The organism is Salibaculum halophilum (genome assembly GCF_002094885.1).
GTDB classification, from domain to species: Bacteria; Pseudomonadota; Alphaproteobacteria; order Rhodobacterales; family Rhodobacteraceae; genus Salibaculum; species Salibaculum halophilum.
Genome location: NZ_MSIT01000008.1, coordinates 110,490 through 167,261, shown reverse-complemented (window position 1 = coordinate 167,261; position 56,772 = coordinate 110,490). Strand labels below are relative to the sequence as shown.

General features: G+C 68.6%; 53 protein-coding genes (2 of these 53 running past the window's edge). 22 read left to right on the top strand and 31 right to left on the bottom strand.

Going from position 1 to position 56,772, the window contains the following annotated elements; translation table 11 throughout:
* Positions 1-544: the 5' portion of a dipeptidase gene (locus BU124_RS07570; protein WP_084862283.1), read on the bottom strand. It extends 842 nt beyond the left edge of the window; 544 of the gene's 1,386 nt are visible here — the first part of the coding sequence; it begins with the start codon at positions 542-544; the stop codon falls past the left edge of the window.
* A gap of 208 nt (positions 545-752) precedes the next feature.
* Here BU124_RS07570 and hemA point away from each other — a divergent pair, with 208 nt between their 5' ends.
* From hemA to ispG, 3 genes are all read left to right on the top strand, one after another.
* Positions 753-1,976: a 5-aminolevulinate synthase gene (gene hemA, locus BU124_RS07565; RefSeq protein WP_084862281.1), complete on the top strand. Its 1,224-nt coding sequence runs from the start codon at positions 753-755 to the stop codon at positions 1,974-1,976.
* Between the two features lie 105 nt (positions 1,977-2,081).
* Positions 2,082-3,338 carry a helix-turn-helix domain-containing protein gene (locus tag BU124_RS07560; protein ID WP_084862279.1) on the top strand — a complete coding sequence of 419 codons (1,257 nt, stop codon included), beginning with the start codon at positions 2,082-2,084 and terminating at the stop codon, positions 3,336-3,338.
* A gap of 67 nt (positions 3,339-3,405) precedes the next feature.
* Positions 3,406-4,530, top strand: a complete 1,125-nt coding sequence (gene ispG / locus BU124_RS07555; RefSeq protein ID WP_084862277.1) for a flavodoxin-dependent (E)-4-hydroxy-3-methylbut-2-enyl-diphosphate synthase — start codon at positions 3,406-3,408, stop codon at positions 4,528-4,530.
* Between the two features lie 120 nt (positions 4,531-4,650).
* Here ispG and BU124_RS07550 read toward each other — a convergent pair whose 3' ends face one another.
* Both BU124_RS07550 and BU124_RS07545 read right to left on the bottom strand, forming a co-directional pair.
* Positions 4,651-5,076 carry a hypothetical protein gene (locus BU124_RS07550; protein WP_143529915.1) on the bottom strand — a complete coding sequence of 142 codons (426 nt, stop codon included), beginning with the start codon at positions 5,074-5,076 and terminating at the stop codon, positions 4,651-4,653.
* Positions 5,077-5,132: 56 nt separating this feature from the next.
* Positions 5,133-5,891, bottom strand: a complete 759-nt coding sequence (locus BU124_RS07545; RefSeq protein ID WP_245831639.1) for a DsbA family protein — start codon at positions 5,889-5,891, stop codon at positions 5,133-5,135.
* A gap of 175 nt (positions 5,892-6,066) precedes the next feature.
* Here BU124_RS07545 and BU124_RS07540 point away from each other — a divergent pair, with 175 nt between their 5' ends.
* The 5 genes from BU124_RS07540 to BU124_RS07520 all read left to right on the top strand — a co-directional run bounded on the left by BU124_RS07540 (position 6,067) and on the right by BU124_RS07520 (position 13,183).
* Complete coding sequence (locus BU124_RS07540; RefSeq protein WP_084862273.1) at positions 6,067-7,218, top strand: pyridoxal phosphate-dependent aminotransferase; 1,152 nt, start codon at positions 6,067-6,069, stop codon at positions 7,216-7,218.
* Positions 7,218-8,456 (top strand): N-acetylmuramoyl-L-alanine amidase, encoded by a 1,239-nt coding sequence (locus BU124_RS07535; RefSeq protein ID WP_084862271.1) that lies wholly within the window; start codon positions 7,218-7,220, stop codon positions 8,454-8,456. Before BU124_RS07540 ends, BU124_RS07535 begins: the two co-directional genes overlap by 1 nt.
* Positions 8,457-8,620: 164 nt before the next feature.
* Positions 8,621-11,152, top strand: a complete 2,532-nt coding sequence (locus BU124_RS07530; protein ID WP_084862352.1) for a PBP1A family penicillin-binding protein — start codon at positions 8,621-8,623, stop codon at positions 11,150-11,152.
* Positions 11,153-11,225: 73 nt separating this feature from the next.
* The gene (gene prfB, locus BU124_RS07525) at positions 11,226-12,350 is read left to right on the top strand and encodes a peptide chain release factor 2 (RefSeq protein WP_084862269.1); all 1,125 of its coding nucleotides are present in this window, start codon (positions 11,226-11,228) and stop codon (positions 12,348-12,350) included.
* A gap of 59 nt (positions 12,351-12,409) precedes the next feature.
* Positions 12,410-13,183 carry a DUF2189 domain-containing protein gene (locus tag BU124_RS07520; protein ID WP_084862267.1) on the top strand — a complete coding sequence of 258 codons (774 nt, stop codon included), beginning with the start codon at positions 12,410-12,412 and terminating at the stop codon, positions 13,181-13,183.
* Between the two features lie 30 nt (positions 13,184-13,213).
* Here the strand turns inward: BU124_RS07520 and BU124_RS07515 are convergent, their stop codons facing one another.
* From BU124_RS07515 to tkt, 3 genes are read right to left on the bottom strand one after another with little or no spacing between them, the layout of a single operon-like run.
* Positions 13,214-13,978 (bottom strand): hypothetical protein, encoded by a 765-nt coding sequence (locus tag BU124_RS07515; RefSeq protein ID WP_143529914.1) that lies wholly within the window; start codon positions 13,976-13,978, stop codon positions 13,214-13,216.
* Positions 13,908-14,312 carry a hypothetical protein gene (locus tag BU124_RS07510; RefSeq protein ID WP_084862263.1) on the bottom strand — a complete coding sequence of 135 codons (405 nt, stop codon included), beginning with the start codon at positions 14,310-14,312 and terminating at the stop codon, positions 13,908-13,910. Before BU124_RS07510 ends, BU124_RS07515 begins: the two co-directional genes overlap by 71 nt.
* A 4-nt stretch (positions 14,313-14,316) precedes the next feature.
* Positions 14,317-16,335 carry a transketolase gene (gene tkt / locus BU124_RS07505; protein WP_084862261.1) on the bottom strand — a complete coding sequence of 673 codons (2,019 nt, stop codon included), beginning with the start codon at positions 16,333-16,335 and terminating at the stop codon, positions 14,317-14,319.
* Positions 16,336-16,622: 287 nt separating this feature from the next.
* Here tkt and BU124_RS07500 point away from each other — a divergent pair, with 287 nt between their 5' ends.
* Positions 16,623-17,201, top strand: a complete 579-nt coding sequence (locus tag BU124_RS07500; RefSeq protein WP_084862259.1) for a hypothetical protein — start codon at positions 16,623-16,625, stop codon at positions 17,199-17,201.
* A 1-nt stretch (position 17,202) separates the two neighbouring features.
* Entirely contained in the window at positions 17,203-17,598 is a 396-nt protein-coding gene (locus BU124_RS07495) for a cell division protein ZapA (protein ID WP_084862257.1), read from the top strand.
* A gap of 12 nt (positions 17,599-17,610) precedes the next feature.
* On the opposite strand, the gene BU124_RS07490 is transcribed toward BU124_RS07495, so the two are convergent.
* The 9 genes from BU124_RS07490 to BU124_RS07450 all read right to left on the bottom strand — a co-directional run bounded on the left by BU124_RS07490 (position 17,611) and on the right by BU124_RS07450 (position 25,075).
* On the bottom strand, positions 17,611-18,333 hold the full coding sequence (locus tag BU124_RS07490; RefSeq protein ID WP_084862254.1) for an amino acid ABC transporter ATP-binding protein: 723 nt from the start codon (positions 18,331-18,333) through the stop codon (positions 17,611-17,613).
* Positions 18,333-19,193 carry an amino acid ABC transporter permease gene (locus BU124_RS07485; protein ID WP_245831637.1) on the bottom strand — a complete coding sequence of 287 codons (861 nt, stop codon included), beginning with the start codon at positions 19,191-19,193 and terminating at the stop codon, positions 18,333-18,335. The genes BU124_RS07490 and BU124_RS07485 overlap by 1 nt, the downstream gene beginning before the upstream one ends.
* A 4-nt stretch (positions 19,194-19,197) precedes the next feature.
* Complete coding sequence (locus BU124_RS07480) at positions 19,198-20,022, bottom strand: ABC transporter substrate-binding protein (RefSeq protein WP_084862250.1); 825 nt, start codon at positions 20,020-20,022, stop codon at positions 19,198-19,200.
* Positions 20,023-20,154: 132 nt separating this feature from the next.
* Positions 20,155-20,517, bottom strand: a complete 363-nt coding sequence (gene grxD, locus BU124_RS07475; RefSeq protein WP_084862248.1) for a Grx4 family monothiol glutaredoxin — start codon at positions 20,515-20,517, stop codon at positions 20,155-20,157.
* A gap of 45 nt (positions 20,518-20,562) precedes the next feature.
* Entirely contained in the window at positions 20,563-20,841 is a 279-nt protein-coding gene (locus BU124_RS07470) for a hypothetical protein (protein WP_084862246.1), read from the bottom strand.
* 16 nt (positions 20,842-20,857) lie between these two features.
* Positions 20,858-21,094 (bottom strand): BolA family protein, encoded by a 237-nt coding sequence (locus tag BU124_RS07465; protein ID WP_084862244.1) that lies wholly within the window; start codon positions 21,092-21,094, stop codon positions 20,858-20,860.
* Positions 21,061-21,684 (bottom strand): hypothetical protein, encoded by a 624-nt coding sequence (locus BU124_RS07460; protein WP_084862242.1) that lies wholly within the window; start codon positions 21,682-21,684, stop codon positions 21,061-21,063. The genes BU124_RS07465 and BU124_RS07460 overlap by 34 nt, the downstream gene beginning before the upstream one ends.
* Before the next feature lie 3 nt (positions 21,685-21,687).
* A complete protein-coding gene (gene purL / locus BU124_RS07455; protein WP_084862240.1) occupies positions 21,688-23,847 on the bottom strand; it encodes a phosphoribosylformylglycinamidine synthase subunit PurL in 2,160 nt (719 codons plus the stop codon).
* Between the two features lie 325 nt (positions 23,848-24,172).
* Entirely contained in the window at positions 24,173-25,075 is a 903-nt protein-coding gene (locus BU124_RS07450) for a LysR family transcriptional regulator (RefSeq protein WP_084862351.1), read from the bottom strand.
* A gap of 156 nt (positions 25,076-25,231) precedes the next feature.
* On the opposite strand from BU124_RS07450, the gene BU124_RS07445 reads away from it, so the two are divergent.
* The 10 genes from BU124_RS07445 (at position 25,232) to BU124_RS07400 (ending at position 36,605) form a co-directional block, all read left to right on the top strand.
* Positions 25,232-28,651: an indolepyruvate ferredoxin oxidoreductase family protein gene (locus BU124_RS07445; protein ID WP_084862238.1), complete on the top strand. Its 3,420-nt coding sequence runs from the start codon at positions 25,232-25,234 to the stop codon at positions 28,649-28,651.
* Between the two features lie 98 nt (positions 28,652-28,749).
* Entirely contained in the window at positions 28,750-29,682 is a 933-nt protein-coding gene (locus tag BU124_RS07440) for a lysophospholipid acyltransferase family protein (RefSeq protein WP_084862236.1), read from the top strand.
* A complete protein-coding gene (locus BU124_RS07435) occupies positions 29,663-30,475 on the top strand; it encodes a glutamate racemase (RefSeq protein ID WP_084862234.1) in 813 nt (270 codons plus the stop codon). The genes BU124_RS07440 and BU124_RS07435 overlap by 20 nt, the downstream gene beginning before the upstream one ends.
* A gap of 54 nt (positions 30,476-30,529) precedes the next feature.
* Positions 30,530-31,558 (top strand): N-acetyl-gamma-glutamyl-phosphate reductase, encoded by a 1,029-nt coding sequence (gene argC / locus BU124_RS07430; protein WP_084862232.1) that lies wholly within the window; start codon positions 30,530-30,532, stop codon positions 31,556-31,558.
* Between the two features lie 22 nt (positions 31,559-31,580).
* Positions 31,581-32,039, top strand: coding sequence for a cytochrome c maturation protein CcmE (gene ccmE, locus BU124_RS07425; protein WP_084862349.1), 459 nt, complete (start codon positions 31,581-31,583; stop codon positions 32,037-32,039).
* A gap of 45 nt (positions 32,040-32,084) precedes the next feature.
* The gene (locus BU124_RS07420; protein ID WP_084862230.1) at positions 32,085-32,696 is read left to right on the top strand and encodes a holin-associated N-acetylmuramidase; all 612 of its coding nucleotides are present in this window, start codon (positions 32,085-32,087) and stop codon (positions 32,694-32,696) included.
* Complete coding sequence (locus BU124_RS07415; protein ID WP_084862228.1) at positions 32,687-33,253, top strand: holin family protein; 567 nt, start codon at positions 32,687-32,689, stop codon at positions 33,251-33,253. The genes BU124_RS07420 and BU124_RS07415 overlap by 10 nt, the downstream gene beginning before the upstream one ends.
* A 76-nt stretch (positions 33,254-33,329) precedes the next feature.
* Positions 33,330-35,312 (top strand): heme lyase CcmF/NrfE family subunit, encoded by a 1,983-nt coding sequence (locus BU124_RS07410; RefSeq protein WP_084862226.1) that lies wholly within the window; start codon positions 33,330-33,332, stop codon positions 35,310-35,312.
* A complete protein-coding gene (locus tag BU124_RS07405; RefSeq protein WP_084862224.1) occupies positions 35,309-35,755 on the top strand; it encodes a cytochrome c-type biogenesis protein in 447 nt (148 codons plus the stop codon). Before BU124_RS07410 ends, BU124_RS07405 begins: the two co-directional genes overlap by 4 nt.
* Positions 35,756-35,828: 73 nt before the next feature.
* Complete coding sequence (locus BU124_RS07400; protein ID WP_084862222.1) at positions 35,829-36,605, top strand: enoyl-CoA hydratase-related protein; 777 nt, start codon at positions 35,829-35,831, stop codon at positions 36,603-36,605.
* Positions 36,606-36,671: 66 nt separating this feature from the next.
* On the opposite strand, the gene gltA is transcribed toward BU124_RS07400, so the two are convergent.
* On the bottom strand, positions 36,672-37,967 hold the full coding sequence (gene gltA / locus BU124_RS07395) for a citrate synthase (RefSeq protein WP_084862220.1): 1,296 nt from the start codon (positions 37,965-37,967) through the stop codon (positions 36,672-36,674).
* 95 nt (positions 37,968-38,062) lie between these two features.
* Entirely contained in the window at positions 38,063-39,478 is a 1,416-nt protein-coding gene (gltX, locus tag BU124_RS07390; protein WP_084862218.1) for a glutamate--tRNA ligase, read from the bottom strand.
* 86 nt (positions 39,479-39,564) lie between these two features.
* Between gltX and BU124_RS15130 the strand changes: the two genes are divergently transcribed.
* Positions 39,565-41,637, top strand: coding sequence for a ComEC/Rec2 family competence protein (locus BU124_RS15130; RefSeq protein ID WP_084862216.1), 2,073 nt, complete (start codon positions 39,565-39,567; stop codon positions 41,635-41,637).
* 373 nt (positions 41,638-42,010) lie between these two features.
* Here the strand turns inward: BU124_RS15130 and lexA are convergent, their stop codons facing one another.
* The 10 genes from lexA to BU124_RS07335 all read right to left on the bottom strand — a co-directional run bounded on the left by lexA (position 42,011) and on the right by BU124_RS07335 (position 50,639).
* On the bottom strand, positions 42,011-42,736 hold the full coding sequence (lexA, locus tag BU124_RS07380) for a transcriptional repressor LexA (protein ID WP_084862214.1): 726 nt from the start codon (positions 42,734-42,736) through the stop codon (positions 42,011-42,013).
* A gap of 77 nt (positions 42,737-42,813) precedes the next feature.
* Positions 42,814-43,983, bottom strand: coding sequence for a molybdopterin molybdotransferase MoeA (locus BU124_RS07375; protein ID WP_084862212.1), 1,170 nt, complete (start codon positions 43,981-43,983; stop codon positions 42,814-42,816).
* Entirely contained in the window at positions 43,980-44,876 is an 897-nt protein-coding gene (locus BU124_RS07370) for a GIY-YIG nuclease family protein (protein WP_084862210.1), read from the bottom strand. Before BU124_RS07370 ends, BU124_RS07375 begins: the two co-directional genes overlap by 4 nt.
* Positions 44,873-45,355, bottom strand: a complete 483-nt coding sequence (gene moaC / locus BU124_RS07365; protein ID WP_084862208.1) for a cyclic pyranopterin monophosphate synthase MoaC — start codon at positions 45,353-45,355, stop codon at positions 44,873-44,875. Before moaC ends, BU124_RS07370 begins: the two co-directional genes overlap by 4 nt.
* On the bottom strand, positions 45,352-46,161 hold the full coding sequence (gene trpC, locus BU124_RS07360; protein WP_084862206.1) for an indole-3-glycerol phosphate synthase TrpC: 810 nt from the start codon (positions 46,159-46,161) through the stop codon (positions 45,352-45,354). The genes moaC and trpC overlap by 4 nt, the downstream gene beginning before the upstream one ends.
* 59 nt (positions 46,162-46,220) lie before the next feature.
* The gene (locus BU124_RS07355; protein WP_084862203.1) at positions 46,221-46,988 is read right to left on the bottom strand and encodes an ABC transporter permease; all 768 of its coding nucleotides are present in this window, start codon (positions 46,986-46,988) and stop codon (positions 46,221-46,223) included.
* A complete protein-coding gene (locus BU124_RS07350; protein WP_084862201.1) occupies positions 46,985-47,779 on the bottom strand; it encodes an ABC transporter ATP-binding protein in 795 nt (264 codons plus the stop codon). The genes BU124_RS07355 and BU124_RS07350 overlap by 4 nt, the downstream gene beginning before the upstream one ends.
* A gap of 51 nt (positions 47,780-47,830) precedes the next feature.
* Complete coding sequence (locus BU124_RS07345) at positions 47,831-48,841, bottom strand: ABC transporter substrate-binding protein (protein WP_084862198.1); 1,011 nt, start codon at positions 48,839-48,841, stop codon at positions 47,831-47,833.
* 203 nt (positions 48,842-49,044) lie between these two features.
* Entirely contained in the window at positions 49,045-50,061 is a 1,017-nt protein-coding gene (gene trpD, locus BU124_RS07340) for an anthranilate phosphoribosyltransferase (RefSeq protein WP_084862196.1), read from the bottom strand.
* The gene (locus BU124_RS07335; RefSeq protein WP_084862193.1) at positions 50,058-50,639 is read right to left on the bottom strand and encodes an anthranilate synthase component II; all 582 of its coding nucleotides are present in this window, start codon (positions 50,637-50,639) and stop codon (positions 50,058-50,060) included. The genes trpD and BU124_RS07335 overlap by 4 nt, the downstream gene beginning before the upstream one ends.
* Positions 50,640-50,816: 177 nt before the next feature.
* Here BU124_RS07335 and BU124_RS07330 point away from each other — a divergent pair, with 177 nt between their 5' ends.
* A complete protein-coding gene (locus BU124_RS07330; RefSeq protein WP_179141881.1) occupies positions 50,817-52,283 on the top strand; it encodes a divergent polysaccharide deacteylase family protein in 1,467 nt (488 codons plus the stop codon).
* A 35-nt stretch (positions 52,284-52,318) separates the two neighbouring features.
* Here BU124_RS07330 and BU124_RS07325 read toward each other — a convergent pair whose 3' ends face one another.
* The 4 genes from BU124_RS07325 to BU124_RS07310 form a co-directional block, all read right to left on the bottom strand.
* Positions 52,319-52,684, bottom strand: coding sequence for a DUF983 domain-containing protein (locus BU124_RS07325; protein WP_084862189.1), 366 nt, complete (start codon positions 52,682-52,684; stop codon positions 52,319-52,321).
* A gap of 104 nt (positions 52,685-52,788) precedes the next feature.
* Positions 52,789-54,297: an anthranilate synthase component I gene (trpE, locus tag BU124_RS07320; protein WP_084862187.1), complete on the bottom strand. Its 1,509-nt coding sequence runs from the start codon at positions 54,295-54,297 to the stop codon at positions 52,789-52,791.
* A gap of 2 nt (positions 54,298-54,299) precedes the next feature.
* Positions 54,300-56,150 carry a peptidyl-prolyl cis-trans isomerase gene (locus tag BU124_RS07315; RefSeq protein WP_084862185.1) on the bottom strand — a complete coding sequence of 617 codons (1,851 nt, stop codon included), beginning with the start codon at positions 56,148-56,150 and terminating at the stop codon, positions 54,300-54,302.
* Positions 56,151-56,217: 67 nt separating this feature from the next.
* Positions 56,218-56,772: the 3' end of an aminotransferase gene (locus BU124_RS07310; protein ID WP_245831641.1), read on the bottom strand. The gene runs 579 nt beyond the window's last position; 555 of the gene's 1,134 nt are visible here — the last part of the coding sequence; the start codon falls outside the window, past its right edge; the stop codon is at positions 56,218-56,220.

Below are 56,772 nucleotides of genomic sequence, written 5' to 3'. Positions count from 1 at the left end.
CCAGGTCGGCCTTCAGCGCGTTGGCGTTCCCTTCCATGTAGGGCACGAGCGAGGGCGAGCCGCTTTCTTCCTCGCCCTCGAACAGGAACGACAGTTGCAGTGGAAGGCTGCCGTGCACGGCCTTCCAGGCGCGGCAGGCCTCGACGAAGGTCATCAGCTGGCCCTTGTCGTCGCTGGCGCCGCGGCCGCGGATCAGGGTCTTGCCGCCGTGATCCTCGACGCGGGGATCGAAGGGGTCGTGGTCCCACAGCTCCAGCGGGTCGACGGGCTGCACGTCGTAATGGCCGTAGAACAGCAAGTGCGGGCCGCGACCCCCCTCGGGGGCCATGCCGTGGGCCACCACCATGGGGTGGCCCGGGGTGGCGTGCTTCTCCGCCGCGAAGCCGATCGAGGCCAGGTCCGCCGCCAGCCAGTCGGCGGCGCGGTCCACCTGCGCGTCATGGGCCGGGTCGGTCGAGATCGAGGGGATCGCCAGGAATTCGGTCAGCCGCTCCAGCGCCTGGGGCAGATCCTCGTCGATACGGGCGAGCACGGGGTCGAGCATGGCGGTCCTTTCCTGCGATCGGGCCCCAACCTACCGGCCCTGTGCGTGATGTCCATGGCCACCCAGTGTAACCGGGCCTGCGCCCGCGCGCGAAATCGTTAAGGGGCGGCAAATTGTAGCCTGTTGTGCGCCGGGGGCGCGGCCTATATGCCAAGGTAACAAGGCGGCGCGGGCCATGACCGCGCCATGACTGCTGCAAGGAAGACCCATGGACTACACCGCGCACCTGGACGACGCCCTCACGCGGCTACACGAGGAGGGCCGCTACCGGACCTTCATCGACATCGAACGCCGCCGCGGCCAGTTTCCGCACGCGGTTTGGACGCGCCCGGACGGCAGCGAACAGCGGATCACCGTGTGGTGCGGCAACGACTACCTCGGAATGGGCCAGCACCCCACGGTGCTGACGGCCATGCACGAGGCGCTGGAGGCCACCGGCGCGGGCTCTGGCGGGACGCGCAACATCTCGGGCACCACGGTCTATCACAAGCGGCTGGAGACCGAACTGGCCGACCTGCACGGCAAGGAGGCGGCGCTGCTGTTCACCAGCGCCTATATCGCCAACGACGCGACGCTCTCGACCCTGCCAAAGCTGTTTCCGGGGCTGATCATATACTCCGACAGCCTGAACCACGCCTCGATGATCGAGGGCATCCGCCGCAACGGCGGGGCCAAGCGGGTCTTCGCGCACAATGATATCAATGACCTGCGCGCCAAACTTGAAGCGGATGACCCGGCGGCGCCCAAACTGATCGCCTTCGAATCCGTCTACTCGATGGACGGCGACTTCGGCCCCATCGCCGAGATCTGCGACTTGGCCGAGGACTTCGGGGCGCTGACCTACCTCGACGAGGTGCACGCCGTGGGCATGTACGGCCAGCGCGGAGCCGGCGTGGCCGAGCGCGACGGGCTGCTGGACCGCATCGACATCGTCAACGGCACCCTGGGAAAGGCCATCGGCGTGCACGGCGGCTATATCGCCGCCAGCGCGAAAATGTGCGACGCGGTAAGGTCTTACGCGCCGGGCTTCATCTTCACCACGTCGCTGCCGCCGGTGGTGGCCGCCGGAGCCGCGGCCTCGGTCGCGCATCTCAAGACTGACGCGGCACGGCGCGAGGCCCACCAGACACAGGCGACGATCCTCAAGACCCGCCTGAGGGGGCTGGGCCTGCCGATCATCGACCACGGAAGCCACATCGTGCCGCTGATCGTGGGTGACCCGGTGCATACCAAGACCATCTCGGACATGCTGCTGACCGACCACGGCATCTACGTCCAGCCGATCAACTATCCGACGGTCCCGCGGGGCACCGAACGGCTGCGCTTCACGCCCTCGCCGGTGCACGGCCCCCGCGAGATGGACGCGCTTGTCGCGGCGCTGGACGGGCTCTGGTCGCACTGTGCGCTGAATCGCGCCGACCTCGCCGGGTAGTCTTTCTGCCGGTGCATCCTCGCCGGGAACGTGCTAATTACGGTTCCGTGAGCGGCGCGCGGCGAATCAAGGCCGCGTCGCGTGGGGCAGAGCAGAGAACACCGGATGATCCGCAAGGGGTTCAGGACAGAACCGGCACAGTCGCAGGACGACACGCAGGGATTCGACGCTTTCGACCTCCGGCTCGGGGACCTGATGCGCGGCGAGCGGGCGACGATGGGAAAATCCCTTCTGGACGTCCAGCGCGAGCTTCGTATCAAGGCCGCCTACATTGCCGCGATCGAGAATGCCGACCCCACGGCCTTTGACACGCCCGGCTTCATCGCCGGCTACGTGCGGTCCTACGCGCGCTACCTGAACCTTGACCCCGACTGGGCCTTCGAGAGGTTCTGCCGCGAGAGCGGCTTTTCCACGACCCACGGCATGTCCGAGGAAGCCTCGGGCGTGAAGGTCAGGGAACGCGCGCAGGTGCGGACCGACGGTGACATGTTCTCGGCCCCCGCCACCCCCTTCGTGCCCGCGCGTGAGGCCATGTTCAGCCAGGTCGAGCCCCGCGCCATCGGCTCGGTCATGGTGCTCGTGGCGCTGATCGGCGGGCTGGGCTACGGCGGCTGGACCGTGCTGCAGGAGGTGCAGAAGGTGCAGCTTGCGCCGGTCGAGAACACGCCAACGGTCATGGCCGACATGGACCCGCTCGCCGGGGCCGGCAGGCCTGGTGCGCAGGACGATGACGACGCGATGGCCGGCGGCGGCGGGCCGGAGCCCGGCGCGCTGGACAGGCTCTACCGGCCGCAGGCGCTGGAGGCGCCGGTCATGGTTGCCCGCGACGCGCCGATCTCGACACTGGACCCGCGGGCCATGGGGGCGCTGGTCGTGCCCGAGGCCAGCCGCGACAGCCCCGATCCCACGACCATGGACCTGGCAGATGCGGCCGAGGTCGTCGCCGAGGCCGACGAGGGCGGGGCAGAGCTGCCCGACTCCTCCGTTCAAGTCACCCAGGACCCGCTGCCCGGGGTAACGCTTGTCGCGGTGCGCCCGGCCTGGGTGCGGGTGCGCGGCGCCGATGGCGCGGTACTCTACGAGGGGATCCTGAACGCCGGCGACACCTATGACGTCCCGCGGACCGAGGTCGCGCCGACCATGCGCATCGGTGAATCCGGCGCGGTCTACTTCGCCGTCGAGGGCGATCATTACGGCCCGGTGGGACCCCGCGGTGCCGTGAGTTCGGACGTGGCGCTGTCGACCGAAGCGGTTCGTGAGGGTTACGAGGTCGCTGACCTGTCGTCGCACAGCGACCTCGCCGCGGTTGTCGATGTTGCCGAGTTGCAGTCGGGCGAAACCGGCGAGTCCGGCGACCGCTAGGCCCCGTTGCCCCGCGCCGGTCAAGGTCCTAGGTAGAAGGTAAGCGCAGCTTCACAGGACGCAACGCATGTCTCTCAACCCGGTGCGCCCCTGGCGCAACATCCACCGCCGCGAAAGCCGCAAGATCATGGTCGGGGACGTGCCCGTGGGCGGGGACGCCCCGATCTCGGTCCAGACCATGACCAATACCGAGACCACGGACATCCCCGGCACCATCGCGCAGGTGCAGGCGGCCGCCGAGGCGGGCGCGGATATCGTGCGCGTCAGCGTGCCGGACGAGGCCAGCTCGAAAGCGCTCAGGGAAATCGTGCGCGAAAGCCCGGTGCCGATCGTCGCCGACATCCATTTCCACTATCGCCGCGGCATCGAGGCCGCCGAGGCCGGCGCGGCCTGCCTGCGCATCAACCCCGGCAACATCGGGGATGAAAAGCGCGTCAAGGAAGTGATCTCGGCCGCCCGCGACCACGGCTGTTCCATGCGCATCGGCGTCAACGCCGGCTCATTGGAAAAGCACCTGCTGGACAAATACGGCGAGCCTTGTCCCGACGCCATGGTCGAAAGCGGGCTGGACCATATCAAGGTGCTGCAGAACAACGATTTTCACGAGTTCAAGATTTCCTGCAAGGCCTCGGATGTTTTCATGGCCGCGGCCGCTTACATGCAGCTGGCCGAGCAGACCGACGCGCCGATCCATCTCGGCATCACCGAGGCCGGGGGGTTGACCTCGGGCACTATCAAGTCCGCCATCGGGCTGGGCCAGCTGCTGTGGATGGGCATCGGTGACACGCTTCGTGTGAGCCTCTCGGCCGACCCGGTGGAAGAGATCAAGGTCGGCTACGAGATCCTGAAATCACTGGGCCTGCGCCACCGCGGTGTGAACATCATTTCCTGCCCGTCCTGCGCGCGGCAGGGGTTCGACGTGATCAAGACGGTCGAGACGCTGGAAGAGCGGCTGGAGCACATCAAGACGCCGATGTCGCTGTCCATCATCGGCTGCGTCGTCAACGGCCCCGGCGAGGCGCTGATGACCGACGTCGGCTTCACCGGCGGCGGCAACGGTGCGGGCATGGTCTATCTGGCGGGCAAGCAGAGCCACAAGATGACGAACGACCAGATGATCGACCACATCGTCGAGGAGGTCGAGAAGAAGGCGGCCGAGATCGAGGCGGGTGACGCACCGGTTTCCGGTTGAGTGGCTGCGCCACGCAGGTTGGCCTCGGCGTCGCCGCTGGCGCCGCCTGCGGGCTCAGGGGGCTGTCCGCCCCCTCTGCCTTCGGCATTCACCCCCGACGGTATTTGACACCCGAAGAAGTTACTGCGCGAGGTAGCGGTCCAGTACTGCAGGCGGCACCGCGCCGCGCACCATGAGCCGTGGAAAGACGTAGGACGGCACGGTGTCGAGTGTCAGGGCCGCCATCAGCTCGGCGTTCTGCGCAGGCGGGTGAAGGGCGATCCGCAGGCCGCGGTCACGGGCGAAATCGTCCAGCCTGGCGGCCGTCGCGCTGTCGGGCGGCGCGAAGACGGCCAGGGCCACGGGGCCGGTATCGCCCAGCAGGTTCGTCGCTCCGGGATCGAACAGGCGCCCCGCGTGGTCCGCGATCAGGGCCAGGTCGCTTGCGATTTCCGCGGCGTAGGGGTCCGGGCCGCGCAGCGCGCGGGCGACGATCTCGGGCTCGTCCAGCAGTAGGGCGCGCACTTCCGCCCCGAAGGCCGCGCGGTCGGCGGGCGTGAGTCCCAACACGTCGCCGATCGCAGCGCCGGGCAGGGCGGCAAGGGCTAGAACAAACCCCCGCATCAACTGTCCGCGCGGACCTCCTCGACAATCTGCTTCATGGCGTCGAGCGGGGCGTAACCGCGCACCATCTGGTCCTCGAAGACGAAGGTTGGCGTGCCGGTGATCTGCATCCGCTGCGCGAGCATCCGGTTGGATTGCAGGACGCTGTCGACCGTGTCCGAGGACATCTTTTCCATGATCGCGTCGGTGTCGAGCCCCAGCGTGTTGGCCAGTTCGGTCAGGCTGGCCTCGGTGACGTCGGCCCGCTGGGCCATGAGCGCGTCGGAGACCGTCTTGTAGGCCGCGTCGCCCGCGACAGTCTGCACCGCGAGCGCGAAGCGCGAGGCCAGCACCGATTGATCGCCAAGGATCGGGAATTCCTTGATGATGTAGCGGATCTCGCCGTCGCTGGCGATCAGGTCCGCCACCTCGGGGTGGGCCCGCTTGCAGTAGCCGCAACGGTAGTCGAGAAACTCGACGACGGTGATGTCGCCCTCGGGGTTGCCGCCGACCCAGGAATGGCCGTCCTCGAAAAGCGCCGCGCGGTTCTGCGCGACAAGCTGCCCGTCGGCCTGCGCCTCCGCCTCGGCCTGGCGCTGTTCCAGCACGCCGATGGCCTCCATCAGCACCTCGGGGTTGTCCATCAGGTAGGCGCGGACCTCGGCGCGGAAGGCCGCGCGTTCGGCCTCGGTCATGTCGTCGATCTCCAACCCGAGGGCCGGGGTGGCAGCCAGCGCGAGGGCGGCGAGGGTCAGGCGCATCTTGGTCTCTCCGGTCATCTGGGGCGCGGCCTGTCGGCGGCGGGACGCCCGTGTTTGTGACAGCGTATCACTGTCGGCTCGGCCCGCAACCGCCGTGCGCGGGATGGCGCCGTGGCGTGGTGCGCATTGACGCGCCGCGCCCGGACAGGGCAGACACCGGGGCAAGACATCCGAAAATGGCGGAGGCGGGCAGATGCGGAACTCACGGCGCGGCGAGGTCGACCCGTTCATCGTGATGGACGTGATGGAACGCGCCCGACAGGCCGAGGCGGCGGGCCGCGAGATCATTCACATGGAGGTGGGCCAGCCGGGCACCGGCGCGCCGCGGGCCGCGCTGGATCGACTGTCAGCCGAGATGACGGAGGCACCGCTGGGCTACACGGTTGGGCTGGGCCTGCCCGAGTTGCGGGCGCGAGTCGCGCGGCACTACGGCGAGTGGTATGACCTGGACCTCGACCCGGGCCGGGTGGTCGTGACCGCCGGGGCCTCGGGCGCCTTCCTGCTGGCCTTTTCGGCGCTCTTCGATACCGGCGAGCGCGTCGGGCTGGGGGTACCTTGCTATCCCAGTTATCGCCAGATCCTGCGGGCGCTGGACCTGGTGCCGGTGGACATGCCCACGACACTGGCAAACCGCATGCAGCCCGTGCCCGACGACGTGGCCGCCCATGACCTGCAGGGGTTGCTGGTAGCCTCGCCCGCCAATCCCACCGGCACCATGCTGGGCAAGCCCGAACTGGCGGCACTGGCCGAGGCCTGCGCGGCCCGCGACACGGCGCTGATCAGCGACGAGATTTACCACGGAATCGACTACGAGCACCGGCCCGTCACCGCGCTGGAGGTCACCGACGAGACTTACGTGATCAACTCGTTTTCCAAGTATTTCTCGATGACCGGCTGGCGCGTGGGCTGGATGGTTGTGCCCGAGGATCACGTCCGCCGGATCGAGCGGCTGGCCCAGAACATGTTCATCTGCCCCACCCACGCGAGCCAGCGCCTGGCCCTGCATGCCATGGACTGTCCCGAGGCGCTGGACGCCAACCTTGCCGTCTACCGCGAGAACCGCCGCCTGATGCTCGAAGGGCTGCCCAAGGCGGGGTTCACCCGGATCGCCCCGCCCGACGGGGCCTTCTACGTTTACGCCGATGTCAGCGGGATGACCGACGATGCGCTGGCCTTCGCCGCCGAGATCCTCGACGAGGCCGGTGTGGCGGTCACACCGGGGCTGGATTTCGACCCCGTCGCGGGGCGGCACTGGCTGCGCTTTTCCTATGCCCGCAGCACGGCGGACATCCGCGAGGGGCTGGCCCGGCTGGCCCGCTTCACGGCCGCGCGGGACGCGGGCTGATGCGGGTGGGCCTGCGGTGCCGCGCCGCTGCGCAGGGCCTCGCCTGCGCTTTAGTGCTGGGCTTGGCGGACATGGCCGATGCGCAGGCGGTGTCGGGACTGGCGCGGTTGGACGTGGCCGAGAGCGCCGTGCGCGACACCCGCAACGGCCTCGAGGTCGATCTGGCGCTCAGCCAGGTCGTGCCGTGGCGGGTCTTTCTGCTGGATGATCCGCGGCGGCTGGTGCTCGACTTCCGCGAGGTGGACTGGCGCGGTGCCGACGCCGGGCTGATCGAGGGCGACCGGGCGCGCGACCTGCGCGCCGGGGCGTTGCGCCCCAGCTGGTCGCGGCTGGTCGTGGACCTCGGCGCGCCGCTGGTGGTGGACGAGGCGGGCATGACGGTGGACGACACCGACGGCAGCGCCCGGTTGCGGGTGCGGCTGACCCGCGCCGAGGCCGGGGCCTTTGCCGCCGCCGCGGGGCCGCCACCCGATCCCGACTGGGCCTTCGCTCTGCGCGGCGATTCGGCGCAGGAGGTGGCGCCGCCGCCCGAGGAGGACCTCGTCGTCGTGATCGACCCCGGGCATGGCGGCATCGACCCCGGTGCGCGCCACGGCGGTATCGAGGAAGCCGACCTGATGCTGAAGCTCGGGCTGGAGACGGCCCGGGCGGTGCAGCGGATGGAGGGGGTGACGCCCTACCTGACCCGCGAGGCGGATGTCTTCGTGCCCCTGCGCGAGCGGCTGACGCTGGCCCGGTCCGTCGGGGCGGACCTGTTCATATCCTTGCACGCCGATGCGCTGGAGGGGCTTCAGGCCAGCGGGGCGAGCGTCTACACCCTTGCCGAAGAGGCGGTGCCCGAAGCCACCCGGCGCATGGCCGAACGCCACGGTCGGGCCGATATCGTCGCCGGGCTGGACCTGTCGGGGCAGGATGACGCCGTCGCCACGGTCCTGATGGACCTTGCCCGGCTGGAAACCGGCCCGGCCGGCCGGCGCTTTGCCGCCGAACTCGTGGCCGCGCTGGAGGCGCGCGGCGCCCCGCTGACCCGCCGGCCCCGCCGCGAGGCCCTGCTGGCGGTGCTGACCAGCGCCGATTTCCCGGCCGTGCTGCTGGAGGTCGGGTTCCTGTCCAACGACAGCGACCGGGCGCGCCTGTCCAGTGCCGCCGGCCGCCGGCCCATTGTCGAGGGGGTCGTGCTGGCCATCGACCGCTGGATGATCGCGCAGGACGGGCTGGACCCGCTCAAGCGGCGCTGACGGTCTCAGCCGACGGTGAGCTGGGCGGGATTGCCGCGCGGGCCTTCGCGGCGGGCGATCACGAAACCGGCAAACCCTGGCCGAGACGGTGCATTGGGCTTTTGACCCCGGACCCGGGCCCCCATATAACCAAGGTCTGACACACGGGGGCCGCGCGCCGCATGATCCTGCGATTCATCCTGTCCTTCTTCGGCGGCATCTTTTCGCTGCTCACCCTCGGCGCGGGCATGGCGGCGCTGTCGCTGGGCGCGATCTTCTACATCTACGGCCAGGACCTACCCACGCACGAGGCCCTGGCCAGCTACCAGCCCAAGACCGCCAGCCGGATCTATTCCGCCGAAGGCCGGATCATCGACGAGTTTGCCACCGAAAAGCGGCTTTACACCCCGATCGAGGAGATTCCCGACGTGGTCAAGCACGCTTTCGTCAGCGCCGAAGACAAGAATTTCTACACCCACGACGGCTACAGCGTCACCGCGATCCTTTCGGCGGTGCGCGACATGGTCGTCACCCGCGGCGAGACGGTGCGTGGTGGGTCGACCATTACCCAGCAGGTCGCCAAGAACCTGCTGCTTGACGGCTCGCGCACCATCGAGCGCAAGGTCAAGGAGATCATACTCGCCCCCCGCCTCGAAGAAACGCTGGGCAAGGACGGGGTGCTGGAGATCTACCTCAACGAGATCTTCCTGGGCCAGAATTCCTTTGGCGTGACGGCGGCCGCGCGGACCTATTTCAACAAGCCGCTGTCCGAGCTGTCGGCGGGCGAGGCGGCCTACATGGCCTCGGTCACGCGGCGGCCCTCGGACATGCACCCGGTGCGCGACCGCGATATCGCCGTCTTTCGCCGCAACAACACCTTGCGCGAGATGTTCGAGAACGGCTATATCGACCGCGCCGCGTTCAAGGCCGCGCGTGATGCGCCACTGCTGAGCGTGCAGAACGGCGATTACCCCTCCTATGCCGAGGACGCGCCCGAGCGGGATTACTTCACCGACGAGATTCGCCGCCAGCTGGACCGCGACATGGTCGGCGAGAATTTCAGTTCCGCCGGCCTCGCGGTGCGCGCCACCATCGAGCCCGAGATGCAGTCCGCCGCGCGCGTTTCCCTGCGCAAGGCGCTGTTGGATTTCGACCGCGGGCGCGGCACCTGGCGCGGCACCGGCGTCTCGGTGCCGGACGCGGCACTGTCGGACGAAGCCGGCTGGCGCGCGGCACTTGCCGAGGCCGAGGTGGCCCGCGGGATCAGCTACGAGGGCGCGTGGCGCCCGGCGGTGGTGCTGGAGGTGCAGGACCAGCAGCTTGTGATCGGCATCGAGGACGTCGCACTGGACGACCCGCGCGGCAACACCGTGCCGCGCAGCGACACCGCCTGGTTCAGCGGCGATCTCTACGAGAACTTCGACCGGGGCGACGTGATCCACGTTGCCGCCGTGGAACAGGACGGCGCTTTCGAGCGCTGGTCGCTGCGCCAGGTGCCCGAGGTTCAGGGCGGGTTCATGGCCATGGACGTGAACACCGGCCGCGTGCTGGCGATGCAGGGCGGCTTCGCCTTCGCGCATTCCGAACTGAACCGCGCCACCCAGGCCAACCGCCAGCCCGGCTCGGCCTTCAAGCCCTTCGTCTATGCCGCCGCACTGGATTCGGGCTGGACCCCGGCGACCATCGTGGTCGACGCCCCCGTCGAGGTGCGGTCGGGCGGCGAGATCTGGCGGCCCACCAACGCCAGCAACAAATTCTATGGCCCCACGCCGCTGCGCACTGGTATCGAACGGTCGCGCAACATCATGACCGTGCGCCTCGCGCAGGAAATCGGCATGGAGGTCATCGCCGACTATGCCGAGGATTTCGGCGTCTATGACCAAATGAGCCCCTACCTGGCTGCGGCCCTCGGCGCCGAGGAGACGACACTGTTCAAGCTGGTCTCGGCCTATGCGATGTTCGCCAACGGCGGCGAACGGGTGCAACCCACCCTGATCGACCGGGTGCAGGACCGTTTCGGCGAGACGATTTATTCCCACGCCCGCGCCGAGGGCAACAAGCGCGTCTGCGTCAACTGCGACGACGCCACGCTGCCCGAGGGCCGCGCGCCGCGCGTGGTCAACGACCGCGACCGGGTCATGAACGCCGTGACCGCCTATCAGCTGACCTCGATGATGCGCGGCGTGGTGGAACGCGGCACCGCCAGCGGCGCGGTCAACCTGCCGGTGCCGGTGGCCGGCAAGACCGGCACCACCAACGACGCCAAGGACGTCTGGTTCGTGGGCTTCTCCAGCAACATCGTGGCGGGCTGCTACATCGGCTATGACACCCCGCGCAGCCTGGGCCGCGGGGCCTCGGGCGGGGCGCTCTGCGCGCCGGTCTTCCAGCGGTTCATGCAACAGGCGGTCGACCGCTACGGCGGCGGCCCCTTCGAGGTGCCCGAGACATGCCAGTTCATCAGCATCGACCGTTTCACCGGGGCGCGGCTGCCCGACGAGGCCCGCGGGCCGAACGTGGTGCGCGAGTGCTTCCGCGCGGGCGAGGAACCGGTCTTCGGCCTGACCTACGACGGCGGCTATGCCATGGCCGGCGACCTGCCGCTGGTCGACGAGGTGCGCGAGGCCCGCGGCGTGCAGGTGGAAACCAATTCCGGCGGCACGGCCACGGTCAACGACAACGCCTCCTTCGGCACGCTCAGTTCCGGCGGCCTCTACTGACCGGACCGGGCCTGTTGCCGCGCCCACCCCGCTGGGCTATCACCCCCGAAATCACCAGACAGGACGCCCCTAAATGCGCGCCGAGACGCAGAACATCGTTGCCGAAATCGAAAAGAGCCTCGACCTGCTGGCCCAGCGGATGGACCGCGAGACGGCCCGGCACCGCCTTGAGGAGTTCAACGCCCGCGTAGAGGACCCGACGCTCTGGGATGACCCCGAGGCGGCGCAGAAGCTCATGCGCGACCGCCAGGCGCTGATCGACCAGATCGAGACTTTCGACGGCATCCGCCAGGAACTCAGCGACCAGCAGGAGCTGATCGAGATGGGCGAGTTGGAAGACGACCAGGACGTCGTCGCCGAGGCCGAGGCGGCGCTCAAGGCGCTGCGTGACCGGGCCGGGCAGAAGGAACTGGAAGCCCTGCTGGACGGCGAGGCCGACGGCAACGACACCTTCCTGGAAATCAACGCCGGCGCCGGCGGCACCGAGGCCTGCGACTGGGCGCAGATGCTGCAGCGCATGTATGTCCGCTGGGCCGAGAAATCGGGCTACAAGGTCGAGTTGCAGTCCGAGGAACCCGGCGGCGAGGCCGGCATCAAGTCGGCGGCCTACAAGATTTCGGGGCGCAACGCCTATGGCTGGCTGAAATCGGAAAGCGGCGTGCACCGGCTGGTGCGCATCTCGCCCTTCGGCAAGGGCACGCGCGAGACGTCCTTTGCCAGCGTCTGGGTGTACCCGGTGGTCGACGACAATATCGAGATCGAGGTCAACCCCGCCGACATCCGCATCGACACCTTCCGGTCCTCGGGGGCGGGCGGCCAGCACGTCAACACGACCGACTCGGCGGTGCGGATCACCCACCACCCCACCGGCATCGTCGTGACCAGCTCGGAAAAGTCGCAGCACCAGAACCGCGACATCGCCATGAAGGCGCTGAAATCGCGGCTCTACCAGCAGGAACTGGACCGCCGCACGGCCGACATCAATGCCGAACACGAGAACAAGGGCAGCGCCGGCTGGGGCAACCAGATCCGGTCCTACGTGCTGCAGCCCTACCAGATGGTCAAGGACCTGCGCACCGGGGTCGAGACCTCGGACACGCAGGGCGTGCTGGACGGCGCGCTCGACCCGTTCATGGCCGCCACCCTGGCGCTGGACGTCTCGGGCAAGTCCCGCGCCGAGGCCGCCGCCGAGGACTGACACCGCGGGCTTGACGCGCGATGATCCGCCGCGGACCATGGCCGCGAGGAAGGATCATCATGACCGATACGCCCGAGGCCCCTGCCGCCGCGCCCCGCCCCGAGATCGCGACGCTTACTTTCGCCGACATCCGCGCGGCGCTGGTGCTGGGCTGGCGCGATTTCCGTGCCGCGCCGCAGTTCGGGCTGTTCTTCTCGGCGGTCTACGTTCTGGGCGGGTTTCTCATGGTGCTGCTCTCGGCGGGGCACGTGACCTGGGTGCTAGCCACCTCGCTGGGGTTTCCGCTGGCCGCGCCCTTTGCCGCCGTGGGGCTTTACGAGGTCAGCCGGCGGCTGGAACAGGGCCGGGCGCTGGACTGGTACCGGGTGCTGGGCGTGGTCTGGGACGAACGCAAGCGCCAGGTGCCCTGGATGGGGGCGATCATCGTCTTCTATTTCCTGTTCTGGACGTTCTTTGCGCATATGCTTTTCGCGCTCATCATGGGCGTGTCGGAGATGCGCAGCACCTCGCTGCAGGCCTTCCTGACGCCCGAGGGGCTGACCCTGATCGCGGTGGAACTGGCGGTGGGCGCGGTGGCGGCCTTCGTGCTTTTCGCGCTGACGGTGGTCAGCCTGCCGCTGGTGCTCGACAAGGAGGTGGACTTCATGACCGCCATGCTGCTGAGCTTCGAGACCGTCACGCGCAACCTCGCCGTGATGCTGGCCTGGGCGGCGGTGATCGCGGCGATCAGCCTGGCCGGGCTGCTTCCGGCCTTCCTTGGGCTGATGGTGGCGCTTCCCTTGCTGGGGCACGCGACCTGGCACATGTACCGCCGGGCGCTGATCCATCCCTGAGTGTGCGCGTGTTGCCGCGGCGGGGCGGTATCACCCGGCGTTGCCCTGCACCCGGGGCAGCAGGTGCGACCAGTCGGCGGCCAGGTCGGGATCGGGGCGCGCGCCGTCGGGGGTGGTGCTGCGGTCTTTCTTCCAACTGGTGCTGGTCTGGAAACAGTGCCAGAACATCGGTGCGCGCTGTTGCGACAGCTGGTGCAGTGGCCCGCCAAGTCGGTGCACGGTCCAGTTGAAGCGGCCGGAAACGGACTGCGGCATGACGCACCATTTCGGCATGCAGGGATTCTGGCCGGGCACGATCAGAGTGTGCGCGGTCTGTGGGGCCGGGTTCCCGCCGGCTGCATAGCACCAGCGCCCGCGAAAGGCGACCTGCCCGCTGCGGCTGCGCGCCGCCATGTCATACACCGAAACCGGGCCGGGGCGCATGATCTCGTCGATGTCCAGCGACAGCACGCCGCGGGCGCGGGGGGCGTGGTGCAGGCGGACAAGGTTGAGCATCGCCGTCTGAAAGAACCGTGGCGGCACTTCCAGCTTTTTCGTCCCACCCGGCGGGCCATAGGGCACCGGGGCCGACAGTACCAGGTGATCGCGCAGTCCAGGAATAGCAGATAACATGGTGCTGACCGTCTCCGCGTCATAGCGATCAGACCCGTTGTCGATCACGATCACCGCATCCGTGCCCTCGCCGGTCACATGAGCCTCGGCCCAGGTCGCGATCCAGTCCGGGTCATTGTTGCGCGACACCGCGATCAGAAGGTTGCGCCCGGCAAAGCGCGCGCGGGCATCCGGGGCGGGCACCACCGGTGCTGACCAGTCGCTGTGGCGTACGAAAAACAGGATCATCGGGCAGGGGCGTCGAGAGCCATTCATAACGCAGAAACCGCCGCCGCCGCAGGCGCAGCGGGACGCCGCCGGCTTCAAGCCCCTGTCGCAGCACCGGCCAGAGGTTCAGCAGGCGCGGGCAGATCAGGTTCAGCCGGCCGTCGGCCACCCAGGCCTCGTAGATAAGCGTGCGCTGGTCATAGGCCGTGCGGTAGCTTTCTGTCTGGCGCGCGTGCGGGCGGGTGTAGTGCCGGACAGGCCCGCCCTCGGGCAGGCGGACCAGCGACAGGTGGCGGACATGCTGCGACACGGCGCTACAGCAGGTCCCGGACCTTTTGCGCCACGGCCTCGGCGGTGATGCCGAATTCCTCGAAGAGCGTGCCCGCCGGGGCCGAGGCGCCGAAACCGTCCATCCCGACGAAGCCGGCCTTGGCCTCGCGGCCGCGTTCGCCCAGCAGCCATTGGTCCCAGCCCTGGCGCACGCCGGCCTCGACCGCCACGCGGACCGGCCCGCCGGGCAGGACGCGCTTGCGGTATTTCTCGTCCTGGGCGGCGAAAAGCTCCATCGACGGCATCGAGACGACGCGGGTGCCGATCCCCTCGGCCTCGAGCAACGCGCGCGCGGCCAGCGCGACCGACACTTCCGAGCCGCTGGCCAGCAGGATCGCCTGGCGCTTGGCGGCCTCGGCATCCTTCAGGACATAGCCGCCCTGCGCGGTCAGGTTGCGGGTCTTGTGCTCGGTCCGCACCGTGGGAAGGCCCTGCCGCGACAGCGCCATGGCGCAGGGGCGGTCGGTGGTGGTCAGGGCGATTTCCCAGGCCTCTGCCACCTCGATGGTGTCGGCGGGACGCATAACCGTCAGGTTCGGTGTGGCGCGCATCAGTGCCAGGTGCTCGACCGGCTGGTGGGTCGGGCCGTCCTCGCCCAGGCCGATGGAATCGTGGCTGACCACGTAGGTCACCGGCACCCCCATGAGCGAGGACAGCCGCATCGCCCCGCGCATGTAATCGACGAAACACATGAAGGTGCCGCCGTAGGGCCGCACCCCGCCGTGCAGCGCCATGCCGTTCATGATTGCGGCCATGCCGTGTTCGCGAATGCCATAGTGGATGTAGCGCCCGCCGCGGTTGTCGGGATCGAAAACGCCCAGGCTTTCGGTCTTGGTGTTGTTCGAGCCGGTCAGGTCGGCCGAGCCGCCGAGGGTCTCGGCCATGATCGGGTTGACCACTTCCAGCACCTTCTGGCTGGAGGCGCGGGTGGCGAGCTTCGGCGCTTCTTCGGCGAACTGCTTTTTCAATGCCTTGATCGTCGCCGGCAGTTTTTTCGGGGCCTGACGGGCAAAGCAGCGGTCGAACTCGTCACGTTTGGCCTTCGACAGCTTCGCGAGCCGGCCCTCCCACTCGGCGCGTGCCGCCGCGCCACGCTGGCCAAGGCCCGCCCACCAGGCCTTGACCTCCTTGTCGACCTCGAAATCGCCCATGGGCGCGCCGTAGGCCTCTTTCGTGGCGCGCAGCTGGTCGGCATCGGTCAGCGCGCCGTGGCCCTTTGCGGTGTCCTGCGCGGCATGGCCCAGCGCGATATGCGTCTGGCAGGAAATCATAGAGGGGCGCGGATCGGCCTTGGCCGCCACGATGGCTGCGTCGATGGCCGCCGGGTCATGGCCGTCGATCTCCTGCACGTGCCAGCCCGAGGCGGCAAAGCGCGCCGATTGATCGGTGGCATCGGCCAGGTCCACCCGGCCGTCGATGGTGATCTGGTTGTTGTCGAAGAACACCACGAGGTGGCCTAGCTGCTGCATGCCGGCAAGACCGATGGCCTCTTGGCTGATGCCCTCCATCAGGCAGCCGTCCCCGGCCATGACATAGGTGTGGTGGTTGATGATCTTCTCGCCCCAGCGGGCGCGCAGCGACTCCTCGGCGATGGCAAATCCCACGGAATTGGCCAGGCCCTGGCCCAGCGGGCCGGTGGTGGTCTCGACCCCCTCGAGGTGGCCGTATTCCGGGTGGCCGGCGGTGCGGCTGCCCCACTGGCGGAAATCCATGATCTGCTGCAGCGTCGCCTGCTCGTAGCCGGTCAGGTAGAGCAGGGCGTAGAGCAGCATCGAGCCATGCCCGTTGGACAGGATGAACCGGTCGCGGTCGGGCCAGTGCGGGGCCTGCGGATCGAACCTCAGGTGCTTGTCGAACAGGACGGTGGCGACATCGGCCATGCCCATGGGCATGCCGGAGTGCCCGGAGTTGGCCGCGGCCACGGCATCGAGGGTCAGGGTGCGGATGGCGGCGGCGCGGGCCCAGTGGTCGGGATTGGCGCGGCGGAGAGCTTGGATATCCACGGGGGGTCGTCCTTTCGATGGCATGGCGTGTCGCTGCGGTCATAGCAGCGCGCCCCCCGAGATCAAGGCGCGGCGGCCCACAAGGTCAAGGGTGCGCCGCAAGTGTCTGAAAAACGGGTGCGCGTGGCATTTGCCGCCCCTCGGCCCATGGCATACTCTCAGGAAAACGCTGCGCGATTCGCCCGGTGTCGGGGCATCTGGTCGGTCGCGCGCACGGTCTAAGGGGCGCGGGGAAAACCGGGTGTGACAGACGCGGCACGGACAACGCCCCAGGAGAGGACAGGCAGATGAGCGAGATCGCGCAATTCGAGACGCGGATATCGGCGGCGCTGGACCGCATACGGGTGGCGGCGGAGGCGGCCAGCGCCGGGGCCGATGCCGGGCCGGACATTGTCCCTGAGCCAGACCCGGAGGGGCAAGCGGGTCGGGATGCGGACCAGCCGGCCACGCCCGAGGCCGATGCCGCGCCGGAGGCGGCCGCCGCGCCGGAGGCGGACGTTGAAGACCTCCGCCGGCAACTGGACGAGGAGCGCACCGCCAACGCCCAGCTCGAAGAGCGGGTCAAGACGCTCAAGCACCGCCAGGACGGCAAGCTCACCGAGCTGGAAAACGCCGTCGCGGCCGGGCGCAAGCGCGCCGCCAAGATGGACCGCCAGTTGCAGCGCCTGCGCCAGGTCAACGCCGAACTGCGCCAGATCAACGACCAGCTGCGTCAGGCGGTCGAGGCCGGGATCAGCGAGCCGCATCTTGTCAACAAGGCAATGATGGCCGAACTGGAGGCCCTGCGCGCCACCCGCGAGGCAGATGCCGCCGAGATTGACGCGATCCTGGGCGAGCTGCGCCCGATCCTGCAACAGGAGGCCTAGGATGCCGCAGGTAGAGATCACGATCGGGGGCCGCACCTTCGAGGTGGCCTGCCAGGACGGCGAAGAGCATTACCTGCAGTCGGCCGCCGCCATGCTCGATACCGAGGCCACGTCGCTGTCGGCCCAGATCGGGCGGATGCCCGAAAGCCGGATGCTGCTGATGGCCGGTCTGCTGCTGGCCGACCGCACCGCGGCGCTCGAGGACAGGGCCCGCGCCGCCGAGACCGAGAGCGCCGACCTCAAGGCGCGGCTCGACGCTCTGGAGGCCGCACCGCCGCCCCAGCCCGAGCGCGTCGAGGTGCCCGTGGTGCCCGAAGAGGTGACCGAGACCATGGCCGAGCTGGCCGCCCGGGCCGAGGCCCTTGCCGAGGAACTGGAAGAGCGACGCAAGCCCTGAGCGCCGGGTGCGCTACAGCACCCGCGACAGGAACGCCCGCGTGCGCGCCTTCTGCGGGGCCTCGAAGATTTGCGACGGCGGCCCCTGTTCGGCGATCCGGCCGGCATCCAGAAAACAGATCTTGTCGGCAAGGTCGGCGGCGAATTTCATCTCGTGGGTTGCCAACACCATGGTCATGCCCTCGCCGCGCAGCTGGCGCAGCACGTCGAGGACCTCGCCCACCAGTTCCGGGTCCAGCGCGCTGGTGATCTCGTCAAACAGCATCAGTTCCGGGCGCATGGCCAGCGCCCGGACGATGGCGACGCGCTGCTGCTGACCGCCCGAAAGCTGATCCGGGTAATGCTGCATCCGGTCGCCCAGTCCGAAGCGCGCGAACAGCTCGGCCACCTCGGGGCGCAGGTCGGCGCGCGTGCGCCCGCGCACGCGGCGCGGGGCCAGCATGACGTTTTCCTCGGCGGTCATGTGCGGGAACAGGTTGTAGGACTGGAACACCATGCCGATGCGCCGGCGCACCGGGTCGGGGTCCAGCCCCGGTTCGGAAATGTCCTGCCCGTCGAGCAGGATCGCCCCGTCGTCGATCGGTTCCAGCAGGTTGAGACAACGCAGCAAGGTCGACTTGCCCGAGCCGGAGGCGCCGATCAGGCAGACCATCTCGCCGCGCGCCACCTCGAGCGAGACGTGATCGAGCACCGTGTTGTCACCGAAGGCCTTGGTGACGGCCTGCATTTCCAGCATCAGGACCTCTCGCGGCGCTGGCGCGCCATCAGGTAGTCGGCATAGCGCGTCGCCGGGATCGTCACCGCCAGGAAGATCAGCGCCGCCCCCACGTAGGGCGTGAAATTGGCCAGCAGTGACTTGAAGACGCCGGCCTGGCGCAGCACCTCCACGGGGCCGATGAACGAAAGCAGCGCCACGTCCTTTTGCAGCGCGATCAGCATGTTCATGTTGGCCGGCACGACCCGGCGGATGGCCTGCGGAAGCACCACGTAGCGCATCGTATCGGCCCGCCCCAGCCCCAGCGAGGCGGCGGCGGCGCGCTGGCTGTCGTGGATGGATTCGATGCCCGAGCGGAAGATCTCGGCGACATAGGCCGAATAGGTCAGCACCAACGCCACCGTGCCCCAGATATAGGGCGAATTCCAGGGCCGCGGCAGGCCCAGCCCCGGGATGCCGAAGCCGATGAGGTAGACCACCAGGATCACCGGGATGCCGCGGAATATGTCGGTATAGAGCATCCCGAAGAGCTTGAGCGGAAACAGCGCCGGACTGCGCGCGTCACGCGCGAGCGCCACCGCCAGCGCGATGACGGTGATCATCGGCACCGACCAGGCGAAGATGGCGAGATCCCAAAGGAAAGCCTGCACCAGGGTCGGAAAGGTCTGCGCGAAGACCTCGCCGTTGAAGAAGCTGCGCTTGACCGCCTCCCAGCCGGGGGCCAGCGGGACCAGCGTGACAATGGCCAGCACCACCAGCGCGGTGCTCGCCGCGGCCACGGCGGTCGAGCGGCGGCGCACCCGCGCCTCGTAGGCCTGGCGCCGGGTCCGGCCCGTGGCGGCGGCGGGCGCTACCGCCTCGGTGTCGGGGTGAACCGTCAAGGCCTCAGTCGATGACCGGCACGCCGGTCGCCCCGGCCAGCCACTCGGACTCGAGCGCGGCCAGCGTCCCGTCCTGTTCCAGCGCGGTGATCGCGGCATCGACGCAGGTTTTCAGCGGGCTTCCCTCGGCGAGGACGAGGCCGAACTGGTCGGGGTTCTCGCTCAGGGCCGGGGGGAACTGGCCGACCAGAACCCCGTCGTCGAGCGTCACCGCTGACAGGTAAAGCGCCGTGGGCAGATCGAACAGGCTGGCGTCGATCTGGTTGGCCTTCATCGCTTCGACCACGTCGGCGCTGTCGTCGTAGAGCAACAGCGGGTCCTCGGGATCAATGAGGTTCTCGATCATGGTCGGCGCGGTGGTGCTGGCCGCGGCCCCCCATTTCAGACCACTCAGGCTTTCGATGCTGTTGGTCGCCCCGGCGTCGGCGGTAGGCTGGCGCGTCAGCACGGCGGCGGCGGCCGAGTAATAGGGCACCGAGAAATCGATGACTTCGTCGCGGGCCTCGGTGATCGAGAATTGCTGCAGGTTGAAGTCGTAATTCTTGGCCCCGGGCTGGATCGCCTGGTCAAAGGACGAGCGCGTCCAGACGACCTGATCGTCGGAATAGCCCATCTCGTTGGCCACGGCATAGGCGACGGCGGCCTCGAAGCCTTCCTTGCTTTCGGGATCGTCGTTCATCACCCACGGGTAATAGGCCGGGTTGCCGGTGGCGATGGTCAGAACGCCGTCCTCGATGGTGTTGCCGGTGGTGCAGGCGTTCTGGGCAGCGGCGCCGGTGGCCGACAGGGCCAGCGCGGCGGCGCCGCTTAGTAGCGTGGTGCGTGTCATTGTCGTTTCCCCCAGTTTGGACTGATCAACAGGAAAAGGCCGCAGGGGGAAAATGTCCAGCCCTCCGGAAAGGTACCAGGGGGATTTCGCGCGCCGGGCGCAGTGGCGGCCCGGCGGCACGGTCGGCGCCGATCAGGCGTTGGCTTCGCGGATCTTGTCGGCGGCCTCCTTGTCGTAGGTCACGCCGTTGGTGTCGAGCAACTGGTCCAGTTCGCCCGACAGCGTCATCTCGGTGATGATGTCGCAGCCGCCGACGAACTCGCCCTTGACGTAAAGCTGCGGGATGGTGGGCCAGTCGGCATAGTCCTTGATGCCCTGGCGGATGTCGTCATCGGCCAGCACGTTGATATCGGTGAACTCCACCCCCATGAAATTAAGGACTCCGGCCACGCGCTGGGAAAACCCGCACTGTGGCATGGACTTCGTGCCCTTCATGTAGAGCACGACATCGTTGGACTTCACGGTCTCGTCGATCTGGGTCTTGGCGTCTGTCATGGTCTGTCGTCCTCTTCTTTCGATGGCAGGGGGCCTGCCGCGCGATCAGGTCTTGGTGCTGTTTTCGTCGGTTTCGTCGTCATCATCGGAGGCTTCGTCCACCTCGGGGTCCTTGAAATTGCTGGGGTCGAACTCCTCGACGTCGAAGCTTTCCGACCCGTCCTCGAGGGGTGCGACGTGCGTGGTCCCGGTTTCCTCGTCATAGACAAGCCCGTAATCGGACGGGCCTTCCGACTTGAAGCGGCGGTATTCATGGATGCCCGCGTAGATGAAGGCCGCCACGAAGGGCAACAGGATCAGGCCGGCGATCAGGCGGGCTTCCATGGCGGCGGTCCTCAGATCAATCCGGGGCGCGGGTCGTCAGCGCCAGGGCGTGCAGGGCGCCGTCGGGGCCATCCATCTTGCCCTTGAGCGCGGCATAGACGGCGCGTTGCTGTTGGACGCGGTTCTTTCCCTTGAAGCTGGCATCGACCACCTGCGCGGCGAAATGGGCACCGTCATCGCCCTCGACCGTGACCTGCGCCTGCGGAAAGGCCTCGCGGATCATGTCTTCGATCTCGCCTGCGGTGATGGGCATGTCTCGCTCCTGTCCGATGTCTTCCGATCAGATGTAGGCCGGTCGGCTGACGCCCGCAAGGGCCGCAGGCAGCCGCCGAGGTCCCGCAGGAAGCGCTCGACCCGGCCGGGCACGGGGCCATCGGCCAGGGCGGCGGCGCGGGCGACGGTCATGTCGTCGGGGCAGAGCGCGTCGCGCAACGACCGGCGCCGGGCCTGTTCCCGCGTGGTCAGTGGAAGCGTGCCGACCGTCACCAGAAGCCCCAGCAGCTCGTGCACCCGCCGCAGGTGGCGGAAGGTGTCGAGCATCGGCGTCAGCATATCGGGATCGTCGCGCCAGCTCGCGCCGGAAAAGAGGGCGACGGTGCGCTGACCGGCCCCGGTGCAGTCGAACCGCACGCAGCCGCCAAAGCCCCGCGCGCCCAGCGTGGCGTGGACCGTGCAGGCATGGCCCGACAGGTTGGGGCAGGGCACGCCGGCGGGCTTGTCGATGGCGAAGGCTGCGCCGCGGTCCATCGCCAGGCCGACGCAGCACAGGGCGGCGCAGGCGCTGCAGTCGGCCTCCAGCGGCGGCAGGTCGCGGGCGTCGGGTGCAGAGCCCGCGTCCGCCATGCCCTAGCCCAGACGGTCGGCAAAGGCGCCGCGGTAGAGCGCCGACAGTTCAGCCAAGGGCGCCTCGCTGGTGCCGATGCGCACGGTGTCGCCCGCAAAGCGCCCGACGGTTTCCAGCGCCACCCCCGCCTGGCCGGCCGCGACCATCAGCGCCTCGGCCTTGTCGAAGCTGCAGGCCACGAGGTAGCGGCCCTGATCCTCGCCGAAAAGCTGCGCGGTGTCGGCCGCGTCGAGGCGCAGCCCGACGCCCGCGGCCTCGGCCAGCTCAAACGCCGCCAACGCGAGCCCGCCGTCGGACAGGTCGGTGCAGGCGACGATCCAGGCGCGGTTGTCGCGGATGAAATCGCCGTGGCGCGCCTCGGCCTCCAGGTCCACCGCCGGGGCGTCGCCGTCGGCGCGGTTGAAGACCTCGGCCAGCAACGCCGACTGGCCCAGGTGGCCCGTGGTCTCGCCCACCACTAGGGCGACGTGCCCCTCGCGCACCGTGCCGGCGATCATGTCGTCGGCGGTGTCGATCAGCCCCACGGCGCCGATCGTCGGCGTGGGCAGGATCGCCTCACCGTCGGTTTCGTTGTAAAGCGACACGTTGCCCGACACGATGGGCATGTCGAGCGCGGCCACCGCGGCGCCGATGCCCTTTATGGCCATGACGAACTGGCCCATGATCTCGGGCTTTTCGGGGTTTCCGAAATTCAGGTTGTCGGTGCTGGCCAACGGTGTCGCGCCCACCGCCGTGAGGTTGCGATAGGCTTCGGCCACCGCCTGCTTGCCGCCCTCGTAGGGGTTGGCGTTCACGTAGCGCGGGGTCACGTCCGCCGTGAAGGCCAGCAGCTTTTCGGTGTCGTGCACCCGGATGACCCCGGCGCCGAGGCCCGGCGTGCGCACGCTGTCGGCCATGACCTGGGTGTCGTATTGCTCGTAGACCCACTGGCGCGAAGAGTAGTTGGGTGATCCGATCAGGGCGCGTAGGCCGTCGATGGGGTCCACGTTGACCACCTCGCCAAGGTCGGGGGCCGGGGCCGGAGCCTCCCACGGGCGGTCATATTCGGGGGCCGAGCCGGACAGCGTGGCCAGCGGCAGGTCGGCCTTGACCGCGTTGCCGTGCATGACCAGGAACCGGTCCTCGGCCAGCGTCTCGCCGACGATGGCGAAGTCGAGGTCCCACTTGTCGAAGACGGCGCGGGCCTCGGCCTCCTTTTCGGGGCGCAGCACCATGAGCATCCGCTCCTGGGACTCGGACAGCATCATCTCGTAGGCGGTCATGCCCCGCTCGCGCTGGGGCACGGCGTCGAGGTCGAGCCTGACGCCCAGTCCGCCCTTGTCGCCCATCTCGACCGCCGAACAGGTCAGCCCGGCCGCGCCCATGTCCTGGATCGAGATCACCGCGCCGGTGGCCATCAGTTCCAGCGTGGCCTCCATTAGGCGCTTTTCGGTGAAGGGGTCACCGACCTGCACGGTGGGGCGCTTGTCCTCGATCGATTCGTCGAATTCGGCGCTGGCCATGGTGGCCCCGCCGACCCCGTCGCGGCCCGTCCGGGCGCCGAGGTAGACCACCGGCATGCCCACGCCCGAGGCGGCGGAATAGAAGATGCTGTCGGTCTCGACCAGCCCGGCGGCAAAGGCATTGACCAGGCAATTGCCATTGTAGGCGGAATGAAACCGGACCTCGCCGCCCACCGTCGGCACGCCGAAACAGTTGCCGTAGCCGCCCACACCCTCGACCACGCCGTGCACCAGCTGCCTGGTCCGGGGATGTTCGGGCGCGCCGAAGCTGAGCGAATTCATCGCCGCGACGGGCCGCGCGCCCATGGTGAAGACATCGCGCAGGATGCCGCCAACGCCGGTCGCCGCGCCCTGATATGGCTCGATGTAGGAGGGGTGGTTGTGGCTCTCCATCTTGAAGACCACCGCCTGCCCGTCACCGATATCGACGACGCCGGCGTTCTCGCCGGGGCCGCAGATCACCTGCGGGCCGTCCGTGGGCAGTGTGCGCAACCACGTCTTGGAGGATTTGTAGGAACAGTGCTCGTTCCACATGGCCGAGAAGATGCCAAGCTCGGTGAAGGTCGGCGCGCGGTCGAGGATCTGCAGGATCCGCTCGTATTCGTCGGGCTTGAGGCCATGGGCCTCGATCAGCTCGGGCGTGATGGCTGGCTCTTGCATGACGTGCGTGATCCCCTCGGTCCTCGTTGCGGGCCGCCTTACGACATGGACGGGGCCGGGGCAATGCGGGCCGGATGCCCGGCGGGGGGTTCCTGCCTGCGTGACGGTGCCGGACGCGGGGGTCGGGCAGAAAAAAGCCGGGCCAGAAGGCCCGGCGAAGTCCAACAGGGAGGTATGAAGATGATGAGCTTTTCAGCATCACCGGCTTCATTGGGTGATTTAGGCAGCACGCCTGACTCGCGCAAGCCCTTTTGCTGAACGGGTGCGACAACGCAGCCATGCACCTATTGCATGACTGAGAGCCAGCGCCGGTTGGGCGCGCGGATCAGGCGATCTCCTCGCGTACCCGGCGGCGGTGCGCGACGATTTCCTCCTGCACGAAATCGCGGAAGGCCATGACCCGTTTCGATTGGCGCAGCTCTTCGGGATAGGCAAGGAAAACAGGGACTTCCCCGCTTTCGACATCGGGCAGAACGCGGCGCAGGCGCGGCGTAAACTCGGCCACGTAGTCGGGCAGAACGCCGATGCCGAGGTCCGATTGCACCGCCTGAAGCACCCCGAAATAGTTGTTCACATGCAGGAGTTTCGGCGTCGCGTAGGTCAGAAGGTGTTGCACGAGGGTCGCACCCGCGGCCACCTGGAAGGCGGCCGGGCTCTGGCAGATGAGCCGGTGCCCGCCGATCTGGTCCAGCCGGTCGATGGGGTCGGCGGCCTCCAGGTAGGCCTCTGTCGCGTAAAGCCGCATGCGCACCGACATCAGCCGCTTGCGGATCAGGTCGGCCTGGCTGGGTTCCTTCATGCGGATGGCGACATCGGCCTCGCGCATGGGCAGGTCGAGCACCCGTTCCTCGAGCATCAGGTCGATGTTGAGGTCGGGATACCGTTTATAAAGAGTGGGCAGGCGCGGGGCCAGCCACAGCGTGCCGAAACCGGTCGTCGTGGTGACCTTCAACTCGCCGAAGACCTCTTCCTCGCTGTCCTTGATGCGCGCCGAGGCGGCCTCGAGGCGGCGGGTCATGGCCCGTGTGGCGTCGAACAGCAATTCACCCTGCTCGGTCAGGATCAGCCCCCGCGCGTGGCGGTGGAACAGGGTGGTGTTGAGCATCTCTTCAAGGGCGCGAATCTGGCGCGAGACCGCCGACTGGCTCAGGTGCAGCATGTCGCCCGCGTGGGTCAGGCTGCCGGCATCGGCCACCGCGTGAAAGATTCGCAACTTGTCCCAGTCCATGACCGATCCCTTGAAATGCACGCCGGCGGATGTCGCCTTGGTCATTACACCCCGGGCCATGCCCATTGCAAAGGACATTGTCGCGCAGTTCGTGCTTTGTAGGTCAGTGGGTTTGACCTAGGCTGGTCACAGCCCGACGGATGCGAGGAGGGGCCAGTGCGCCAGCAGGACATAACCCTTGCCGACCGGTTCGATCTGTCGAAATCGCCGGTGCTGCTCAACGGCACGCAGGCGCTGGTGCGGCTGATGCTGATGCAACGGGCGCGCGACCGGGCGGCGGGGCTGGAGACGGCGGGCTATGTCACCGGCTACCGCGGCTCGCCCTTGGGGGCGGTGGATCTGCAGATGCAGCGCGCCGAGGCGGAACTGGCCGCCGCGCAGGTCCGGTTCCAGCCGGGGCTGAACGAGGACCTGGCCGCGACCGCGCTCTGGGGCAGCCAGCAGGCCGAGCTGCGCGGCGAGGGCCGCCACGACGGCGTCTTCGGGCTGTGGTACGGCAAGGGGCCGGGGGTGGACCGCTCGGGCGACGTGATGCGCCATGCCAACATGGCCGGGACATCACCGCATGGCGGTGTCCTCATGGCCATGGGGGACGATCACACCGGCGAAAGCAGCACCACGCTGCACCAGTCCGACTGGGCCATGGTCGATGCCTACATGCCCATCGTCAGCCCCGCCGGGGTGCAGGAAATCCTCGATTACGGGCTTTACGGCTGGGCGCTGTCCCGTTTTGCCGGGGTCTGGGTCGGCCTCAAGACGATGAAGGACACCGTCGAGGTGACAAGCGTGGTCGACGGCGACCCGTTCCGGCAGTCTTTCGTCACCCCCGAGTTTCCCATGCCCGAGGGAGGCCTGAACATTCGCCTTGCGGACACCCCCGTCGCGCAAGAGGCGCGGATGATCGACCACAAGCGTTTCGCCGCCGAGGCCTTTGCCCGCGCCAACGGCATGGATAGGCGGGTCTGGGGCAAGCCGGGGGCCAAGATCGGGCTGGTTGCCGCTGGCAAGAACTGGCTTGACCTGCAGCACGCGCTGTCGCTGCTGGGCGTCGACGCGGCCGAGGCCGAGCGGCTGGGGATCACCACCTACAAGGTCGGGCAGGTTTGGCCCATGGACATGGCCGGGTTTCACGACTGGGCCGCGTGGCTGGACCTGATCGTCTGCGTCGAGGAGAAGCGCAAGCTGATCGAGGGGCAGATCAAGGATGCCCTCTTCGACGCCTCCCACGGGCGGCGTGTCTACGGCGGGCACAAGGGCAATTCCCATGTCGGCGGCCGGCGCGAGGAGCTGTTCCCGACCCGCTACGCGCTGGACCCGATCCGTGTGGCCGAGACGCTGGGCGCGGTACTGATCGAGGAAGGCCGCCGCACCGATGCCATCGCGGGCGCGCTGGCGAAGCTGGCCGAGGCCCGCCGCGCCGACAACGTCGACGCGATCGCGGCGCGGCTGCCCTATTTCTGTTCCGGCTGCCCGCACAACAGCTCGACCACGGTGCCCGAGGGATCGCGCGCCTACGCCGGGATCGGCTGTCACTACATGGTGCAGTGGATGGACCGCGACACTGTCGGCTTCACCCAGATGGGCGGCGAGGGCGCGAACTGGGTGGGCGAGGCGCCGTTTTCAAACCGACCCCACGTGTTCCAGAACATCGGCGACGGCACCTATAACCATTCGGGCGTGCAGGCGATCCGCTTTGCCCTGATGGCGGGCACCAACATCACCTACAAGATCCTCTACAACGACGCGGTCGCCATGACCGGCGGCCAGAAGAACGACGGCGACCTCGGGCCCGACCAGATCTGCCGCGAGTTGCTGGCCATGGGCGTGCGCCGCGTGGCCGTGGTCCACGACCCCAAGGAAGGCTTGGATATCAAGCGCCTGCCGGCCGGCGTTCACGTGCACGAGCGCGACGAGATGGACGCGGTGCAGCGCGATATCGCGCAGGTGCCTGGCGTCACGGCCCTCGTCTACATCCAGACCTGCGCGGCCGAGAAGCGCCGCCGCCGCAAGCGCGGCCGGTTTGCCGACCCCGATGCCCGCGTCTTCATCAACACCGATGTCTGCGAGGGCTGCGGCGATTGCGGGGTGCAGTCGAACTGCGTCTCGATCGTGCCGGTGGAAACAGAGCTGGGCCGCAAGCGCGCCATCGACCAGTCAAGCTGCAACAAGGATTTTTCCTGCCTCAAGGGGTTCTGCCCCAGCTTCGTGACCGTCGCGGGCGGGCAACTGCGCCGTGACGATGGCGCCGGGCTGGACCTGCCCGAGTTGCCCACGCCGGACCTGCCGCGGATCGCGGGCACGCACAACGTCGTCATCACCGGGATCGGTGGCACCGGCGTGGTGACCATCGGCGCGGTGCTGGCCATGGCCGCGCATGTCGACGGCAAGGCGGCCGGCATGATGGAGATGGCCGGTCTCGCGCAGAAGGGCGGTGCGGTGCATATCCATTGCCGCATCGCCGAGCGGGCCGACGATATCACCGCCATCCGCGTGGCCACCGGCGAATGTGACACGCTGCTGGGCGGTGATCTGGTGGTCAGCGCCGGGGCCGGGACGCTGGGCCTGACGACGCCGGGCCGGACCCGCGCGGTGGTCAATGCGCACGAGGTCATGACCGGCGATTTCGCCCGCGACACGGATTTCACGCTGCCGACCGACCGCTTGCAACACGCGCTGCAGGCGCGCCTGCACGACCGGCTGGCGATGTTCGATGCCAATGTCCTGGCCGGCCACCTTCTGGGCGACGCGATCTATTCCAACATGATGATCTTCGGGGCCTGTTGGCAGATGGGTGGCATTCCGGTCTCCGAGGCGGCGATCAAGCGGGCGATCGCGCTGAACGGCGCGGCGGTGGAGCGCAACACCCGCGCCTTCGACTACGGCCGCTGGGCGGTGCTGCACCCCGACAGGGCGGCGGCGCTGCCGACCGGCGCGGTGGTGGAAACGCCGAAAACGACCGACGAGAGGATCGCCTACCGCGCCGATCACCTGAACGCCTATCAGGATGCCGCCTATGCCCGGCGCTACACCGATTTCGTCGCCCGCTTCGACGGGCCGCTGAAAGAGGCCGTGGCCCGGGGCTATCACAAGCTGCTGGCCTGCAAGGACGAATACGAGGTCGCGCGCCTGCACCTGGATACCCGCCGGAAGGCCGAGGCCGAACTGGGCCGCGACATCAAGCTGACCTATCACCTCGCCCCGCCGGGGCTGAGCAAGACCGGTGCCGACGGGCGGCCGCGGAAACGCGCCTTTGGCGAGGCGCTCATGCGCCGCCTGTTCCCGCTGCTGGCGCGCATGAAACGCCTGCGCGGCACCTGGGCCGATCCCTTCGGACGCACCGCGGAACGGCGCATGGGCCGCGCCCTGATCGCGCAATACGAGGCCGACATGGATGAAGTGCTGCGCCTTATGCGCCCCGACACGCAGGACGCCGCCGTCGCCCTGGCTGAACTGCCGCTGACGATCCGCGGCTTCGGGCCGGTCAAAGAGGCCAACGCCGAGACGGCGGCAAAGCGGCGCGAGGAACTGCTGGCCGTGCTGCGCGCGCCCGACCGGGAGAAACGGGCCGCAGAGTAACACTTTGATGTCAAATCGCGGGTCGGGCTGGAGTGGGGCCGGGTCACGGCCTAGGATCTTGCAACGAAGCGTACCAGACCACCCGGCCGGCCCCCGAGATGAGCGACAAGCAGACAGCCCGCGAGATTTCCTATGCCCATTCCGCCCGCTCGCGCGGGGGACGGGCCATGATCCGCGTGCTGGAGAACGCCACCGGGCGGCTGCGGCTCATCCGCAAGGTGCGCGGCTACGCCGAGGAGGTCGCCGAGGGGCGCGATTTCTGGCAGGTCATGTGCGAGCGCTACCGCATCCGGCTCGAGGTCGTAGGCGGCCGAATCGAGGACATCCCGGCCGAGGGGCCTCTGGTGCTGGTGGCCAACCATCCCTACGGCATCCTCGACGGGCTGATGCTGGGCCGCATCCTGTCGCAACGCCGGGCCGGGGAGTTCCGGGTGCTGGCGCATAAGATATTTCGCAAGTCGCCCGACCTGGAGCGCGTCATTCTGCCCATCGACTTCGACGACACCAAGGAGGCCGCGCGCCGCAACCTCGGCACCCGAAAGGAGGCGCTGCGGTATCTGGACCACGGCGGGGCCATCGGCATTTTTCCAGGCGGCACGGTCAGCACCTCGCTCAAACCCTTCACGCGGCCCATGGACCCGGCCTGGCGGACCTTTACCGCCAAGATGATCGCGCGGTCCGACGCGCAGGTCGTGCCGGTCTATTTCGAGGGCCACAACAGCCGCCTGTTCCAGCTGGCCAGCCACATGCACTACACACTGCGCATGGGGCTGCTGATCCGCGAGTTTCGCGCGCGGGTGGGCAGCACCGTGCGCGTGGTGATCGGCCGGCCCGTGCCGGCGGCGCGGCTCGACCCCTTGCGTTCCGACCCCAAAGCCATGATGGAGGTTCTGCGCAGGGCCACGTATGAGCTTTCGCCGAGTCCGCTGGCGGCCGATGCCATCGGGTTCGAATACGAGGACAGGCACAGGGTCAAGGCGGACAGGGCCGAGGCAGGCGGGACAGGCGACAATGGCGGTGGGCATCTTTGACAGCGGCCTGGGCGGGCTGACGGTTCTCGACGCGGTGCAGGCGCGCCTACCCGAGGTGCCCTTCGTCTACTACGCCGACAGCGCGCACACGCCCTACGGCGTGCGCGACTCGCAGGACATCTACGAGCTGACCACCCGCGGCGTGCAGCGCCTGTTCGACGCCGGCTGCGACCTCGTGATCCTGGCCTGCAACACCGCCAGCGCCGCCGCCCTGCGCCGCATGCAGGAAGGCTGGGTGCCGCGCGACAAGCGGGTGCTGGGTGTCTTCGTGCCGCTGATCGAGGCCCTGACCGAACGCAAGTGGGGCGACAATTCCCCCCCGCGCGAGGTCGCGGTCAAGCATGTGGCGCTCTTCGCCACGCCCGCCACGGTGTCCAGCCGCGCCTTCCAGCGCGAGCTGGCCTTCCGCGCCATCGGGGTGGATGTCGAGGCGCAGGCCTGCGGCGGGGTTGTTGATGCCATCGAGGAGGGTGACATGATCCTGGCCGAGGCGCTGGTCAGTTCCCACGTGGAGGCGCTCAAGCGCAAGATGCCAAACCCCGACGCCGCCATCCTGGGCTGCACCCACTACCCGATCATGCAGGACCAGTTCCAGGCCGCGCTGGGGCCGGATGTTCGGGTGTTCAGCCAGGCCAACCTCGTGGCCGAGAGCCTGGCCGATTACCTGGCGCGTCACCCAGAAATGACCGGCCCCGGCGACACCGCCGGTTTCCTGACCACGGGCGATCCGAGGAAGGTTTCGGCCGGGGCGACGCGGTTCCTGCGCCGGCAGATCACCTTCGACGCGGCGTGATGCCGCCTTGCACGGCAGGTCGCCGTCGCCCACTCTTTGCGCCAAAGGACTGACATGACCCACAAAGTCGCGATTCTCGGCGCCTCGGGCTATACCGGGGCGGAGCTTGTCCGCCTGATCGCCAGCCACCCCGCGCTGGAGATCGGCGCGCTGTCGGGCAGTTCCAAGGCCGGGCAGGGCATGGCGGATGTCTACCCACACCTGCGCCACCTCGATCTGCCGCGCCTGACGACGATTGAAGACGTGGATTTCACCGGCATCGACCTGGCCTTCTGCGCCCTGCCGCATGCGACCTCGCAGGCGGTGGTGGCCGACCTGCCCGATCACGTGAAGGTCGTGGATCTCTCCGCCGATTTCCGTCTGCGCGACCCGGCCGATTACGAGAAATGGTATGGCAAGCCCCATGCCGCGCCCGCGTTGCAGCGCCAGGCCGTCTATGGCCTGACCGAGTTCTACCGCGACCGGATCGCCGGGGCACAGCTGGTCGCCGGCACCGGCTGCAATGCGGCGACGGGGCAGTTCATTCTGCGCCCGTTGATCGAGGCCGGGGTGATCGAGCTGGACCGGATCATCCTCGACCTGAAGGTCGGCGCCTCGGGCGCGGGGCGCGCCGCGAAGGAACATCTGCTGACCGCCGAGATGGTCGAGAACGTCAGCGCCTATGCGGTGGGCGGCACGCACCGGCATCTGGCCGAGTTCGACCAGGAGTTTTCTGCCGCCGCGGGCCGGCCTGTCGCGGTGCAGTTCACCCCGCACCTGGTGCCGGCCAGCCGGGGCATCCTCGCCACCGCCTATGTCGAGGGCGATGCGCAGGCGGTGCACCGGGCGCTGGCCGATCGCTACGCCGGCGAGCCCTTCCTGCACGTCCTGCCCATGGGGCAGGTGCCGGCCATGAAGGACGTGCGCGGATCGAACCACTGCCATATCGGCATTGTGGCGGATCGGCGCGCGAATCGTGCTATCGTCGTGGGCGTGATCGACAATCTGACCAAGGGCTCCAGCGGGCAGGCGATCCAGAACGCCAACCTGATGCTGGGCCACGATGAAACCGCGGGCCTGATGCTTGCCCCGGTCTTTCCGTAAAAGGGGCAAGGACATGGCCGGTATGAAATCCCTCAAGAAACAGCGCCGCATCCAGGTGATCGCGGTGGCCGTCGTGGCGCTGGCGCTGTCGGCCGGGCTGATCGGCTACGGCTTTCGCGACGGCATCAACTACTTCCGCTCCCCGGCCGAGGTCGTGGCCGAGCCGCCCGCCGAGACCGAGCTGTTCCGCATCGGCGGGCTGGTCGCCGACGGCTCGATCGTGCGCGGCGAGGGCACCAAGGTCCGCTTCGAGGTCACCGACGGCGGGGCCACGGTGCCGGTCACCTACGACGGCATCCTGCCCGACCTGTTCGAGGAGGGCCAAGGCATGGTCGGCCAGGGCCGCTACGTCAACGGCACCTTCGAGGCTGTTGAAATCCTTGCCAAACACGACGAGGATTACATGCCCGCCGAACTGGTCGACAGCCTCAAGGAACAGGGTGTCTACCAGCACCAGGACGGCGCGGCAGCAATCAATTAACCCTGCCGTCGCAGCCTTTTCCCGCAGTCAATGGGGGAAAGGGCCATGCAGAGCGTGCAAGAGATTGCCGAAGAGATCGTCGCCCGCGAGGGCGGCTATGTGAACGACCCCGACGACCCCGGCGGGCCGACGAATCACGGGGTCACGATCCACACCATGCGCCGGCTGGGGCTTGACCTGGACGGCGACGGCCAGGTCACATCCGCAGACGTGCGCGCCCTGCCGCGCGACCGGGCGATCCAGATCTTCGTGCGCCACTACTACCGGAAGACCCGCATCGACCGCCTGCCCGAGGATATCCAGGCCTCCGTCTTCGACATGTACGTCAACGCGGGCGCCAATGCCGTGCGCATTTTGCAACGGCTTCTCAACGACATGCGCATCACCGTTGAGGTGGACGGAGTGATCGGGCCGCAGACCATCGCCGCCGCGCGCGAGGCTCATGCGGCCGCACCCGAGCATTTCGCCGATGCCTACGGGATCGCCCGGCGCAACTACTACTACGCGCTGGCCGACCGGCGGCCGGCCTCGCGCAAGTACGCCTGCCGTCGCGATGGCGGCAAGGGCGGCTGGATCCGCCGGGCCGAGGCCTTCATCTCGCCGCGGTTTCACCTGACCGAGGCCCAGCACCAGGAAAGGGTCGCGGCATGGGGCTGATCGAGCGCATCTTCTCGCTGTTCTTCGATGACGGGCGCAACGTGATCCGCGAAACCGCGGAGGTCTTTCGCGAGAACGCCGAGGGCGCGGCCGGCCGCGAGGCCCGGCTGCGCAAGGACACCCTGCGCCAGTTCGCGCAGGAATTCGAGCACCCGCGCGAGGGCCGCTTCGACCGTTTCATCAATGGGCTCAACCGGTTGCCGCGCCCGCTGCTCGCCTTCGGCACCATCGGGCTGTTCATCGCCGCCATGGTGAACCCGATCTGGTTTGCCAGCCGGATGCAGGGCATCGCGGTCGTGCCCGAACCGCTGTGGTGGCTGATGGGGGCGATCGTGAGCTTCTATTTCGGGGCGCGCCACCAGGCGCATTCGCAGCGTTTCCAGTCCTCCATCGCGCAGACCCTGTCGCGGGTGCCTACGGTGATCGACAATACCGAGCGGCTGGAGGCGATGCGTAGCACGCCCCCTGGCAATCCCGATGGTCCGGACGCCGCGCCGGTGGTGGATGCGGCGCCGAACCCGGCGCTGGCCGAATGGCGGGGCGGGCGCCCGCACTAAGCGACTCACCCGACCGTGACGCTTTGACCTGCGACGGGCTATGGCGACGCGCGGCACAGGCGCTATACTGCCCCACATGATTACAGAGCTCGGACACTTCGCCCTGATTCTTGCCGCCCTCGTGGCCGTTGCCCAGACCGTCGTGCCGCTGGTGGGCGCCCACAAGGGTTGGCGCAGCTGGATGGCCCTCGGTGATCCGGCCGCGACGCTGCAATTCATCCTGGTGGGCTTTTCCTTTGCCGCGCTGACCTACGCCTTCGTCGTCTCGGACTTCTCGTTGCGGCTGGTTTTCCTGAACTCGCATTCGGACAAGCCGCTGCTCTACAAGATTACCGGTGTCTGGGGCAATCACGAGGGGTCGATGCTGCTCTGGGTGCTGACGCTGGCGCTTTTCGGGGCCTGTGCCAGCTGGTTCGGGTCGAACTTGCCCGCGTCATTGCGGGCGCGGGTCCTCGGCGTGCAGGCGCTTGTATCTGTCGCCTTCTACGCCTTCATCCTGCTGACCTCGAACCCGTTCCTGCGCATGCAGGCCCCGCCCTTTGACGGGCAGGACCTCAACCCGCTGCTGCAGGACCCCGGCCTGGCGTTCCATCCGCCGTTCCTCTACCTCGGCTATGTCGGCCTCTCGATGACCTTTTCCTTCGCCATCGCGGCGCTGCTCGAAGGCAAGGTCGACGCCGCCTGGGGCCGCTGGGTGCGGCCCTGGACGCTCGCGGCCTGGGTATTCCTGACCGTGGGCATCGGGCTCGGGTCCTGGTGGGCCTATTACGAACTGGGCTGGGGCGGCTTCTGGTTCTGGGACCCGGTCGAGAACGCCAGCTTCATGCCCTGGCTGCTGGCCGCGGCCCTGCTGCATTCGGCCATCGTGGTGGAAAAGCGCGAATCGCTGAAGGCCTGGACGATCCTTCTGGCGATCCTGGCCTTCGGCTTCTCGCTGCTGGGCACATTCATCGTGCGCTCGGGCGTTCTGACCTCGGTCCATGCCTTTGCCAACGATCCCGAGCGGGGGGTCTTCATCCTGATGATCTTCGGCGGTTTCGTCGGCGGGGCGCTCACGCTCTTTGCCGCGCGCGCCTCGGCGATGGAGGCCAAGGGCGTGTTTTCCATGGTCAGCCGTGAAAGTGCGCTGGTGGCCAACAACGTGCTGCTGGCGGTCTCGGCCTTCGTGGTCTTCATCGGCACGCTCTGGCCCGTCTTTGCGGAAATGGTGCTGGGCCGGGTGCTCTCGGTCGGGGCGCCGTTCTTCAACGCGGCCTTCTCGCCCTTCTTCGTGTTGCTGTCGCTGATCCTGCCCGTGGGCGCGATCCTGGCCTGGAAGCGCGGCAGCCTGAAAAAGGCGCTGACCCCGCTCTGGCCCGTAGCGGTGCTGGCCGTGTCGCTCGGCGCACTGGCCTTCGCGATGCAAACCGGGCGCAGCGCGCTCGGCCCCGTGGGCGTAGCGCTCGGCGTCTGGGTCGTGGGCGGTGCGCTCACCGACCTGTGGCAGCGGACCGGGCGACAGGGGGTCACGGCCCGGCTGGGCCGGTTGACGCGCCTGCCGCGGGCCGACTGGGGCAAAGTCATCGCGCATGCCGGCATGGGCATCACCGTCTTTGCCGTGGCCGCCCTGATGGCCTGGGAGGACGAGGATATCCGCGTCGCCAAGGTCGGCGACCGCTGGCAGGTGGGCATCCACGAGGTCGAGTTGCTGGACGTCTACCGCGAAGAGGGCCCGAACTACATGGCCACCAAGGCCGACATGGCCATTTATCGCGGCGGGCGCGAGGTCGGCGTGGTTCATCCCGAAAAGCGGGTCTACCCCGTGGCCGAAATGCCCACGACCGAGGCCGGCATTCGCAACGGCGTGCTGCGCGACGTCTACCTGGTGATCGGCGATCCGCAGGATGCCGGGGGCTGGGCCGTGCGGACCTACATCAAGCCATTCGCCAACTGGATCTGGGGGGGCTCCATCCTGATGGCGATCGGCGGGCTGATCAGCCTGTCCGACCGCCGGCTGCGCATCGCCGCCGGGGCCGCCAAGCGCAAGCCGGCCCCTGCAGGCGGGGTGCCCGCGGAATGAGGCGGCTCGTCCTTATCCTGGCCCTGCTGGCCGCCCCGGCCTGGGCCGTGCAGCCCGACGAGGTGCTGGACGACCCGGCGCTGGAACAGCGCGCGCGCGAGATTTCCGAGGGCCTGCGCTGCCCCGTTTGCCGCAACGAGAGCATCGACGAAAGCAACGCCGGCATCAGCAAGGACCTGCGCGTCAAGCTGCGCGAACGGCTGGTGGCCGGCGACAGCGACGAAGAGGCGGTGCAATATCTGGTGGACCGTTACGGCGAATTCATCCTGTTCAGCCCGCCCAAGGAGGGCGCGAACCTCGTGCTCTGGCTCGCCGGGCCGGCCCTTCTGCTCGTCGCCGCCGGGGTCGGCTATGGCACCGTGCGCGCCCGGGCGGCCGCCAGGACCCCCGAAACCCTGTCGGATGACGAACAGGCGCGGCTGAATGAGATCATGGGCTCCTGACGCGGGGTTTCGGCTTTTCTGAACCGCGTGGTTCAGTAAGGTGGCCGCAAATTACGGCAGAAGGGCCAATGGCATGGATTACCAGACAATAGGGGTGGAGATCGCGGACGGGGTGGCGACGCTGACGCTGAACCGTCCCGAGGTGATGAACGCGCTCAACACCCAGATGCGAGCCGAGATCACCCACGCGGTCAAGGCCGCCCCCGATCAGGCGCGCGTGCTGGTGATCCGCGGCGCGGGCGAGTCCTTCTGCTCGGGCCAGGACCTGGGCGATGGCGGAACGGCGGCCAGCCTCGACCTGGAGCGCACGCTGCGCGAGGAATACGTGCCCATGCTGCGCACCATTTTCGACTGCCCGATCCCAACCATCGCCGCCGTCCATGCCGCGGCAGCCGGGGCGGGCGCCAACCTCGCGCTGGCCGCCGACGTGGTGATCGCCGCGGAAGAGGCGAGCTTCATCCAGGCCTTCACCCGTATCGGGCTGATTCCCGACGCCGGCGGCACCTACTGGCTGCCGCGCCAGATGGGCGCGGCCAAAGCGATGGGCGCGGCGCTCTTTGCCGACAAGATCACCGGGCGGCAGGCGGCCGACTGGGGCATGATCTACGAGGCCGTCCCGGGCGCGCAGTTCGAGGGTCACCTGGCCGGCCGCGTCGCGCACCTGGCCGAGGGGCCGACGCAGGCCTATCGCCACCTCAAGACGGCGATCCGCGAAAGCTCGGCCAACACGCTGGACGAGCAACTGCTGCTCGAGGCGCGGCTGCAGGGCGAATGCGGCAAGACCCGCGATTTCAAGGAAGGCGTCATGGCCTTCCTTGAAAAGCGCCCGGCGAAATACGAGGGGCGCTGACGGCCAGGGTCGGGTCGGGCAGAAAACGGGCCGGGATATCCCCGGCCCCTTCTGCATTTCCGACCCTCAGCGGTTCTCGATGTCGACGTAATCGCGCAGATTTTCGCCCTGGTAGAGCTGACGCGGCCGGCCGATCTTCATCTGCGGGTCGGACAGCTGTTCCTTCCACTGGCTGACCCAGCCGACGGTGCGCGACAGCGCGAAGATCGGCGTGAACATGGCGGTGGGGAAACCCATCGCCTCGAGGATGATGCCGGAATAGAAGTCCACGTTCGGGAAGAGCTTCTTCTCGGTGAAATAGGGATCCTCCAGCGCCGCCTTCTCCAGGTCCTTGGCGACCTGCAGCGTCGGGTTGTCTTCGACGCCCAGAAGGTCGAGCACCTCGTCGGCGGATTGCTTCATCACCTTCGCGCGCGGGTCGAAGTTCTTGTAGACGCGGTGCCCGAAGCCCATCAGGCGGAAGGGATCGTTCTTGTCCTTGGCCCGGGCGATATACTCGGGGATCTGGTCGGGCGTGCCGATTTCCTTGAGCATCTCCAGGCAGGCCTGGTTGGCCCCGCCATGGGCGGGCCCCCATAGACAGGCGATCCCGGCGGCGACACAGGCAAAAGGGTTGGCCCCGGAACTGGACGCCAGCCGCACCGTCGAGGTCGAGGCGTTCTGTTCGTGATCGGCATGCAGGGTGAAGATCCGGTCCATGGCGCGCGCCAGGATGGGATCGACGTGGTATTCCTCGGCCGGGACGGAAAAGCACATGTGCAGGAAGTTGGCCGCGTAATCCAGATCGTTGCGCGGATAGACGAACGGCTGGCCGATCGAGTACTTGTAGGCCATGGCCGCGATCGTCGGCATCTTGGCGATCAGGCGGAACGAGGCGATCTCGCGCTGGCGTTCGTCGGAAATGTCGGTGCTGTCGTGATAGAAGGCCGACATCGCCCCCACGACCCCCACCATGGTCGCCATCGGATGCGCGTCGCGGCGGAAGCCGCGAAAGAAGTTGTGCATCTGCTCGTGGATCATGGTGTGGCGGGTGACCGTCGTCTCGAAGTCTTCAAGCTCTTCCGCCTTGGGCAGGTAGCCGTAGAGCAGCAGGAAACATACCTCGAGGAAGTGCGACTTGCCCGCCAGCTGGTCGATCGGATAGCCGCGGTGGGTCAGGATGCCCGCGTCACCGTCGATATAGGTGATGGTGCTGTCGCAGGACGCAGTCGAGGTGAAGCCCGGGTCGTAGGTGAAGACCCCGGCCTGGCCGTAGAGCTTGCGGATGTCCACGACATCCGGCCCGGCGGTGGGCTGGTGCACGGGCAATTCGTAATCGGTGCCGTCGATCGTCAGGGTCGCGGTCTTGGTGGTGTCGGCCATGGCGGTTTCCTTTGTTGCAAGGGCACGCCCGAGGGCCGGGCGTCGCGGTTTTCCCGGTCCGGCCCCCGGTATCCGTCCATCATGACGAAAAGGTTTCAGCCGGTCACGTCCTCAAGGCGGGCGACGGTTTCCGCACGGCCCAGGACAAGCATCATGTCGAAGACGCTGGGCGACACCGTCCGCCCGGCCAGCGCCGCCCGCAGCGGTCCGGCCAGCTTGCCGAGCTTGGTCCCGTGGGCCTGTGCCAGCTCACCCACGAGCGTCTCCAGCGCATCTCGCGTCCAGCTAGCAGTTTGCAACTGCAGCGTCAATTCCGACAGTATACCACGGGATACATCGTCGAGGGCAGCCGCCGCCTTGTCATCCGGCACGACAGGGCGCGACGTCAGGCAGAAATGCGCCTTTTCAAGCAGCTCTGGGTATGTCTTGGCCCGGTCTTTCAGGCTGGGCATGGCCTGCGACATCGCGTCCCGCTGCGCGTCGGTGAGCGGCGCGGCCCCGGTCGCGGAAAGATGCGCGTCGATCTCGCGCAGCAGTGCGTCATCGGACATGGCGGCGATGTGCTGGCCGCAGAGATTGGCAAGCTTCTTGAAGTCGAAGCGCGCCGGGGCCTTGTTGATCCCGTCCAGGTCGAACCAGGCCATAGCCTGCTCATCGGTGAAGAACTCGTCATCGCCATGTGACCAGCCCAGCCGCGCGAGGTAGTTGCGCATGCCCGCGGCCGGATAGCCCATGGCGCGGTATTCGGCCACGCCCGTCGCGCCGTGGCGTTTCGACAATTTCTTGCCATCGGGGCCGAAGATCAGCGGGATATGCGCGTAGACGGGCAGGGGCCAGCCCATGGCCGCGTAGATCGTCATCTGCCGCGCGGCATTGTTGAGGTGATCGTCGCCGCGGATGACGTGGGTGACGCCCATGTCGTGGTCGTCGACCACCACCGCGAGCATATAGGTCGGGCTCCCGTCCGAGCGCAGGATAACCATGTCGTCAAGCTGATCGTTGCGGACCGTCACCCGCCCCTGCACTTGGTCGTCGATCACCGTTTCGCCCGTCTCAGGGGCCTTGACGCGGATCACATGGGGCGCGTCGGGATGCGTGGCCGGGTCCGCATCGCGCCAGGGCGAGCGGTAGAGCGTGGATGTCCCCTCTGCGCGTGCCGCTTCGCGAAAGGCCTGGATTTCCTCCTGCGTGGCAAAGCACTTGTAGGCTTGGCCCTTGTTCAGCATCTCGCGCGCAACCTCGGCATGGCGCGCAGCGCGGGCGTGCTGGCTCACGGGCTCCTCGTCGTGATCCAGGCCCAGCCAGTCGAGCCCGCGCAGGATCGCCTCGGTCGCCTCGGGGGTGGACCGGGCGCGGTCGGTATCCTCGACGCGCAGCAGGAACCGGCCGCCGCGGCCGCGGGCGTAAAGCCAGTTGAACAGGGCCGTGCGCGCGGTGCCGATGTGCATCTCGCCGGTGGGCGAGGGGGCGATGCGGGTGACGACCTGCCCGGGGGCGCTGTCCTGTGTCATGCCTGTCAACCTTTCCCGTTAACCTTTCGCTAACCATGCGGTCCTAGCGTCATCGGCGGCATACTCGGGCTGAAGGGCGGGGACAAGTGCGCCTTCTGACTTGGCTGGATCGCGGGCTTCTGGGCCAGCAGGGGCATCTTTTCGGGTGGGCCCCGGTATTCTTCGGGGCCGGAATCGCGCTCTATTTCGGGCTGCGGGTCGAACCGGGCTGGGCGGTGCATGCCGGGCTGATCCTTGTCGCGCTGGTCTGTGTGCTGGTGCGCCGCCGGATGCCGGACGGACTGCGCGCGCTGCCCATGGCCGCGGCGCTGGTCCTGGCGGGCGTGGTTGTCGCCGGGGTGCGCGCCCATGCGGTCGCCGAACCGGTTCTGGGGTTTCGCTATTACGGTCCGGTCGAGGGCCGCGTGATCGAGATCGACCGGTCGGCCAGCGACGCGCAGCGCCTGACGCTCGACAACGTGGTCCTGCGCAATATGCCCCCCGACCGGACCCCGGCGCGCGTGCGCGTCTCGCTGCACGGGTCGCAGGATTTCATCGACCCCGCGCCGGGCCAGACTGTGATCCTGACGGCGCATCTGTCGCCGCCCGCTGGCCCGGTGGAGCCGGGCGGCTTCGACTTTCGCCGCATGGCCTGGTTCGAGCGGCTGGGCGCTGTGGGCTATACCCGGACGCCGGTGCTGCTGGCCAGCCCTGCCGAGGCGGGATCGGCGGGGCTGGCGATCTACCGGTTCCGGGTGGCGATCTCGGCCTGGGTGCAGGCGGCCTTGCCGGATGAACGCGGCGCCTTTGCCGCGGCCATCATGACCGGCGACCGCTCCGCCATGGGCCAGGAGGTGATCGCGGACCTGCGCGCGGCCAACCTCGCGCACCTTCTGGCGATATCCGGGCTGCACATGGGGCTTCTGACCGGGTTCGTCTTTGCGGTGATCCGCAACGCGCTGCTGCTCTGGCCCGGCTTCACGCTGCGCCGTCCGGCAAAGAAATACGCCGCCATGGGCGCGCTGGTGGTGGCGGCGGGCTATTACGCGATGTCGGGGGGCAACGTGGCCACCGAGCGGGCCTTCATCATGGTCGGCGTGATCCTCGTGGCGGTCATGCTGGACCGGCGCGCGCTGACGCTGCGGGCCGTGGCCATCGCCGCAATGATCGTGCTGGTCCTGCGGCCCGAGGCGCTGTCGGGACCGGGTTTCCAGATGTCCTTTGCCGCCACCACGGCCCTGGTGGCGGTTTTCGGGTGGCTGCGCCGGTTCGACATGGACTGGCTGCCCCGGCGGCTGCGGCCGGCGCTGGGGGTTGTGCTGTCCTCGCTGGTGGCGGGACTGGCCACGGCGCCCTTCGCGGCGGCGCATTTCAACCAGGTGTCGCACTACGGGCTTCTGGCCAACGTGCTGGCCGTGCCGGTGATGGGTACGGTGGTGATGCCGGCGGCCGTTCTGACAGTCGTGCTGGTGCCGCTGGGGCTGTCCGGGGCGGGGCTGTGGTTGATGGGCCTTGGCATTCGCTGGATCCTCGGCGTGGCCGACCGGGTTGCCGGGCTGGAGGGGGCGGTCGGACATGTCCACAGCCCGGCGGCGCCGGTGCTCGGGCTTTTGGCGCTGGGCGCGCTGGTGGTGGTGCTCTGGCAGGGGCGCGGGCGGTTGGCCGGTCTGGCCCCGATGGTGCTGGCCGCGGTGATCTGGGCGGGAACCGAGCGACCGGCGCTACTGGTTGCCGACAGCGGCGCGCTGGTGGGTGTGATGGGGCCGGAGGGGCGCGCGCTGTCCAAGCCGCGTGGCGACGGGTTCGCCGCCCGCGCCTGGCTGGAAAACGATGGCGCGCCCGTCCCGCAGGCGCAGGCGCACGCGCGTCCGGGGATGCGCATCACGGGCCGGCGCCAGGACATGCAGATCGGGGCGACCCGCGTCTTGGCGGTGCGTGGCAAGTTGGCGCTGGCCGAGGTTGTTGGCTGCGACGGGGCCGCCATACTGGTGTCGAACCAGCAGGTTGGCCCGGGCCGGGACTGCACGGTCCTTGACCTTGGGCGTCTGCGGGAGAGGGGCGCGGTAGCCGGCTATCTGCGCGACGAGGCGCTTGACCTGGTCAGCGTGCGCGACCGGACCGGCGATCGGCTCTGGAACAGCCGAGAGGCGCGGCTGGCCACCCGTCCGGCTTGGCGGTGATCCGGGGTAGGGAACAGGCGATCAGGCTGGGCGACGGCGCGTCGACGCGCCGTGCGCCGCGCGGTCGGGCCGCGCGGTGTGCCGGATGCCAGGGTCTGCGAAGCGGCAGAAACGGGAAAGGACCCGGGCAATTGTGGCGCGTTGCGCGCCGCAACGCGCCGCGGTCCGCGCGGACCGCGGCCTCGCTTCGCGGCACTGGCGTGGTGGTCCGAAAGTCGGGGTTTTGCAGAGGCCGGGGCCGTGACCCGCAGCGCGCGCCGCCGCCCTGCTTGCTGCCGGCCGGGCCACGCCGACACGGCGCCCGGCGGGACGTGCCGGCGCGAATGGCCCCGCCGTGCCACCCGGTGTGACGGCGTCGCGCCGGAGCCCGGCCTCAGTAGGTGCGGATCAGGCCCACCAGCCGCCCCTGTACAGCGACCTGATCGTCGCGGAACAGGCGCGTTTCGAAAGCCGGGTTCGCCGCCTCAAGCGCGATGGTCCGGCCCGAGCGGCGGAACCGTTTCAGCGTCGCCTCGGCGTCTTCGACCAGTGCGACAACGATGTCGCCGTTGTCAGCGGTGGCGGTCTCGCGGATGATGACCACGTCGCCGTCGTTGATCCCCGCGTCGATCATCGAGTCGCCCTTGACCTCGAGCGCGTAATGCTCGCCCGCGCCGACCATGCTGTGCGGTACCTCCACGTTGTGCGACACCTCGGAAATCGCCGCGATGGGGACGCCGGCGGCGATGCGGCCCATTACGGGCAGGCTGATCGCGCCCGTGGCGTCGACCGGCCGGGCGTTGGCGGGCAGCGTGCCGGCGGCGCGGTTCGAGGCGGGATCATCGGCGCCGTCGGGCCGGTCGCCCTCGATCACCCGCGGCGAAAACCCGGTCGCAGTGTCCAGCGACTCGGGCAGCTTGAGGATTTCCAGCGCCCGCGCGCGGTGCGCCAGCCGCCGCACGAAGCCGCGTTCCTCCAGCGCAGTGATGAGGCGATGGATGCCCGATTTTGAGCGCAGGTCGAGCGCCTCTTTCATTTCGTCGAACGAGGGCGGGACCCCGTCGCGCTGAACGCGCCCATGGATAAAGGCCAAGAGATCGTGTTGCTTTTTGGTAAGCATGGCTCCTCCGTCGCGGGCCGCTGCGGCCTTTTGACGAATGTTCTACGACTGTTCCTGTTTTGTGTCAAGTTGTTCCGTTACAGCGGGAGCACCGGCACCGCGGTGCCGGCCGGTCTTCCGGGGTCATCTGCGGGCTGGACGATCAGGCAATCGGCCTGGCTGAGGACGGACAGCAGCGAACTGTCCTGGGTGTCGAAGGGCGCGACGCCGGCTTCGGTGGTGCGCGCGCGCAGGTAGTGCTGGCGCGGGCCGTTGGCCGGCAGCGGCACGGCGAGCGGGCGCGGTTCGGGGGTCGGCAGGGTGGCGGTCTGCCCCAGCATGGCGCGGACGACGGGGGCGACGAAGACATGCCCGCAGACCATGGCCGAAACGGGGTTGCCGGGCAGGCCGATCAGGGCGGCGGGCCCCAGCCGCCCGGCCATCAGCGGCTTGCCTGGCCGCATCGCCACCTTGTAGAACGCCCGGTCCATTCCGCGATCGGCCAGCGCCGAGCCGACAAGGTCGTGATCGCCCACCGAGGCACCGCCGATGGTCAGGACCAGGTCCGCCCCGTCGGCCATGTCGAACACCGCCTGCAGCGCGGCATGGGTGTCGCGCGCGATGGGCAGCAGGCGCGCGGTGGCCCCGAGTGACTCGATCAGAGCGGCCAGGCCATAGCTGTTGGAGGCGATGATCTGGTCCGGGCCGGGGTCCTCGCCAGGTTGCACCAGCTCGTCACCGGTGGCGATGATCGCCACCTCGGGGCGGCGCGTCACGGGAACCGTGTCGATATTCATCGCCGCCAGAAGGGCGACATCCGAGGGCGAGAGCACCCGCGGCGCCTCCAGCCTGTCACCGACCCGGAAATCGGCCCCCATGGCGCGCACGTGCCGGCGTTGGCCGGGGTTCGCGGTGAGGGTGATCGTGTCGCCGTCGCGCGCGGTGTCCTCCTGGATGATAACGCGGGTCGCGTTGGCAGGCACGGGCGCGCCGGTGAAGATGCGCACCGCCTCGCCCGGCCCGACGGACCCGTCGAACCCATGGCCCGCCGCCGCCTCGCCGACGACCGCGAGCCGGTCGCCGGTGGGGGGATCGGCGGCGATGGCATAGCCGTCCATGGCCGCGGCGGAAAAGGGCGGCTGATCGCGCCGCGCGGTGACGGCCCGCGCCAGGGTGCGCCCGGCGGCGGCACGCAGCGGCACCTCCTCGACCTCCAATGGTGCGGCCAGCGCCAGCAGCTTTTCGAGGGCGTCGTCGACGGTGATCATGGCGTTACCGCTTCCAGTTGAGCCGTCTCCCATTCCTCGAAAGTGCGCCCGTCTGAAAGTTTCCATTCCTTTCGACCGTTTGCGGCACGTCCGCTCACGATCGCGGCCGCCGCGGACGGGCTTGAGAAGGCATAATCATCGGTCATGCGCGCCTTGCCGTCAGACAGAACTTCAATAACCCCATTTGTCACCAGATCTGCGTGTAATTTCTGATAATTTAGGACGTGTTTCGCGCCGCCAACCCATTGCGCGCGAACGATGGAACCAGCCTTGACGACCATTTCATCGGCCGCCAATTCCGCAGTCGCGTGTATGTCGTGGCGCGGTATTCGCAGTTCGAACCTTTTGGTCGACGTTGTGCCTGTAACTATGTCGCGATTAACATGAGCGGCGCGTCGGCCACTCTGGAACATATCCACGCGGATTGCCGGTAACACCATGTGAAGCGTTTCGAGAAAGCTCTCCATATTGGCGGTTGCGGCCTCGTTCAAACTCGACCGTGGCGGTGCATTGCCGTTCTCCAGAGGGATGTTTGCCGCCTCGATCGCGGTTTCCGCCAAACGGCTTTCGAGGTATTTCACGTGCGCCTTGTGCAGGGCGTCGCCGGACGTCGTAATCAGGATGGTCTGGTCCCACCAGTCTCTGGCCGTTGCGTGTTGCTTGACCCTGTCCGCCATGTTTTCGGCTTCTCCGATGTAGGCAAGGGGACCATTGTCGGTTTCACCTATCAAAAGATACACACCGGTCTGCGCGGCGTGTTGTCGTTTCAAACCGTCGACCAAACGGGTCCGCGGAATCCGCAGGACATGCCCGGTCCAGTTGAACACTTCCGCAGTCAGCATCCCGTCGGGCTTGCCATCAACGAAGAACAATTCCAGCGACCGCCCGGTCATGTTGCCTCGAACCGCCCCGACTTGCCGCCGTCCTTGAGGGTGACGCGGATGCCGCCGATCTCCATGTCCTTCTGCACGGCCTTGAGCATGTCGTAGACCGTCAACCCGGCCGAGGAGACGGCCGTCAGCGCCTCCATCTCGACGCCGGTGGGGCCGGTGGTCTTGACCGTGGCGGTGATGCGCACGCCGGGCAGGGCGGCGTCGGGGGTCAGCTCCAGCGCCACCTTGCTGACGGGCAGGGGGTGGCACAGCGGTATCAGCTCGGCGGTCCGCTTGGCGCCCTGGATGCCGGCGATGCGGGCGATGCCCAGCACGTCGCCCTTGTCCGCGGTGCCCGCGGTGACATGAGCGAGGGTCTCGGCGGACATGCGCACGTGGCCGCAGGCGGTGGCGACGCGCGCCGTCTCGGGCTTGTCCGAGACATCGACCATGTGCGCCTGGCCCTCGGCGTCGAAATGGCTCAGCTTGCCGCCGCTCATGCCGGGGCCCCGGGCACCAGCGGGTCGGCCAGGATGGCGCGGGTGGCGGCGGCGACATCCGCCTGCCGCATCAGGCTTTCGCCGATCAGGAAGCTGCGCGCGCCGTAACGGGCCATCCCGGCCAGGTCGGCGGGGGTGTGCAACCCGCTTTCGCAGATGATCATGCGGTCCGCGGGCACGTGCGGGGCCAGCGTGCGGGTGGTGTCCAGCGTCACCTCGAAGGTCTTGAGGTTGCGGTTGTTGATCCCCAGCAGGGGCGATGTCAGCGCGCAGGCGCGGTCCAGTTCGGCGCGGTCGTGCACTTCCAGCAGGACGTCCATGCCCAGGTCTCGGGCGGCGGACTCAAGCTCGGCCGCCTGCGTGTCGGACACCGAGGCGAGGATGATGAGGATGCAATCGGCCCCCAGCGCGCGGGCCTCGGTGACCTGGTAGGGGTCGTACATGAAATCCTTGCGCAGGGCGGGCAGGTCGGTGGCCGCGCGCGCCTGCGTCAGGAATTCGTCGGCACCCTGGAAGCTGGGCGTATCGGTCAGCACCGACAGGCAGGCCGCGCCGCCCGCCGCATAGGCGCGGGCCAGCGCGGGCGGGTCGAAATCCGCCCGGATCAGCCCCTTTGACGGGCTGGCCTTCTTGATTTCGGCGATCAGCCCGTAGCCCGTCTTACCCGCTCGCGCGAGGGCCGTGGCAAAGCCGCGCGTTGGCCCGGCCTCCCTTGCGGCGGCTTCGAGCGTGGAGAGCGGCGTTTCGGCCTTGCGCGCGGCGATCTCGTCGCGCTTGTAGGCCTTGATGCGGTCGAGAATATCCATTCGCACTGGGTAGCGCGGGGCGCGCGCGATGACAATCGCGCGTCGTCGGGCGGGGGCGGTCAGCTCGGCTGACGCTCCGCCCAGCCGGCAAAGATCTTTTCCAGCGCGACCACGACGTAATAGAGCACGATCCCCAGCACGGCGAGCGCGATCAGCACCGCGAACATCAGCGGGTAGTCCGAATTCGTCTTGCCGCTGTCGAACAGCGCGCCCAGCCCGCGGCCGTGCGGGCTGACGATCTCCATCAGGTTGGTGCCGATGAAGGCCAGCGTGACCGAGACCTTGAGCGCGCCGAAGAACTCCGGCAGCGTCTTTGGCAGGGCGATCTTGCGAAAGATCATCGTCTGCGACGCGCCGAGCGCGCGCAGGATGTCGCGGTATTCCGGCTCCAGCGTGGACAGGCCGATCGAGACCGACACGGCGATCGGAAAGAACGAGATCATGAAGGCGATCAGGACCGTGTTGAAATCATGCGCGCCGACGAACATCAGCGCGACGATGGGCACCACGGTCGCCTTGGGAATGGCGTTGAAGCCCACCAGCAGCGGGTAGAGCGCATCGCGCATGGTGCGCGAAAAGCCCATGATCATGCCAAGCGCGGTGCCCACCACGATGGCCAGCACCAGCCCCAGCACCGTCCGCCAGAGCGTCTGCCAGCCCATGACGAGGAACAGATCCCAGTATTGCCGGTAGGCGGGGATCAGGTCGCTGGGCGAGGCCATCTTGTAGTTGGGCCAGCCCATGATCCAGACCAGCGCCTCCCACAGGGCCAGGAAGATGACAATGGCCAGGGTCGGCACGACGACCTTGCGCAGGCTGGGGGTCATGAGGCCTCCTCTGGGGCGGCGCGGCCCTGGGCGATCTCGATCTGGTGGCGCAGCGTGGCCAGTCGCTCGGCCGCCTCGGCGGTGTAGAGATCGTCCAGCGTCGGCCGGGTGGTCTGCGGGATGTCCATAACATATTGCGTCCGCGCGGGGCGGCCCGACAGCACGACCACCTGGTCGCCCAGAAAGAGCGCCTCGCGCAGGTCATGGGTTATGAGGACGGCGGTGAACGGTTCGCTTTCCTTCACCTGGTGCATGGTCTGCCACAGGTCCTCGCGGGTGAAGGCATCGAGCGCGCCGAAGGGCTCGTCGAGGATCAGGACCTCGGGCTGATGGACCAGCGCCCGGCACAGCGAGGCGCGCTGGCGCATCCCGCCCGAAAGCTCCGAAGGCCGCTTGTCCTCGAATCCGTCAAGCCCGACGAGGCTCAGCAGATAGCGTGCGCGCTCCTTCGCGGCCGCGCCCTTGAGGCCGTCGGGCACGATTTCCAGCGGCAGCGTGACGTTCTGCAGGATGGTGCGCCATTCCAGCAGCACCGGGTTCTGAAAGGCCATCCCGACGGTGGACCGCGGCGCCTTGACCAGGTCGCCGTGCAGCCAGACCTCGCCCGCGTCGGGGTGCATCAGGCCGGCCACGAGCCGGGTCAGGGTGGACTTGCCGCAGCCCGAGGGGCCGACGACGGCGCAAAAGCCGCCCTCCTGCACGGTCACGTCAAGCCCGTCGAGCACGGGCAGCGGGCCGGAGGCCGTCTCGTAGGCGTGACGGACGTCTTTGATCTTGATCAGCGGGGACATGGGGGTCTTTTCGAAGGGCGCGGGGGCTGGTTGCCCCCGCGCGTGGTCAGCTCAGTCGAGCGGGAAGCCGCCCTCGGGCAGGTAGGCATCGGTGAAATAGAGGTCCGCGTCCGGCGTGCCCTCGAAATCGTAGACCGTCTTGATCTGCTCGATCGCGGCGGCCATGCGGTCGTCGTCGATGGTGCCCATGCCGTTGGCGGTGGTGTAATCGGTCACGACGTTGGCCTCGATCGACAGTTCCAGGCGGCGCTGTTCGAGGTCGGAATCGGCGGCCGGGTTGCGCTCGATCAGCGACGGCATCACCGCGGCGGGGTCGGCGATCGCGTCCTTCCAGCCCATGGCCACGGCCTCCAGAAAGCCGCTGACAGCCTCGGGGTTGGCCTCGGCGAAGTCGGTGTTGGCGATGATCGCGTTGCCGTAAAGTTCCAGCCCGTGATCGGCCATCAGCAGGGTCGTGATGTCGTCCTCGGGCACGCCCAGGCGCACGAGGTTCAGGTAAGAGCTGAAGGAAAACCCGGTGATCGCGGCGACATTGCCGTCGGCCAGCATGGGTTCGCGCGTCGGAAAGCCGACCGGCTCGACCGTGATCGCGTCCATGTCGAGGTCATTCTCCGCGGCGAAGATCGGGAATTGCGCCCAGGCCCCATCGGGCGGCGGGGCGCCCAGCACCTCGCCCTCAAGGTCGGCGGGTTCCGAAATGCCCAGCGACTCGCGCCCGATCACCGCGAAGGGCGGCTTGTCGTAGACCATCATGACGGCGGTGACCGGCGCGCCCGGGTTCTGGTCGAGAAAGCGGATCAGGCTGTTGATGTCGGCGAACCCCATCGGAAAGGCGCCGGTGGCGACCTTGGGAATGGCGTCGAGCGACCCGGTGCCGGCGGTGATCTCGACGCTCAGGCCGTTGTCGGCAAAGTGGCCGTTGTCGATGGCGGCGAAATAGGGCGCGGCGGGGCCCTCGAATTTCCAGTCCAGCGCGAAGGGCACGTCGGTCGTTTGCCCCTGCGCAAGGGTCGCGGTCACCGTAAGGGCCGCGGCGGCGGCAAGTTGAGCAGTCATCTTCATGAGGCATCCCCTGTCGTGGTTTTCTTTGCTTCGTGACGCGCCGAGGTGCCCACAGAACGGCGGAAATGTCCCGCCTGTCGGCGCGGCGCGCGCCATCGTGTCCCGTCCATCCGCCGAGGATGCACAGAAAACGGGCGTCACGCCACCGTTTTGAGAATTTTCTGACCGCGCCGGGCCGCTGCACCGCCGCGACAGGCCGCGAGTCAGCCCGACCGGCTGATGCGGGCCAGCGTTTCGACCGCGCGTCGCGCCGCACCGCTGTCGAGGCTCTCGCGGGCCTGTTCTGCCCCCGCGCGCAGGCTGTCGGCCCGGCCCGCCACCAGCAGCGCGGCGGCGGCGTTGAGCAGGACGGCGTCGCGGTAGGCGCTGGCCTCACCCGCCAGCAGCGCGCGAAAGGCCCGGGCGTTCTCCTCGGGCGTGCCGCCGAGGATCGCCTCGAAGGGATGCACGGGCAGGCCGGCCTCCTCGGGGTGGACCTCGCGCAGGGTGATCGTGTCGCCCGATTGCGCGGCCACCCAACTGACCCCGGTGATTGTCAGCTCGTCGGTGCCGTCCGAGCCGTGGACAAGCCAGCTGGCCTCGGTTCCCAGCGCCTGCAGGGTCTGCGCCATGGGCTGGATCAGGTCGCGGCTGAAGGCCCCGGTCAGCTGGCGCGTGACGCCGGCCGGGTTGGTAAGCGGCCCGAGGATGTTGAAGATGGTGCGGGTGCCAAGCTCCATCCGGGTGGGCATGACGTGCTTGATCGCCGGGTGGTGCATGGGCGCCATCATGAAGCCGATCCCGGCCTCGGCGATGGCGCGTTCGACGACCTCGGCCCCGATCATGACATCTATGCCCAACTGCCCCAGCGCGTCTGCCGCGCCGGACTTCGACGACAGGTTGCGGTTGCCGTGCTTGGCCACGGGCACGCCCGCCCCCGCGACGACGAAGGCCGTGGCCGTCGAGATGTTGAGCGTGCCCTTGCCGTCGCCGCCGGTGCCGACGATGTCCATCGCCCCCGCGGGCGCTGTTACCGGCACGCATTTGGCGCGCATGGCCTCGGCGGCGGCGGCGTATTCGTCGACCACCTCGCCGCGGGTGCGCAGCGCCATGAGCAGCCCGCCCATCTGGCTGGGGGTGGCGTCGCCCTCGAACAGGATCTCGAAGGCCGCGCGGGCCTGCGCCCGGGTCAGTGGCGCCTCGGCGGCGGCGGCGATCAGGGGCTTGAGGGCATCGCTCATGCCGGGGCTTTCAGGGTGTCGAGGAAATTGCGCAACAGCGCATGGCCGTGTTCCGAGGCGATGCTCTCGGGGTGGAACTGCACGCCCTCGATGGGCAGCGTCCGGTGGCGCAGGCCCATGATCGTGCCGTCCTCCAGTGCGGCGGTGATTTCGAGGGTGTCGGGCAGGCCCTCGCGCGCGACCACGAGCGAGTGATAGCGTGTCGCCTCGAAGGGCGTGGGCAGGCCCGCGAAAACGCCCTGTCCGCCGTGATGCACCCGGCCCATCTTGCCGTGGACGATCTCGTGACAGCGCACGACCGCGCCGCCGAAGGCTTCGCCGATGGTCTGGTGGCCGAGGCAGACGCCCATAAGTGGCGTGCCGGTCTCGGCGGCGGCGCGGGTCAGCGCAAGGCAGATGCCCGCCTGCGCCGGGTCGCAGGGGCCGGGCGAAAGCAGGATGCCGGCGGGGTTGAGCGCCATGGCCTGTTGCACGTCCAGCGCATCATTGCGATGCACCTGCACATCCGCGCCAAGCTCGCCCAGGTAGTGCACCAGGTTGTAGGTGAAACTGTCGTAGTTATCGATCAGCAGGAGCATGATTTCGCCAGTCGTCGGGTGCGGCCCTTGGGGGCCGGTGAAATTCGGGGCTACCATCGCCCCGGCGAGGCGCGGTAAGGTTCCGCCTAGATGGGCCGAAGCGACGGGCGGCGTCAAGGCCGGCGCACAGCCGTGACAAGCGACGAGGGCCGGGGCAACAGCAGGCAGGGGGCAATCGTGGTCAGGGGATTTCTGTCGGGGATACTGGTGGGTGGTCTCGTATCGGGTCTTGGGCTGGGCACGGCCTCGCTTCTGGGTGAACAGCCCGCGGGCAACACCCCGCCCGCGGCGCCGCAGGTGGACGCGCCCGAAACCGCCATGACCGATGCGCCGGCGGGCGCCGCGCCGTCGGTTTCCGGGCCGGGCGAGGGGGCCGGGCCGAACCTTGGTCCCGCGCCCGCGGCCGACGCGGAACGGAGCATCCCCGGCCCGGGGGCCGATAGCCCGGCCGCGGATACGGCGCCGCCGGCGGTTCCGCAGGCCAGCGGCGTGGAGGGCGCCATGGGCCAGCCCGAGGTGGAGCGCGACGCCACGCCGGACGTTAGCGCCGACGATCCGGTCCTGCCGAATCCGCAGGCCCCGGCGCCGCAGTCGCCGGAGGCCGAAAACGATGTCCGGCTGTCGACCGATCCCGGCCAGCCCCCGGCGCCGGTCGTCGTCGAAGACCCCGAGAACACCGGGGACTCCGACCCGGCCGCGGTGGTCGTGGACGAGCCAGAGGAGGCGCCGGTCCCGGTCGAGATCGTCGACCCGGACACGGGCGGTGACGCGCCCGCGCCGGACAGTTCCGCGCCGGGGGACGAACCGCAACCGGCCGCCACCGACGCGCGGCCCGGGGCGGACGAGCCCCCGCAAGTCGAGATGCAGGGCGAGACCAACAGCCTGCTGGAGGACCGGGACACGGGCGTGGCCGTCAACCGGCCGACCGACGATACCAGTGACGATGGCGGCGCGCAGGCCGAGGCCCCGCAGGTGCCTGCCCTGCGCGCCTATGCCGCCCCTGCGCCCAATCCCGACGACCTGCCGACCATGGCGATCGTCCTGGTCGATGACGGCAGCATGGAGGCTGGCCCGGCGCTGGTGTCTGGCGTGCCCTTCCCGGTGACCGTGGCCATCGACCCGGCCGCCACGGGGGCGGCCGAGCGTCTGTCGGCCTATCGCGCCGCCGGGATCGAGGCCGCGGTCCTCGGGCGCCTGCCCGAGGGCGCCACCCCGCAGGATGTCGAGGTCGCGCTGGAAGGCACCTTCGCCGACCTGTCGCGGACCGTCGCGTTGCTCGACCTGGGTGACGGACCCGCGGGCAACCGCGCGGCAACCGAGCAGATGATGCAGGTCCTGTCCGAGGCCGGGCGCGGCTACCTGTCGATCAGCCAGGGCCTGAACACCGCCGCGCGGCTGGCCGAGCGCGCCGGCGTGCCCGCGGCCACGATCTATCGCGACCTCGACGGCGAGGGCCAGGACGCGCAGGTCATCCGCCGCTTCATCGACCAGGCCGCCTTTCGCGCGCGCCAGGACAGCGGCGTGGTGCTGCTGGGCCGGATGCGGCCCGACACAGTCACTGCACTGATCAACTGGGGCAACGACAAGCGCGCCGCCCAGGTCGCGCAGGTGCCACTGTCGGCGGTGCTGCGCGGGGACGAGTGAGAGGCAGACAGGGGTTTGCACCCTCGCGGTACAGTTTAGAATCCGTGAAGGCGCTTTGCCCACTGAAGGCCGATGAACAGCCCCTTGACACGGGGCAGCAGGACCAGGGCCAGGGCCGTCGCGAACGCCATCATTCCCAGCGCGACCCAGAGCGGTTCGGGATCGAAGGCCGAATAAACCACGGCGAACAGCGGAAAGACGACCGCGACCACGAGCGAGAGGGTAAAGTATGCCGGCCCGTCATCGACGCGCGCGTGATGCAGTTCCTGTCCGCAGGCGTCGCATTCGGTCCTGACCTTGAGGTAGCCGGCAAACATCCGTCCCTGCCCGCACGCCGGGCAGACCAGCCAAATGCCCCTGATCATCGCGGTTCGGGTATCGCGGTCGTCGGTCGATGGCATGGCGGTCTCCGTTTTGCCCGTGTTCGTGCCTGGGGCGGGACTGGCAAATTTGAGCCGGGGCGATCAAGACGCCGCCGGGGTACCGACCGGGCCGCGCCCGCCGGTCAGCTATCCCCGGATGTGAAACGGTGCGCCTCGGCCGCGGCGCGGCGGATGGCGCCGGATTTGTGGACGGTTTCCTGGTACTCGGCCTCGGGGTCGCTGTCGTGGACAACCCCGCCGCCGGCCTGGATGTAAAGGTCCTGACCCTTGAGCACCGCCGTGCGCAGGGCGATGCACATGTCCATGTCGCCCCCGGCGCTGAAATAGCCCACGCCGCCGCCGTAGATGCCGCGCTTTTCGGGTTCCAGCTCGTCGATGATCTCCATCGCGCGGACCTTGGGCGCGCCAGAGACCGTGCCCGCCGGCATCCCCGCGAAAAAGGCCGACAGCGCGTCGTGGCCCTCGGCCAACTCGCCCACCACGTTGGAGACGATGTGCATGACGTGGGAATAGCGTTCGACGATGAATTCCTCGGTCGGGCGCACCGTGCCCACCTTGGCGACGCGGCCCGCGTCGTTGCGGCCGAGATCCAGCAGCATCAGGTGCTCGGCCCGCTCCTTCTCATCGGCCAGAAGCTCGGCCTCGTTGGCCTTGTCCTCGGCCGGCGTGGCGCCGCGCGGGCGGGTGCCGGCGATGGGGCGGATCGTGACCTCGCCGTCCATGACCCGCACGAGGATTTCGGGGCTGGCGCCGATCACCTGGTAGCCGCCGAAGTTGAAAAAGAACATGAAGGGCGAGGGGTTGGTCCGCCGCAGCGAGCGATAGAGCGCGAAGGGCGGCTGATGAAACGCCTGCCGCCAGCGCTGTGCCGGCACCACCTGGAAGATGTCGCCGGCCTTGATGTACTCCTTGGCCTTTTCGACGGCGGCCTTGTAGCCCGCGTGGGTGAAGTTGCTGACCGCCTCGTTCTCGGCCTCGGCCTCGCCCAGGCGGCGGCCCTGGTCGGGCAGGGGCCCCTCGAGCGCGCGCTGCGCCTCGGTCACGCGCGCGGTGGCCTGCGCATGGGCGGCCTCGGCCGATAGCCCCGACTTGGCCCAGGCGGGTGCCACCAGGATCACGTCGCCCTTGACCCCGTCCAGCACCGCCACGACCGAGGGGCGCAGCATCACCGCATCCGGCAGGTCCAGCGGGTCGGGGTTCACGTCCGGAAGGTGTTCCACGTGCCGGATCATGTCGTAGCCCAGGAAGCCGAACAGCCCGGCACTGGCGGGCGGCAGGTCGGCGGGCAGGTCGATATGGCTCTCGGCCAGCACCGCGCGCAGGCTGTCGAGCGGGTCGACCGACACGTCCTCGAAGGCGGCGTCGTCGGTCAGGGCCTGCCGGTTGATCCGGGCCGTCGTGCCGCGGCATTCCCAGATCAGGTCGGGGGCCATGCCGATGATGGAATAGCGCCCGCGCACCTCGCCCCCGGTGACGCTTTCCAGCAGGAAGGCGTGTTTGCCGGCCGCGTTGAGCCGCAGCATCAGCGACACCGGCGTGTCCAGATCGGCGGCCAGCCGGGTGTGGACCAGCTGGTTCCGGCCGGCCGCGAAGCCCGCGCGGAAGGTCTCGTAATCCGGGACCAGCGCCATGGTTACTGGAAATTCGAATGGACCGCGTTGATCGCGGCCTGGTCAATTGTGACCTCGGTGTCGGCCTGCACCGCTTGGCTGAAGACGGCGAAGATATCCATCGCCATGCCCTGGCCGGCGCGGTCGGCGACGGCCTCCGCCTGCGCGGTGACCGACGGGTCGTCCTGCCCGGGCTGGGACACGGCGTCGAGCCGGGCCACGATCACGCCGTCGGGCGCGTCCACGACCACCGTGTCGCCGACCGCGTCCAGCTCGAAGATGCGCGTCATGAACCCCGGCGGCGTGCCGTTGAGGAAACTGCGCCGGGTCAGGCCGCGTTCGGCAACGGCACCGTCCAGACCCACCTGCGTGAATTCGGTCTCGCCGTCGATGCCGGCGGCGATTTCCTCGGCGCGGGCGCGCAGGCGGCGCCGCGTCTCGGCGGCGCGCCAGTCCTCGGCCACCTGTGCGCGCACCGCGTCGAAGGGCTGCAGCTCGGGCGGGCGCACCTCGTCGACGCGCACCGCGAAGAGCCCGCCGCCCTCCAGCTCGTGCAACTGGGGGAAGGTACCCGGCTCCAGCCCCGCGACAACCTCGCGGAAGCCCGCGTAGGCGGCGATGTCCTCGCGGGTCTGCGGGGTCCAGTCCATCTCGCCCAGCGCCATGTCGGTCTGCTCGGCCAGGTCCGCCAGCGTCGCGCCCCCAGCCAGCAGGTCGGTGACGGGTTCGATCTGGTCCTCGATCACGCGGCGGGCGCGGGCGGCAGCGCGGTCCTCGCGCAGCACCGCGCGGGCCTCTTCGAACGGGGTTTCCTGCGCGGCGAGCACCGCGTTGACGCGGAACAGCGCCGGGCCCAGCGGGCTGGGCTGCGGGCCGACGACATCGCCCGTTTGGGCCGAGAACACCGCTTGCCCGGCCTCGCCCAGGTCGTCCTCGGTCACGTCGCCGAGGTCCACGTCGGCCAGGTCCAGCCCGCGGTCGGCGACAAGCGCCTCGAAATCGGTCTCGCCGGCCGCGATCCGGTCCAGCGCCGCCTGCGCGGCCTCTTCGCTGCCGAAGCTGAGCCGTTCGACAAGGCGGCGCTCGGGCTGGACGAACTCGTCGATACGGTCCTGATAGGCTTGGCGCAGCTCGGCCTCGTCGACCGTCACCTGGTCCTGGATCATCTCGGGCGTCAGCCAGGCATAGGTCAGGTCCTTGGTTTCGGGCGCGGTGTAGGCCTCGGGGTTGTCCTCGTAATGGGCGCGCAGGTCGTCCTCGTCCGGCTCGGGCAGGGTGCTGTCCAGGTCCGCCGCTGTCAGGGTGTCCCACGTGAAATCGCGTTCCTCGCCGATGTAGGCGGCGACGGTTTGGGCATAGACCTCGGGGGCGGGCAGGCCGCCGATCACGGCCTGTTGCAGCAGGGCGCGGGCGCTGTCGTCGCGGATGCGGGATTCGAACTGTTCCTCGGTAAGCCCGTTGTCGCGCAGCACGGCGCGGTATTGTTCGCGGTCGAAATTGCCGTCCGGCCCGGCAAAGGCGAGGGTGTCGAGCACCTCGCGCCGCACCGTCTCGTCGCCGACCGACACGCCAAGCTGGCGCATCTCGTTATCGAGCACCCGCGACCGGATCACCTGTTGCAGCGCCTGGTCGGGCACGCCGCGCTCGCGCGCCTGGGCAAAGGACAGCGTTTCGTCCGCCTCGGCCGAGAGCGACTGGATGCGGTTCTGCAGTTCCTGCTGGTAGGCGCTGACCGGCACCTCAAGGCCGCCGACCGTGCCGATGGAACTGACCCGGCCGGTCAGGCCCGTGGCCCCGAAGCCGACCATGCCGAACATCAGCAGGCCGATCACGATCCAGACGAAGGGGCGGGATTTCTTGCTGCCGTCAGCCATGTGCCGTCTGCCTGTTGTTGGGGCTTTGTCGCCTCAATAGGGCCGGGGGCCGCGCGGTGCAACCGGATCAGGCCGGGCGGAAGGCGGCCAGCCGGTCAAAGAGCGTCGCAATCCCCCCCGTGTCGATATTGGCAAAGGCGATGCGCAGCTCGCGCGCGCCGGCCGGGTCGTCGGCAGGGCGGAACATCGTTCCGGGCAGCAGCAACACGCCGGCGCCGGTGACCAGTGACCGGGCCAGCACATCCGAAGGCGTGTCGAAAGGATGTTCGAGGTAGGCGAAATAGGCGCCGCAGCCCCGCAGCCGCCAACCCTGCGCGGCCAGCCGCGGAAACGCCGCCTCGATCGCGGCCCGGCGGGCCAGGATTTCCGCCCGTTCCCCGGCCAGCCAGTCGCGCAGGTGCTGCATCGCCCAGAGCGCGGCCCGCTGGCCCAACTGGTTGGGGCAGATGCTGACGGTATCGAGGAACTTCTCGGCCTGCGCCAACCGGGCCGGCGCGGCGACCATCGCCCCGATCCTGTGCCCGGTCAGCCGGTAGGCCTTGGAAAACGAATAGAGCTGGATCAGCGTGTCGTCCCAATCGCCCGATAACAGGTCATGCGGCGCACCCGCGCGGCTGTCGAA

Bases quoted from the DNA above. Each gene is read 5' to 3' on its own strand.
- hemA (WP_084862281.1), top strand. From the start codon at position 753: ATGGACTACACCGCGCACCTGGACGACGCCCTCACGCGGCTACACGAG.
- BU124_RS07560 (WP_084862279.1), top strand. From the start codon at position 2,082: ATGATCCGCAAGGGGTTCAGGACAGAACCGGCACAGTCGCAGGACGAC.
- ispG (WP_084862277.1), top strand. From the start codon at position 3,406: ATGTCTCTCAACCCGGTGCGCCCCTGGCGCAACATCCACCGCCGCGAA.
- BU124_RS07545 (WP_245831639.1), bottom strand. From the start codon at position 5,891: ATGACCGGAGAGACCAAGATGCGCCTGACCCTCGCCGCCCTCGCGCTG.
- BU124_RS07540 (WP_084862273.1), top strand. From the start codon at position 6,067: ATGCGGAACTCACGGCGCGGCGAGGTCGACCCGTTCATCGTGATGGAC.
- BU124_RS07535 (WP_084862271.1), top strand. From the start codon at position 7,218: ATGCGGGTGGGCCTGCGGTGCCGCGCCGCTGCGCAGGGCCTCGCCTGC.
- prfB (WP_084862269.1), top strand. From the start codon at position 11,226: ATGCGCGCCGAGACGCAGAACATCGTTGCCGAAATCGAAAAGAGCCTC.
- BU124_RS07520 (WP_084862267.1), top strand. From the start codon at position 12,410: ATGACCGATACGCCCGAGGCCCCTGCCGCCGCGCCCCGCCCCGAGATC.
- BU124_RS07500 (WP_084862259.1), top strand. From the start codon at position 16,623: ATGAGCGAGATCGCGCAATTCGAGACGCGGATATCGGCGGCGCTGGAC.
- BU124_RS07495 (WP_084862257.1), top strand. From the start codon at position 17,203: ATGCCGCAGGTAGAGATCACGATCGGGGGCCGCACCTTCGAGGTGGCC.
- BU124_RS07490 (WP_084862254.1), bottom strand. From the start codon at position 18,333: ATGCTGGAAATGCAGGCCGTCACCAAGGCCTTCGGTGACAACACGGTG.
- BU124_RS07480 (WP_084862250.1), bottom strand. From the start codon at position 20,022: ATGACACGCACCACGCTACTAAGCGGCGCCGCCGCGCTGGCCCTGTCG.
- grxD (WP_084862248.1), bottom strand. From the start codon at position 20,517: ATGACAGACGCCAAGACCCAGATCGACGAGACCGTGAAGTCCAACGAT.
- BU124_RS07470 (WP_084862246.1), bottom strand. From the start codon at position 20,841: ATGGAAGCCCGCCTGATCGCCGGCCTGATCCTGTTGCCCTTCGTGGCG.
- BU124_RS07465 (WP_084862244.1), bottom strand. From the start codon at position 21,094: ATGCCCATCACCGCAGGCGAGATCGAAGACATGATCCGCGAGGCCTTT.
- BU124_RS07460 (WP_084862242.1), bottom strand. From the start codon at position 21,684: ATGGCGGACGCGGGCTCTGCACCCGACGCCCGCGACCTGCCGCCGCTG.
- purL (WP_084862240.1), bottom strand. From the start codon at position 23,847: ATGCAAGAGCCAGCCATCACGCCCGAGCTGATCGAGGCCCATGGCCTC.
- BU124_RS07450 (WP_084862351.1), bottom strand. From the start codon at position 25,075: ATGGACTGGGACAAGTTGCGAATCTTTCACGCGGTGGCCGATGCCGGC.
- BU124_RS07440 (WP_084862236.1), top strand. From the start codon at position 28,750: ATGAGCGACAAGCAGACAGCCCGCGAGATTTCCTATGCCCATTCCGCC.
- BU124_RS07435 (WP_084862234.1), top strand. From the start codon at position 29,663: ATGGCGGTGGGCATCTTTGACAGCGGCCTGGGCGGGCTGACGGTTCTC.
- argC (WP_084862232.1), top strand. From the start codon at position 30,530: ATGACCCACAAAGTCGCGATTCTCGGCGCCTCGGGCTATACCGGGGCG.
- ccmE (WP_084862349.1), top strand. From the start codon at position 31,581: ATGAAATCCCTCAAGAAACAGCGCCGCATCCAGGTGATCGCGGTGGCC.
- BU124_RS07420 (WP_084862230.1), top strand. From the start codon at position 32,085: ATGCAGAGCGTGCAAGAGATTGCCGAAGAGATCGTCGCCCGCGAGGGC.
- BU124_RS07415 (WP_084862228.1), top strand. From the start codon at position 32,687: ATGGGGCTGATCGAGCGCATCTTCTCGCTGTTCTTCGATGACGGGCGC.
- BU124_RS07410 (WP_084862226.1), top strand. From the start codon at position 33,330: ATGATTACAGAGCTCGGACACTTCGCCCTGATTCTTGCCGCCCTCGTG.
- BU124_RS07405 (WP_084862224.1), top strand. From the start codon at position 35,309: ATGAGGCGGCTCGTCCTTATCCTGGCCCTGCTGGCCGCCCCGGCCTGG.
- BU124_RS07400 (WP_084862222.1), top strand. From the start codon at position 35,829: ATGGATTACCAGACAATAGGGGTGGAGATCGCGGACGGGGTGGCGACG.
- gltA (WP_084862220.1), bottom strand. From the start codon at position 37,967: ATGGCCGACACCACCAAGACCGCGACCCTGACGATCGACGGCACCGAT.
- gltX (WP_084862218.1), bottom strand. From the start codon at position 39,478: ATGACACAGGACAGCGCCCCCGGGCAGGTCGTCACCCGCATCGCCCCC.
- lexA (WP_084862214.1), bottom strand. From the start codon at position 42,736: ATGCTTACCAAAAAGCAACACGATCTCTTGGCCTTTATCCATGGGCGC.
- BU124_RS07375 (WP_084862212.1), bottom strand. From the start codon at position 43,983: ATGATCACCGTCGACGACGCCCTCGAAAAGCTGCTGGCGCTGGCCGCA.
- BU124_RS07370 (WP_084862210.1), bottom strand. From the start codon at position 44,876: ATGACCGGGCGGTCGCTGGAATTGTTCTTCGTTGATGGCAAGCCCGAC.
- moaC (WP_084862208.1), bottom strand. From the start codon at position 45,355: ATGAGCGGCGGCAAGCTGAGCCATTTCGACGCCGAGGGCCAGGCGCAC.
- trpC (WP_084862206.1), bottom strand. From the start codon at position 46,161: ATGGATATTCTCGACCGCATCAAGGCCTACAAGCGCGACGAGATCGCC.
- BU124_RS07355 (WP_084862203.1), bottom strand. From the start codon at position 46,988: ATGACCCCCAGCCTGCGCAAGGTCGTCGTGCCGACCCTGGCCATTGTC.
- BU124_RS07350 (WP_084862201.1), bottom strand. From the start codon at position 47,779: ATGTCCCCGCTGATCAAGATCAAAGACGTCCGTCACGCCTACGAGACG.
- BU124_RS07345 (WP_084862198.1), bottom strand. From the start codon at position 48,841: ATGAAGATGACTGCTCAACTTGCCGCCGCCGCGGCCCTTACGGTGACC.
- trpD (WP_084862196.1), bottom strand. From the start codon at position 50,061: ATGAGCGATGCCCTCAAGCCCCTGATCGCCGCCGCCGCCGAGGCGCCA.
- BU124_RS07335 (WP_084862193.1), bottom strand. From the start codon at position 50,639: ATGCTCCTGCTGATCGATAACTACGACAGTTTCACCTACAACCTGGTG.
- BU124_RS07325 (WP_084862189.1), bottom strand. From the start codon at position 52,684: ATGCCATCGACCGACGACCGCGATACCCGAACCGCGATGATCAGGGGC.
- trpE (WP_084862187.1), bottom strand. From the start codon at position 54,297: ATGGCGCTGGTCCCGGATTACGAGACCTTCCGCGCGGGCTTCGCGGCC.
- BU124_RS07315 (WP_084862185.1), bottom strand. From the start codon at position 56,150: ATGGCTGACGGCAGCAAGAAATCCCGCCCCTTCGTCTGGATCGTGATC.